This is a genomic window from uncultured Microbacterium sp., from assembly GCF_947489255.1.
GTDB lineage: Bacteria > Actinomycetota > Actinomycetes > Actinomycetales > Microbacteriaceae > Microbacterium > Microbacterium phycohabitans.
The window spans coordinates 113,414-169,388 of sequence record NZ_CANLCY010000003.1 but is presented as its reverse complement, the minus strand read 5'-3'; the positions used below and the strand labels follow the sequence as shown (position 1 = coordinate 169,388).

54 protein-coding genes, 2 tRNA genes and 1 pseudogene (2 of these 57 cut by a window edge) are annotated in these 55,975 nt (G+C 70.9%); 41 read left to right on the top strand and 16 right to left on the bottom strand.

Going from position 1 to position 55,975, the window contains the following annotated elements; all coding sequences use genetic code 11:
* Positions 1-948, top strand: partial view of an ATP-binding protein gene (locus Q0818_RS08120; protein ID WP_298873434.1) — the 3' portion only. It extends 267 nt beyond the left edge of the window; 948 of the gene's 1,215 nt are visible here — the last part of the coding sequence; its start codon lies off the left edge, out of view; its stop codon occupies positions 946-948.
* Positions 945-1,628 carry a response regulator transcription factor gene (locus Q0818_RS08115; RefSeq protein WP_298873432.1) on the top strand — a complete coding sequence of 228 codons (684 nt, stop codon included), beginning with the start codon at positions 945-947 and terminating at the stop codon, positions 1,626-1,628. Before Q0818_RS08120 ends, Q0818_RS08115 begins: the two co-directional genes overlap by 4 nt.
* A gap of 68 nt (positions 1,629-1,696) precedes the next feature.
* Here the strand turns inward: Q0818_RS08115 and Q0818_RS08110 are convergent, their stop codons facing one another.
* Positions 1,697-2,287, bottom strand: a complete 591-nt coding sequence (locus Q0818_RS08110) for a DNA modification methylase (RefSeq protein WP_298873431.1) — start codon at positions 2,285-2,287, stop codon at positions 1,697-1,699.
* Between the two features lie 147 nt (positions 2,288-2,434).
* Here Q0818_RS08110 and Q0818_RS08105 point away from each other — a divergent pair, with 147 nt between their 5' ends.
* Together Q0818_RS08105 and ispD are read left to right on the top strand one after the other, a co-directional pair.
* A complete protein-coding gene (locus tag Q0818_RS08105; protein ID WP_056229249.1) occupies positions 2,435-2,917 on the top strand; it encodes a CarD family transcriptional regulator in 483 nt (160 codons plus the stop codon).
* A gap of 88 nt (positions 2,918-3,005) precedes the next feature.
* Complete coding sequence (ispD, locus tag Q0818_RS08100) at positions 3,006-4,208, top strand: 2-C-methyl-D-erythritol 4-phosphate cytidylyltransferase (protein ID WP_298873430.1); 1,203 nt, start codon at positions 3,006-3,008, stop codon at positions 4,206-4,208.
* A gap of 9 nt (positions 4,209-4,217) precedes the next feature.
* Here the strand turns inward: ispD and Q0818_RS08095 are convergent, their stop codons facing one another.
* On the bottom strand, positions 4,218-4,679 hold the full coding sequence (locus Q0818_RS08095; RefSeq protein ID WP_298873429.1) for a GNAT family N-acetyltransferase: 462 nt from the start codon (positions 4,677-4,679) through the stop codon (positions 4,218-4,220).
* A gap of 68 nt (positions 4,680-4,747) precedes the next feature.
* Between Q0818_RS08095 and cysS the strand changes: the two genes are divergently transcribed.
* The 3 genes from cysS to Q0818_RS08080 are packed head-to-tail and all read left to right on the top strand — an operon-like array spanning position 4,748 to position 7,791.
* Positions 4,748-6,142 (top strand): cysteine--tRNA ligase, encoded by a 1,395-nt coding sequence (gene cysS, locus Q0818_RS08090; protein ID WP_298873428.1) that lies wholly within the window; start codon positions 4,748-4,750, stop codon positions 6,140-6,142.
* Positions 6,135-7,130, top strand: a complete 996-nt coding sequence (gene rlmB / locus Q0818_RS08085; protein WP_298873427.1) for a 23S rRNA (guanosine(2251)-2'-O)-methyltransferase RlmB — start codon at positions 6,135-6,137, stop codon at positions 7,128-7,130. The genes cysS and rlmB overlap by 8 nt, the downstream gene beginning before the upstream one ends.
* Before the next feature lie 19 nt (positions 7,131-7,149).
* A complete protein-coding gene (locus Q0818_RS08080) occupies positions 7,150-7,791 on the top strand; it encodes an NAD(P)-dependent oxidoreductase (RefSeq protein WP_298873426.1) in 642 nt (213 codons plus the stop codon).
* Positions 7,792-7,998: 207 nt separating this feature from the next.
* Here the strand turns inward: Q0818_RS08080 and Q0818_RS08075 are convergent, their stop codons facing one another.
* Both Q0818_RS08075 and ugpC read right to left on the bottom strand, forming a co-directional pair.
* The gene (locus Q0818_RS08075; protein ID WP_298873425.1) at positions 7,999-9,321 is read right to left on the bottom strand and encodes a DUF4032 domain-containing protein; all 1,323 of its coding nucleotides are present in this window, start codon (positions 9,319-9,321) and stop codon (positions 7,999-8,001) included.
* 83 nt (positions 9,322-9,404) lie between these two features.
* Positions 9,405-10,508, bottom strand: coding sequence for a sn-glycerol-3-phosphate ABC transporter ATP-binding protein UgpC (gene ugpC / locus Q0818_RS08070; RefSeq protein ID WP_298873424.1), 1,104 nt, complete (start codon positions 10,506-10,508; stop codon positions 9,405-9,407).
* A gap of 213 nt (positions 10,509-10,721) precedes the next feature.
* Here ugpC and Q0818_RS08065 point away from each other — a divergent pair, with 213 nt between their 5' ends.
* The 3 genes from Q0818_RS08065 to Q0818_RS08055 all read left to right on the top strand — a co-directional run bounded on the left by Q0818_RS08065 (position 10,722) and on the right by Q0818_RS08055 (position 12,214).
* Positions 10,722-11,675, top strand: a complete 954-nt coding sequence (locus Q0818_RS08065; protein WP_298873423.1) for a thioredoxin domain-containing protein — start codon at positions 10,722-10,724, stop codon at positions 11,673-11,675.
* A 41-nt stretch (positions 11,676-11,716) separates the two neighbouring features.
* The gene (locus tag Q0818_RS08060) at positions 11,717-12,094 is read left to right on the top strand and encodes a hypothetical protein (RefSeq protein ID WP_298873422.1); all 378 of its coding nucleotides are present in this window, start codon (positions 11,717-11,719) and stop codon (positions 12,092-12,094) included.
* Positions 12,095-12,141: 47 nt separating this feature from the next.
* Positions 12,142-12,214: transfer RNA gene (locus Q0818_RS08055), tRNA-Thr, on the top strand.
* A 33-nt stretch (positions 12,215-12,247) separates the two neighbouring features.
* Here Q0818_RS08055 and Q0818_RS08050 read toward each other — a convergent pair.
* From Q0818_RS08050 to Q0818_RS08040, 3 genes are all read right to left on the bottom strand, one after another.
* Positions 12,248-12,721, bottom strand: a complete 474-nt coding sequence (locus Q0818_RS08050) for a nucleoside deaminase (RefSeq protein WP_298873421.1) — start codon at positions 12,719-12,721, stop codon at positions 12,248-12,250.
* Between the two features lie 78 nt (positions 12,722-12,799).
* Positions 12,800-13,081: a hypothetical protein gene (locus Q0818_RS08045; protein WP_298873420.1), complete on the bottom strand. Its 282-nt coding sequence runs from the start codon at positions 13,079-13,081 to the stop codon at positions 12,800-12,802.
* Positions 13,082-13,092: 11 nt separating this feature from the next.
* Positions 13,093-14,943 carry an amylosucrase gene (locus Q0818_RS08040; RefSeq protein WP_298874219.1) on the bottom strand — a complete coding sequence of 617 codons (1,851 nt, stop codon included), beginning with the start codon at positions 14,941-14,943 and terminating at the stop codon, positions 13,093-13,095.
* Between the two features lie 178 nt (positions 14,944-15,121).
* On the opposite strand from Q0818_RS08040, the gene Q0818_RS08035 reads away from it, so the two are divergent.
* Positions 15,122-16,063: a DMT family transporter gene (locus Q0818_RS08035; RefSeq protein ID WP_298873419.1), complete on the top strand. Its 942-nt coding sequence runs from the start codon at positions 15,122-15,124 to the stop codon at positions 16,061-16,063.
* Positions 16,064-16,225: 162 nt separating this feature from the next.
* Here Q0818_RS08035 and Q0818_RS08030 read toward each other — a convergent pair whose 3' ends face one another.
* Positions 16,226-16,795, bottom strand: a complete 570-nt coding sequence (locus Q0818_RS08030; protein ID WP_298873418.1) for a nitroreductase family protein — start codon at positions 16,793-16,795, stop codon at positions 16,226-16,228.
* Complete coding sequence (gene msrB, locus Q0818_RS08025; RefSeq protein WP_298873417.1) at positions 16,792-17,211, bottom strand: peptide-methionine (R)-S-oxide reductase MsrB; 420 nt, start codon at positions 17,209-17,211, stop codon at positions 16,792-16,794. The genes Q0818_RS08030 and msrB overlap by 4 nt, the downstream gene beginning before the upstream one ends.
* A 72-nt stretch (positions 17,212-17,283) precedes the next feature.
* On the opposite strand from msrB, the gene Q0818_RS08020 reads away from it, so the two are divergent.
* The 7 genes from Q0818_RS08020 to Q0818_RS07990 all read left to right on the top strand — a co-directional run bounded on the left by Q0818_RS08020 (position 17,284) and on the right by Q0818_RS07990 (position 22,653).
* Positions 17,284-18,273 carry a DUF2332 domain-containing protein gene (locus tag Q0818_RS08020; RefSeq protein WP_298873416.1) on the top strand — a complete coding sequence of 330 codons (990 nt, stop codon included), beginning with the start codon at positions 17,284-17,286 and terminating at the stop codon, positions 18,271-18,273.
* A 9-nt stretch (positions 18,274-18,282) separates the two neighbouring features.
* Positions 18,283-18,537, top strand: a complete 255-nt coding sequence (locus tag Q0818_RS08015) for a DUF3263 domain-containing protein (RefSeq protein WP_298873415.1) — start codon at positions 18,283-18,285, stop codon at positions 18,535-18,537.
* A gap of 35 nt (positions 18,538-18,572) precedes the next feature.
* Positions 18,573-19,175, top strand: a complete 603-nt coding sequence (locus Q0818_RS08010; protein ID WP_298873414.1) for a LytR C-terminal domain-containing protein — start codon at positions 18,573-18,575, stop codon at positions 19,173-19,175.
* 131 nt (positions 19,176-19,306) lie between these two features.
* A complete protein-coding gene (locus Q0818_RS08005; RefSeq protein WP_076676782.1) occupies positions 19,307-19,507 on the top strand; it encodes a cold-shock protein in 201 nt (66 codons plus the stop codon).
* Between the two features lie 171 nt (positions 19,508-19,678).
* Positions 19,679-21,298 (top strand): chaperonin GroEL, encoded by a 1,620-nt coding sequence (gene groL, locus Q0818_RS08000; RefSeq protein ID WP_298873413.1) that lies wholly within the window; start codon positions 19,679-19,681, stop codon positions 21,296-21,298.
* A 126-nt stretch (positions 21,299-21,424) separates the two neighbouring features.
* A complete protein-coding gene (locus Q0818_RS07995; protein ID WP_298873412.1) occupies positions 21,425-21,613 on the top strand; it encodes a hypothetical protein in 189 nt (62 codons plus the stop codon).
* Positions 21,614-22,308: 695 nt separating this feature from the next.
* Complete coding sequence (locus Q0818_RS07990; protein ID WP_298873411.1) at positions 22,309-22,653, top strand: hypothetical protein; 345 nt, start codon at positions 22,309-22,311, stop codon at positions 22,651-22,653.
* 241 nt (positions 22,654-22,894) lie between these two features.
* Here the strand turns inward: Q0818_RS07990 and Q0818_RS07985 are convergent, their stop codons facing one another.
* The 5 genes from Q0818_RS07985 to Q0818_RS07965 form a co-directional block, all read right to left on the bottom strand.
* Positions 22,895-24,613: a HAMP domain-containing sensor histidine kinase gene (locus Q0818_RS07985; RefSeq protein ID WP_366943128.1), complete on the bottom strand. Its 1,719-nt coding sequence runs from the start codon at positions 24,611-24,613 to the stop codon at positions 22,895-22,897.
* A gap of 85 nt (positions 24,614-24,698) precedes the next feature.
* On the bottom strand, positions 24,699-25,391 hold the full coding sequence (locus Q0818_RS07980; protein WP_076676776.1) for a response regulator transcription factor: 693 nt from the start codon (positions 25,389-25,391) through the stop codon (positions 24,699-24,701).
* 69 nt (positions 25,392-25,460) lie between these two features.
* Complete coding sequence (locus Q0818_RS07975; protein WP_298873408.1) at positions 25,461-27,110, bottom strand: DNA repair helicase XPB; 1,650 nt, start codon at positions 27,108-27,110, stop codon at positions 25,461-25,463.
* Positions 27,111-27,157: 47 nt separating this feature from the next.
* Positions 27,158-28,888, bottom strand: a complete 1,731-nt coding sequence (locus Q0818_RS07970; RefSeq protein WP_298873406.1) for a helicase-associated domain-containing protein — start codon at positions 28,886-28,888, stop codon at positions 27,158-27,160.
* A gap of 1 nt (position 28,889) precedes the next feature.
* Positions 28,890-29,171: a multidrug ABC transporter ATPase gene (locus Q0818_RS07965; protein ID WP_298873404.1), complete on the bottom strand. Its 282-nt coding sequence runs from the start codon at positions 29,169-29,171 to the stop codon at positions 28,890-28,892.
* 106 nt (positions 29,172-29,277) lie between these two features.
* Between Q0818_RS07965 and Q0818_RS07960 the strand changes: the two genes are divergently transcribed.
* Positions 29,278-29,661, top strand: a complete 384-nt coding sequence (locus tag Q0818_RS07960) for a cold-shock protein (RefSeq protein WP_076676768.1) — start codon at positions 29,278-29,280, stop codon at positions 29,659-29,661.
* Complete coding sequence (locus Q0818_RS07955) at positions 29,645-30,301, top strand: DUF3027 domain-containing protein (protein WP_298873398.1); 657 nt, start codon at positions 29,645-29,647, stop codon at positions 30,299-30,301. Before Q0818_RS07960 ends, Q0818_RS07955 begins: the two co-directional genes overlap by 17 nt.
* Before the next feature lie 65 nt (positions 30,302-30,366).
* On the opposite strand, the gene serC is transcribed toward Q0818_RS07955, so the two are convergent.
* Entirely contained in the window at positions 30,367-31,488 is a 1,122-nt protein-coding gene (gene serC, locus Q0818_RS07950) for a phosphoserine transaminase (RefSeq protein WP_298873396.1), read from the bottom strand.
* A 99-nt stretch (positions 31,489-31,587) separates the two neighbouring features.
* Here serC and Q0818_RS07945 point away from each other — a divergent pair, with 99 nt between their 5' ends.
* The 12 genes from Q0818_RS07945 (at position 31,588) to Q0818_RS07890 (ending at position 46,042) form a co-directional block, all read left to right on the top strand.
* Positions 31,588-32,286, top strand: a complete 699-nt coding sequence (locus Q0818_RS07945; RefSeq protein ID WP_298873394.1) for a metal-dependent transcriptional regulator — start codon at positions 31,588-31,590, stop codon at positions 32,284-32,286.
* A gap of 348 nt (positions 32,287-32,634) precedes the next feature.
* Positions 32,635-33,450, top strand: coding sequence for a M23 family metallopeptidase (locus tag Q0818_RS07940; RefSeq protein ID WP_298873392.1), 816 nt, complete (start codon positions 32,635-32,637; stop codon positions 33,448-33,450).
* 341 nt (positions 33,451-33,791) lie between these two features.
* Positions 33,792-34,289 carry an HNH endonuclease gene (locus Q0818_RS07935; protein ID WP_298873390.1) on the top strand — a complete coding sequence of 166 codons (498 nt, stop codon included), beginning with the start codon at positions 33,792-33,794 and terminating at the stop codon, positions 34,287-34,289.
* A 246-nt stretch (positions 34,290-34,535) separates the two neighbouring features.
* The gene (locus Q0818_RS07930) at positions 34,536-35,282 is read left to right on the top strand and encodes a 3-oxoacid CoA-transferase subunit A (RefSeq protein ID WP_298873388.1); all 747 of its coding nucleotides are present in this window, start codon (positions 34,536-34,538) and stop codon (positions 35,280-35,282) included.
* Positions 35,279-35,917 carry a 3-oxoacid CoA-transferase subunit B gene (locus Q0818_RS07925; protein ID WP_298873386.1) on the top strand — a complete coding sequence of 213 codons (639 nt, stop codon included), beginning with the start codon at positions 35,279-35,281 and terminating at the stop codon, positions 35,915-35,917. Before Q0818_RS07930 ends, Q0818_RS07925 begins: the two co-directional genes overlap by 4 nt.
* Before the next feature lie 3 nt (positions 35,918-35,920).
* Positions 35,921-37,087 carry a thiolase family protein gene (locus tag Q0818_RS07920; RefSeq protein WP_298873385.1) on the top strand — a complete coding sequence of 389 codons (1,167 nt, stop codon included), beginning with the start codon at positions 35,921-35,923 and terminating at the stop codon, positions 37,085-37,087.
* Between the two features lie 75 nt (positions 37,088-37,162).
* Positions 37,163-37,945, top strand: a complete 783-nt coding sequence (locus Q0818_RS07915) for an IclR family transcriptional regulator C-terminal domain-containing protein (RefSeq protein WP_298873383.1) — start codon at positions 37,163-37,165, stop codon at positions 37,943-37,945.
* A gap of 98 nt (positions 37,946-38,043) precedes the next feature.
* Positions 38,044-38,772 carry a hypothetical protein gene (locus tag Q0818_RS07910; RefSeq protein ID WP_298873381.1) on the top strand — a complete coding sequence of 243 codons (729 nt, stop codon included), beginning with the start codon at positions 38,044-38,046 and terminating at the stop codon, positions 38,770-38,772.
* Positions 38,772-40,316 (top strand): DNA polymerase Y family protein, encoded by a 1,545-nt coding sequence (locus tag Q0818_RS07905; protein WP_298873379.1) that lies wholly within the window; start codon positions 38,772-38,774, stop codon positions 40,314-40,316. The genes Q0818_RS07910 and Q0818_RS07905 overlap by 1 nt, the downstream gene beginning before the upstream one ends.
* Before the next feature lie 132 nt (positions 40,317-40,448).
* Positions 40,449-43,988 carry an error-prone DNA polymerase gene (locus Q0818_RS07900; RefSeq protein ID WP_298873376.1) on the top strand — a complete coding sequence of 1,180 codons (3,540 nt, stop codon included), beginning with the start codon at positions 40,449-40,451 and terminating at the stop codon, positions 43,986-43,988.
* A 66-nt stretch (positions 43,989-44,054) separates the two neighbouring features.
* Positions 44,055-45,185, top strand: coding sequence for a DUF2510 domain-containing protein (locus Q0818_RS07895; RefSeq protein WP_298873374.1), 1,131 nt, complete (start codon positions 44,055-44,057; stop codon positions 45,183-45,185).
* A gap of 191 nt (positions 45,186-45,376) precedes the next feature.
* Entirely contained in the window at positions 45,377-46,042 is a 666-nt protein-coding gene (locus Q0818_RS07890; RefSeq protein ID WP_298873372.1) for a peroxiredoxin-like family protein, read from the top strand.
* A gap of 40 nt (positions 46,043-46,082) precedes the next feature.
* Here the strand turns inward: Q0818_RS07890 and coaBC are convergent, their stop codons facing one another.
* On the bottom strand, positions 46,083-47,294 hold the full coding sequence (gene coaBC / locus Q0818_RS07885) for a bifunctional phosphopantothenoylcysteine decarboxylase/phosphopantothenate--cysteine ligase CoaBC (RefSeq protein ID WP_298873368.1): 1,212 nt from the start codon (positions 47,292-47,294) through the stop codon (positions 46,083-46,085).
* A 307-nt stretch (positions 47,295-47,601) separates the two neighbouring features.
* Between coaBC and Q0818_RS07880 the strand changes: the two genes are divergently transcribed.
* The 9 genes and pseudogenes from Q0818_RS07880 to paaA form a co-directional block, all read left to right on the top strand.
* Positions 47,602-48,408 carry an NRDE family protein gene (locus Q0818_RS07880; RefSeq protein ID WP_298873366.1) on the top strand — a complete coding sequence of 269 codons (807 nt, stop codon included), beginning with the start codon at positions 47,602-47,604 and terminating at the stop codon, positions 48,406-48,408.
* A 14-nt stretch (positions 48,409-48,422) separates the two neighbouring features.
* Positions 48,423-48,495: transfer RNA gene (locus Q0818_RS07875), tRNA-Arg, on the top strand.
* A 285-nt stretch (positions 48,496-48,780) separates the two neighbouring features.
* A complete protein-coding gene (locus Q0818_RS07870) occupies positions 48,781-49,971 on the top strand; it encodes an acetyl-CoA C-acyltransferase (protein ID WP_298873364.1) in 1,191 nt (396 codons plus the stop codon).
* A 247-nt stretch (positions 49,972-50,218) separates the two neighbouring features.
* Positions 50,219-50,944, top strand: a pseudogene (locus Q0818_RS07865) (enoyl-CoA hydratase/isomerase family protein); the annotation flags it as partial.
* Complete coding sequence (locus Q0818_RS07860; protein WP_298873362.1) at positions 50,941-51,816, top strand: 3-hydroxyacyl-CoA dehydrogenase family protein; 876 nt, start codon at positions 50,941-50,943, stop codon at positions 51,814-51,816. The pseudogene Q0818_RS07865 and the gene Q0818_RS07860, both read left to right, overlap by 4 nt.
* Complete coding sequence (gene paaZ / locus Q0818_RS07855; protein WP_298873360.1) at positions 51,816-53,885, top strand: phenylacetic acid degradation bifunctional protein PaaZ; 2,070 nt, start codon at positions 51,816-51,818, stop codon at positions 53,883-53,885. The genes Q0818_RS07860 and paaZ overlap by 1 nt, the downstream gene beginning before the upstream one ends.
* A gap of 11 nt (positions 53,886-53,896) precedes the next feature.
* Positions 53,897-54,334, top strand: a complete 438-nt coding sequence (gene paaI / locus Q0818_RS07850; protein WP_298873358.1) for a hydroxyphenylacetyl-CoA thioesterase PaaI — start codon at positions 53,897-53,899, stop codon at positions 54,332-54,334.
* The gene (gene paaK / locus Q0818_RS07845; protein ID WP_298873356.1) at positions 54,331-55,641 is read left to right on the top strand and encodes a phenylacetate--CoA ligase PaaK; all 1,311 of its coding nucleotides are present in this window, start codon (positions 54,331-54,333) and stop codon (positions 55,639-55,641) included. The genes paaI and paaK overlap by 4 nt, the downstream gene beginning before the upstream one ends.
* A gap of 185 nt (positions 55,642-55,826) precedes the next feature.
* A protein-coding gene (gene paaA, locus Q0818_RS07840; protein ID WP_298873354.1) for a 1,2-phenylacetyl-CoA epoxidase subunit PaaA crosses the window boundary here: on the top strand, positions 55,827-55,975 show its start. The gene runs 826 nt beyond the window's last position; only the first 149 of its 975 coding nucleotides appear in the window; it begins with the start codon at positions 55,827-55,829; its stop codon lies off the right edge, out of view.

Sequence of the window (55,975 nt, the reverse complement as noted above, 5' to 3'; positions counted from 1 at the left end):
CTCAAGCGCGTCGCCCGCGTCGCCCGTGACACCGGCTCCGGCATCGCCGAGAACCTGCGCCTGCGCCGGGGCGCGGCCCCGGCCGAGCCGAGGCTGGTCGCGGTGCGCGCCACCCCCATCTCGGGACGACTGACGCTGCTGGTGCTGCGCGACATCACCGAGCGCGAGCGCGTCGAAGAGATGCGGCGCGACTTCGTCGCCAACACCAGCCACGAACTGAAGACGCCCGTCGGGGCGGTGAGCCTGCTCGCCGAGGCCATCGAGTCCGCCGCCGACGATCCCGCCCAGGTGCGTCACTTCTCGACGCGCCTGCAGGCCGAAGTGACCCGGTTGAGCGCGCTGGTCAACCGCATCCTGAGCCTGTCGCGCCTGCAGGCGGCCGACGAGCTGCGCGACGTGCGGGATGTGTCGATCGACGAGGTCGTGACCGCCGCGGTCGAGGCGTATGCGGTGCAGGCCGACGCCGCCCAGGTGACGGTGGTCCGCGGCGGCACGAAGGGGCTGTGGGTGCGCGGCGAGCCGCAGATCCTCACCGAGGCGCTCGGCAACCTGGTCGCGAACGCGATCGCGTACTCCCCGGAGGGGTCCAAGGTCGGCGTCGGGGTCAAGCTCGACGACGGGGTCGTGGAGATCGCCGTCACCGACCGCGGGATCGGCATCCCCGAGAGCGACCAGCACCGGGTATTCGAGCGCTTCTACCGCGCCGACCAGGCCCGCTCGCGGCGCACCGGGGGAACGGGTCTCGGCCTGTCCATCGTGAAGCACGCGGTGCAACGGCACGGCGGCGAGGTGCGTCTGTGGTCCCGGCCCTCCCGCGGCTCGACCTTCACCATCCGCCTTCCGCTGTCGGAGACACCCGATCTCGACGGCGTCCGTTCCAAACCGCGTCGCAAGGGCCGCAAGGCCACCGCAGCGATCGCCCCACCCGTGAAGGGAGACACCGCATGACCCGCGTTCTGATCGTCGAGGACGAGCCCGACCTCGCCGACCCGCTGGCCTACCTCCTGCGCCGCGAAGGGTACGAGGTCGAGATCGCCGAAGACGGCGCGCTCGCGCTCACCGCCTTCCGCGAGCGGGGAGCGGACATCCTGCTGCTCGACCTGATGCTCCCCGGGATGCCCGGGACCGAGGTCTGCCGCCAGCTCCGTCTGACCTCGCAGGTGCCGATCATCATGCTGACCGCGAAAGACTCCGAGGTCGACATCGTGGTGGGCCTGGAGCTCGGCGCCGACGACTACGTCACGAAGCCGTACTCCACGCGCGAACTGCTCGCGCGGATGCGGGCGGTGCTGCGTCGCCGCACGCCCGATGACGCCGATCTCGACGACCGGGTGCTCTCGGGTGGGCGCGTGGTGCTCGACATCGACCGGCACACGGTCGCCGTGGACGGGAGCGAGATCAGCATCCCCCTCAAGGAGTTCGAGCTGCTCGAGGTGCTCATGCGCAACGCCGGTCGCGTGCTCACGCGCGGTCAGCTCATCGACCGCGTCTGGGGGACCGACTACTTCGGCGACACCAAGACGTTGGACGTGCACATCAAGCGCATCCGCTCGCGCATCGAACAGAACCCGAGCGAGCCCAGCATGCTCGTCACGGTGCGCGGCCTCGGTTACCGCTTCGAGGCCTGACGCCGGTCGGACTCACCACGAACGACGAAGGCGCCGACGGAGAACCGTCGGCGCCTTCGTCGTTCGTGTCAGGACGCGGGGGTCGCGGAGGGCGACGGCGTCACGGTCGGCATGACCGGGATCGGGGTCACCGAGAACGACGGAGTCGGCGTCGGGGCGAGGGGGGAGAGGTACTCGAGAGCCCCGTCGAGCACGGGCACCTGCATGAGCGAGCCCTCGCCGTCGCCGGACTGGAAGTACACGGGCACCGTCGTGCCGGGCATCGCGTCGATGCCGTCGAGACGCAGCGGCTCGGTGTCGCTGGTGAGGTCGCCCAGGCTGACGGTGCGGTTCGCCGGCACGTTCACGGTCGCCTTGACGGCCGAGGAGCCCTCGCCGACCTCGACGCGCAGCGTGAGCGGGTCGGTGGTGTCGTTGACGATGGCCGCGACGAAGTTGCCGGTCGTGCCCTCTTCGTCGGCGACGATGAGGGCGTTGCGCACGTGCAGCGGGCCCGCGGCGGCGGGCACGTTCACGCCGTCGGAGGCGGAATAGTCGATGGTGGTCGCCTGCGGTGCGATGAGGTTGCACCCCGTCGTACCCAGGACGACAGCGGCACCCACGGCGATGGACGCGATCAGGCGCGTTTTCACGGATCCTCCAAGAACGGCAGACGACATCGGAATCATCCTACGCGGTCCGCGGTGGCGCCCCGGTCCCGCCTCCCGCCTCGCGTACGCGGGAGCGAGGGGTGGCATCACGGTGGGCGGAACCTTAGCGCATGCGGGCCTGTGGTATCCTGGATGTTGCCGAAAGGACATAACTCCATGCTTTTTGAGGTTGGCGAGACCGTCGTTTACCCGCACCATGGCGCGGCCACGATCATCGAGGTCAAAGAACGCGTTATCAAGGGCGAGACGAAGAAGTACCTGAAGCTCAACGTCACCCAGGGAGACCTCGTGATCGAGGTCCCTGCCGACAACGTCGACCTCGTCGGCGTCCGTGACGTCATCGGCAAAGAGGGTCTCGACCGTGTTTTCGAGGTGCTGCGCGCGCCCTTCACCGAGGAGCCGACCAACTGGTCGCGTCGCTACAAGGCGAACCTCGAGAAGCTCGCTTCGGGCGACGTGATCAAGGTCAGCGAGGTCGTTCGCGACCTGTGGCGCCGCGATCAGGATCGCGGCCTGTCGGCCGGCGAGAAGCGCATGCTCGCCAAGGCGCGCCAGATCCTCGTGTCGGAGCTCGCTCTGGCCGAGAAGACCGACGAAGACCGTGCGAGCGTCGTGCTCGACGAGGTCCTCGCGTCCTGACGTCTTCGACATCGGCGCGCGTCCTGCGGGGTGCGCGCCGACCGTCGTCGTGGGCGCTGCGAACGCGCGGCCGCGCTAGCGTGAACGGGTGACTCTCACTCCGGTTCCGCGTCTCGCTGTCATCGTCGTCGCCGCCGGTTCCGGCACCCGTCTGAAGGGTGGTGCGCCCAAGGCCTTCGTCGGCCTCGACGAGCGCAGCATCCTCCACCACGCTCTCCGTGGCGTCTTCGCGGCCGCCTCCGCGCAGGTCGTCGTCGTCGTGCCCCGCGGGTTCGAGGGCGAGGCTCTGACCGACGCGCGCGATGCCGCCGGTGAGCGCGCCGACCTCGTCACGATCGTCACGGGTGGCGAGACCCGCCAGGCGTCGGTGGCCGCGGGACTCGCGGCGCTGTGGGCCGACGTGGAGATCGTCCTCGTGCACGACGCGGCCCGCGCGCTCACGCCCCCCGCGGTGTTCGACCGCGTGGTGGGCGCGATCGATGCGGGGGCCGCCGCGGTGATCCCGGCCGTGCCGGTGGTCGACACGATCAAGCGCATCGACGCCGAGGGTCGCGTGATCGCGGCCGTGGACCGTTCCGAGCTGGCGGCGGCGCAGACCCCGCAGGGGTTCCGTCGGAACGTCTTGGAGGCTGCCCTAAGTGACGCGGAGGCCGACCACACCGACGACGCCGCGGCCGTGGCATCCGCCGGTCACCCGGTTGTGACGGTGGAGGGAGACGCGGTGGCGTTCAAGATCACGACGGCGTCCGACCTCGACCGCGCGCGATCACTCGTCTCCGAACGCCCATCGATCGTCGCCGCCCCGACGCGGGCTCCGCGCGGGCCCCAGGTGGGCATCGGAACCGACGTGCACGCCTTCGGGGGCGAGGGCACGCTGTGGCTCGCGGGCCTCGAGTGGCCCGGAGAGGCCGCCCTCTCGGGACACTCCGACGGGGACGCCGTCGCCCACGCGATCGTCGACGCTCTGCTCGCCGCCGCGGGGCTCGGCGACATCGGGACGCATTTCGGGACCGACCGCCCCGAGTTCGCCGGTGCCCACGCCGACGCCTTCCTCTCGCACACGGTCGGGCTGCTCTCGGCCGCGGGCTGGCGGGTGGGCAACGTCTCGGTGCAGGTGCAGGCGAATCGGCCCCGTTTCGCCGCGAGGCGCACGGAGGCGGAGCAGGCGCTCTCGGCTGCGGCCGGCGGGGCGCCCGTCTCGGTCAGCGCCACCACCACCGACGGGCTCGGATTCACCGGGCGCACCGAGGGTGTGGCCGCATTCGCGACCGCGCTCGTGCTGCCGGCCTGAGCCTGCGGGTCAGAGCCGCCGCGTCATGAACGTCGACAGCGGGTCGGGAGCGTAGGGCGGAAACGCCGGGCACTCCTCGAATCCCTCGCTCGCGTACAGCCGGCGCGCGGGGACGAAGTCGTCGGTGCTGCCGGTCTCGAGCCAGAGGCTGCGGATGCCGCGCTCCTGCGCGTCCTCGACGATGTGACGGAGGATGGCGCGACCGATGCCCTGACCGAGGAACGCCTCGACCACCCGCATCGACTTCAGCTCCGCGCGATCATCGCCGAGGTCTTTGCAGGCCCCGATACCGGCGAGCTCGTCGTCGACCCACGCCGACCACACCGTGATGCCGTCGGCGGTGAGACCGTCGAGATCGAGGGCGTGCACGCTCTCGGCGGGGGTGTTCTCGTGCATCCCCGCGAGGTGCGCGGCCGCCAGTGCGCGCGTGGCATCGGAGGTGAGGTCGTCGGGGCGGATCAGCAGAGGCACCCCGGCACCCTAGCGGGGTCGTGTTTCACGCACGGGTCGTGCGGAGGGGCGGCCGGTAGGCTGGGAGGGTGACCGTTCGGCTGTATGACACGAAAGCGCAGGCTCTGCGCGAGTTCGTCCCTCTCGACCCCTCGAACGTCACCCTCTACGTCTGCGGACCGACCGTCCAGTCCGGTCCCCACATCGGTCACGTCCGGGCGGCTCTCGCCTTCGACCTGCTCCGCCGGTGGCTGCACCACCGCTTCGGGCGGGTGACCTTCGTGCGCAACGTCACCGACATCGACGACAAGGTGCTCGCGAACGCCACCGAGACTGAGCCGTGGTGGGCGCTGGCCTATCGCATGGAGCTCGAGTTCTCGCGGGCGTACGCGGCCGTCGGCATCCTTCCGCCCACCTACGAGCCGCGCGCCACCGCGTCGGTGACGCAGATGCAGGAGCTCATCGCCGAGCTCATCGAGCGCGGCCACGCCTACGCCGCCGAGGGCGACGTGTACTTCGACGTGCGCTCCTGGCCCGCGTACGGCGAGCTCACGCGACAGGGCCTGGATGCCATGGAGCCCGCCGCGGACGCCGATCCCCGGGGCAAGCGCGACCCGCACGACTTCGCGCTGTGGAAGGGCGCGAAAGAGGGGGAGCCGGCGTCGGCGACGTGGGCCTCGCCGTGGGGTGCGGGTCGCCCCGGCTGGCACATCGAGTGCTCCGCGATGTCGCGGCGCTACCTGGGCCCCGAATTCGACATCCACGGCGGCGGCCTCGACCTGCGATTCCCGCATCATGAGAACGAGATCGCGCAGTCCACCGCCGCAGGCGACGCCTTCGCGAGGTACTGGGTGCACAACGGCCTGGTCACCGTGGACGGGCAGAAGATGTCGAAGTCGCTGGGCAACTTCACCCTGGCCGCCGACGTGCTCGACGATCACGATCCGCGCGTCGTTCGATACGCCCTCGCGGCCGCCCACTACCGCTCGAGCCTCGACGTGTCGGACCGGGCCTTCGCCGAAGCCGCCAGCGCGCTCGAGCGCATCTCGACGTTTCGCCAGCGCGTCCTGCGCGCAGCCGACGCCGATCCGCTCGTGATCGTGCCGGGCGAGGTCCCCGCGGAGTTCGCCGCCGCCATGGACGACGACCTCGGGGTGCCCCAGGCGCTCGCGACGCTGCACGAGACCGTGCGCGCCGGCAACGCCGCGATCGACGCGGGAGACACCGCCGCCGCGGTCGCCGCTCATCGCTCGGTTGCGGCGATGCTCGGCATCCTGGGATTGGATGCCGCCGAGCCCGCCGTCGCCACCGGTGCTGCGGACGCCGCACTGGACGCCCTCGTGCGGGAGATGATCGCGCAGCGCGCCCGCGCTCGCGCCGACAAGGACTGGGCTGCCGCCGACCGCATCCGCGATGCCGTCGCCGCCGCCGGAATCACGCTGGAGGACACTCCGGCCGGAACCAATTGGAGTATCGATGCCTAAGCCAGGACGCCCGGGAGCACGCAACCCCGGCAAGAAGAAGGGCCCCCTCAAGGGCACCGGCGGGCACTCCCGCAAGGCGCTCGAGGGGCGTGGTCCCACCCCCAAGGCCGAAGACCGCGCCTGGCACCCCGCCGGCAAGCGCAAGGCCGCCGAGGAACGCTACGCGGCCGCCGGTGGCAAGGGCCGGCCCGGTGTGCGCGCGGTCGGCAACCCCAACCGCAAGAGCCCCAAGGCCGCCGACGACACCGAGACGGTCACCGGCCGTAACTCCGTGCTCGAGGCCCTGCGCGCGAAGATCCCCGCCACGGCGATGTACATCGCGCAGCGCGTCGAGATGGACGACCGCGTGAAGGAGATGCTCTCGATCGCGACGAACCGCGGCATCCCCGTCCTCGAGGTGACGCGGCCCGAGCTCGACCGCATGGCCGGGTTCGACGGCGTCCACCAGGGCGTCGCGCTGAAGGTGCCGCCGTACGCGTACGCCCACCCGCAGGATCTGCTCGAGAAGATCATCGACCGCGGTGAGGTGCCGCTGCTCGTGGCCCTCGACGGCGTGACCGACCCGCGCAACCTCGGTGCCATCATCCGCTCCACGGGTGCCTTCGGCGGTCAGGGCCTGATCATCCCGCAGCGTCGTTCGGCGAGCGTCAACTCCGCCGCGTGGAAGACCAGTGCCGGTGCCGCCGCGCGCATTCCGGTCGCTCTCGCCGCGAACCTCACGGCCACGCTCAAGGAGTTCAAGAAGCAGGGCGTCTTCGTGCTGGGACTCGACGGCGACGGCGACGTGTCGCTCCCCGCCCTCGAGCTCGCCGACCGTCCCGTCGTGATCGTCGTCGGATCCGAGGGCAAGGGTCTGTCGCGCCTGGTCACCGAGACGTGCGACCAGGTCGTCTCCATTCCCATCTCCGCCGCCACCGAATCGCTGAACGCCGGTATCGCCGCATCCGTCGCCCTGTACCAGGTGTCGACGCTGCGCGGCACGGTCTGACTCCCCGAGAGGAACGCTCATGCCCCGCATCGCCGTCATCGGAGGCACCGGCTACGCCGGCAGCCACATCGTGACCGAGGCCGTCCGCCGCGGCCACACGGTCGTCTCGATCGCGCGCACGGTACCCACCGAGCGCGTCGAGGGGGCGACCTACCTCGAGGGCACCGTCCTGGACGTTCCGGGCCTGGTCGCCCAGCTCGAGGGCGTCGACGTGGTCGTCTCGGCCGTCGCCCCCCGCGGCGACATGGAGGGCAAGCTGCGCCCCGCCGTGGCGGAGCTCGTCGCGGCCCTGCCGGAGAACGTGCGCATCGGCGTCGTGGGCGGGGCGGGCGGATCGCTCGTCGCCGAGGGCGGGCCACGCCTGATCGACACCGACGGTTTCGCCGAGGAGTACAAGCCCGAGGCGCGCGAGGCCATCGGCATCCTCGAAGACCTCCAGGCCGACGACACCGGCCGGGACTGGTTCTACGTGCACCCGGCCGGCGGCTTCGGCTCCTGGGCGCCGGGGGAGCGCACCGGCACCTACCGCGACGGCGGCGACGTGCTCGTCGTCGACGACAAGGGCGACTCGTTCATCGGCGGGGCCGACTTCGCCGTGGCCGTGCTCGACGAGATCGAGACCCCGAAGCACACGCGAGAGCGCTTCACGGTCGGCTACTGAGCCGTCGCGACACCGAGGCCGCGGCATCCCGGATCTGATCCCGGATGCCGCGGCCTTCGCCGTGCGGCCGCGCGTCGCCGCTCTGCGCAAGGGCGCACGATCGCCGCGAGGTGACACCTTGCGGCGGTGGCGGAACGCGGGGTCTCGGACCCACGGTGCGACCTCGCGGATGGAGGATGGCCGCGGCGTCGGCGACGCGCGGGCGGCTCAGACCAGGTCGCGCCAGTTCACCGCGTCGGTGTCGGTCGTCGGGACCTCTCCCGTGGCGGGAGCGTCGGCGTCGGAGACCGTCGGGAGCGACATCGTGTCGGTCGGCGGACCCATGACGGTCGCCTCGTCGCGGCGGTGGCGCAGAACGTCGTCGATGTACGAGCTGACGACCTCGGCCAGGGGCACGGACCGGCCGCGCGCCTGCGACATGTACCAGCGGTGCTCCAGCACCTGGTGGAACACCTCGGCGGGCTCGAGCTTGGCGCGCAGGTCCCACGGGATCGCCATGACGATCGGCTCGAACACGCGCGTGAGCCATTCGTGCGCGACCATCTCCTCGTCGGCGCCGAGGCGCGACACCCGAGCGCGGAACTCGTCGAGGTCGTTGAGCAGGCGGCGGGCCTGATTCTCCTCGACGTCGAGCCCGGTCAGCCGCAGCAGACGGCGCTGGTGATGCCCGGCATCCACGACCTTCGGCTGGATCGAGACCTGTGTCCCGTCGCTCGCGGTGCGGATCGACATCTCGCCGATGTCGAAGCCCAGGGCGTTCAGGCGGTGCACGCGCTCGGTGATGCGCCACGACTCGTCGACAGCGAACGTCTCCTTGTCGGTGAGGGCTCCCCACAGCGAGTGGTACGAGGCGACGAGGCCGTCGGCGATGGCGATGGCATCCACACCGCCCTCGAGACGCCCGCCGGCCTCGAGGTCCATGATCTCGCCGGCGATGTTGGTGCGGGCGATGTCGAGGTCGTGTGCGCGCTGGCCCGGGCTCAGGCGGTTGCCGTGCAGCTCACCGGTCTCGGCATCGACGAGGTAGGCGGCGAACTCGCCCGCGTCGCGACGGAAGAGGGTGTTCGACAGCGACACGTCGCCCCAGTAGAACCCGACGTTGTGCAGCCGCACGAGGAGGACTGCCAGAGCATCGACGAGGCGCGTCGCGGTGTGCGGTCGCAGCACCTGCGTGAACAGGGCGCGGTAGGGGAGCGAGAACTTCAGGTGCGCGGTGACCAGGGCCGCGGGCAGCGGGCGTCCCGAGGCGTCGGTGCGCCCCGCGATCACCGCGACGCGGTCGACGCAGGGAGCGTCGAGACGGTCGAGGTTGCCGAGCATGTCGTACTCGCGTCGAGCCATCTCCTCGGTCGTCTCCTTGATGGCCACGACGCGACCGGAGAGGTTCGCGAAGCGCACGAGGTGACGCGAGATGCCCTTGGGCAGGGCGACGATGTGGCTGCTGGGCCAGTCGGCGAGGCCGGTGGACCAGGGCAGCTGCAGGAGGCCCGGATCGACGGTGCTGGCGGTGATGCTGAGCGATTCGGACACGGGAACCTCCGGTGAAAACGGTGCGGCGCGCCCCCGGCCCGACGAGGTCGGGGTTCCGGGGACGCGCCGCGTCGGTGCGTGGGTCAGGCCGAGGCGATGGCCCGGTCGGTCAGGCGCTCGCCCGACTCGAGGTCGAACACGTGCACGTGTCCGGGGACCGGGGCCAGAACCACCGTCTCGCCCGCGTTGGGGTGACGACGACCGTCGACGCGCGCGACCAGGTCGGTGCGCTTGCCGTTGATGTCGGTGTGACCGTAGAGGTAACCGTCGGCGCCGAGCTCCTCGACGAGGTCGACGACGACCGTGAGGCCGCGGCCGTCGGCCGGGGCGACCTGGATGTCTTCCGGACGGACACCGATCGTGACCTCGGAGCCGTGCGCCTTGCCGATGGTGTCGGCCTCGACCGGGACCACCATGTCGCCGAACTGGACGCCACCCTCGGCGAGGTCCGCCGTGAACAGGTTCATCGCGGGCGAGCCGATGAAGCCGGCGACGAAGACATTCTTCGGGGTCTCGTACAGATCGCGCGGGGTGCCGACCTGCTGGAGCAGGCCGTCCTTGAGGACCGCGATGCGGTCGCCCATGGTGAGGGCCTCGGTCTGGTCGTGCGTGACGTAGACCGTGGTGACGCCGAGGCGGCGCTGGAGGGACGCGATCTGGGTACGCGTCTGGACGCGGAGCTTGGCGTCGAGGTTCGACAGCGGCTCGTCCATGAGGAAGACCTGGGGCTGACGGACGATCGCGCGGCCCATGGCGACGCGCTGACGCTGACCACCCGAGAGGGCCTTGGGCTTGCGGGTGAGGTACTGCTCGAGGTCGAGGAGCTTGGCGGCCTCGAGGACGCGAGCGGCGCGCTCCTCCTTGCCGACACCGGCGATCTTGAGCGCGAAGCCCATGTTCTCGGCGACGGTCATGTGCGGGTACAGCGCGTAGTTCTGGAAGACCATCGCGATGTCGCGGTCCTTCGGGGGCACGTCGGTGACGTCGCGGTCGCCGATGAGGATGCGGCCCGAGTTGACCTCTTCGAGGCCGGCGAGCATGCGCAGCGAGGTGGACTTTCCGCAGCCCGAGGGACCGACGAGGACGAGGAACTCACCGTCTGCGACGTCGAGGTTGAGCTTGTCGACCGCGGGGCGGGTTCCGCCCGGGTACAGACGGGTTGCGTTGTCGAAGGTGACGGACGCCATGTTTTCTTCTCCTTCACCGGCAGGTACGTGCCGGACGATCCGTAGTGAATGGAATGAACGGGGGCGACCCCGTGCGCCCGACAGTGGACGCAGGGTCAGTATCGCACGTGTCTGGTCATTTCTCAGCCAGCCTGGTTAGCATCGTTGATCGTTCGCCCCACCCGCGCGTTCCCCCCGATTTCATGCGGCAGACGTTTATGCCCGGAAGGTTTCATGTCCCACGACCAGTCCCCGAACGTTCCCGCCGAACGCGACCGTCGCGAGGCGGTGCGTGAGAAGGCGCAGCAGGTGAAAGCCAAGCAGACGCGCTGGCGCATCGCGCGCCGCTCGTTGCTGGCCGTCGGGGCCGTCGCGGTGATCGCCGTGGGAGCGGTCGGCGTCTCGGCCGCGTTGAACTCGCGCGAGGCTCGCTCGCAGGCACTCCCCGACGCCGCGACCGACGACGGTTTCGTCGTGACCTCGGCATCCGGTGTCGCCGACCCCCTCGCCGACCAGACGGTCGACGGCAGCGCCGCCACGATGTCGGCGGATGCCGCGCCCACGGCCGCTGCGACGCCGGAGCCCGCCGCGACCGCCGCTCCCGTCGACATCCGCGTGTACGTCGACTACATGTCGACCGAGGCGCACGAGTTCCAGGCGGCCAACGCGACGCAGCTGTCGAAGTGGGTCGACGACGGCGCGGCGACGCTCACGTACTACCCGGTCGCGATGCTCACGTCGAAGTCCAACGGCACGAAGTACAGCCTGCGTGCGGCGGGCGCGGCCGCGTGCGTCGCGACCCACGCCTCCGACCGCTTCTTCGCCTTCAACCACGAGCTGCTCACGAACCAGCCCGCGGTGGATTCCGACGGATACAGCGACCAGCAGCTCGCCGACATGGCCCAGGGCGCCGGTGTCAGCGACGTGGCGACCGTGCGCGGCTGCATCGAAGACGAGACGTACACCTCGTGGGCGAAGGCCGCGACCGACCGCGCCATCAAGGGTCTGCCCGGCACCGATGGTCACGCGCTCACCGCGACCCCGACGGTCCTCGTCAACGGCACGGAGTACGTCGGCAACATGGATGACGCGAAGGAATTCGCCCAGTTCGTGCTCACGGTCGACAGCAACGCCTACTACTCCACGGCGACTCCCACCCCCACCCCGTCGACGACCCCCGCGGGTTGATCGCGCCGCTGCGACGCAGCGACTTATGAGATTCTGGTGAAATGGAAGACGAGCTCGAGGACTCCCCGCCGCGGCGGTCCCGTGATCAGCTGCGAGCGTGGGTCGAGGAGTTCCTCACGCAGGGTCATGCCATGACCGGCACGATCAAGGTCGTCGACCAGGAAGACGCCGACGGGCAGGACACCGGTCTGGTCGTGATGACCATGCGCAACACCACGGCGTCGGTCTACATGCAGCCGCGCGGCTACGACGACCCTCTGTGGGAGGCGACGCTCACCGCGCGTCCCGACGACCTCACGCTCAGCCCCCACGACATGGCGAGCCTCGCCGCCGAGCTGGTGATCGCCGGCAACCTCTGCTCGTTCCTGCAGTTCAAGTCGCTCGAGTGGGATCGACACAGCGGCCGGCACGCGGAGTGAGCGCGTCGAGGTCATAGACTCGATCGCCGAGGCGATGATCGCCTCCCGCCGGCTTGGCGCAATTGGTAGCGCACCGTACTTGTAATACGGGGGTTGCAGGTTCAAGTCCTGTAGCCGGCACCTCACCCACGGAACGACCCGGGCGTCCGGCGCTCAGGACCCGTGACGCGCGGTCCACTCCCGGAACGGCGCCGTCGCGTCATCCACCCGGACCTGCTCGGCGGGCAGCGACCGGTGCTCCGGAGCCTTCGCGTACTCGTCGTAGAACGTCGCCAGCGACATGAGCCGGTTGCCGTCTTCGTAGTGCTCGCCCTCCTCCTCGCGCGTGACGGCGAAGAAGAGGCGGTCGGGCTGGGCGTAGTAGACGGCGCCCAGGCACATCGGGCACGGATAGGCCGTGACGTACATGTCGTAGCCGGACAGGTCGCCGATGCCCTTCTCGGCCGCGGCGCGGATGGCGCGGATCTCGGCGTGGGCGGTGGGATCGCCGTCCTGCGCGACGTGATTGACCGCCTCGACGACGATCTCCCCGTCCTTGACGATGAGACAGGCGAAGGGCTTGCCTCCGGCGTCGACGTTCTCCTGGGCTCGCGAGACGGTGAGGGCGGACAGTTCCTGGTGGTTCATGGCTCGACGCTAGGCGGCCGCCCGCCCGGCGTCGGGGGCTGGGCTCCCGGGGGCAACCGTGCTACCGCCTCCGCTGGTTCACGAGAGGGCGTTCGCGAGCGCGACGAGGAAGACGCCGGCCGCGGCGATCGTGACCAGCCCCGCGAGCAGGGCGCCGGCGATCGCGATCGGCCGCAGGGGGCCGGGCCGCGCGCCGCTCTCCCAGGCGAACAGGAGGGCCGCGACGCCGACGACGAGCATGATCAGGTCGCCCACGAGACCGGCCGGTGCCCACACGACGCTCGCCATCGCCGCCAGCCCGGCGAGCAGCGCCAGGACATGGCGCACGTGATTGCCGGGCGGGGCGGCGTCGGAGCTCATGGCGGGGCTCGTCAGCGCGGCTGCACGCGCAGCCATCGCGTCCCGTGCGCACCGAGGGTCAGCCCCGCCCCCAGCCAGACCGGCGCGGACGAAACGAGGTCCAGGGCCTCGGGCGCCAGGCCCGACAGGGTCACTCCGTCGATCTCGACGGCCGAGTCGGCGACGTTGGCGACGACGAGGACGGCGAAGCCGGTGTCGCCGGGGCGGAGGAAAGCGACGATCGACGGAACGTGCGCGTCGAAGGCGATGAGCTCGTTGCCCGCGAACTCCGGGGTGGAGCGGCGCACGTCGAGCAGGCGCGAGAGACGGGCGAACACGCGTCCGGCCGGGGTCGCGGCATCCGCCCGGTCCGCGTAGTTCTGCGCGGGACGGAACGGACGGTGCACCCACCGGCTGTCGCCCGCTTCCTCGGGGCGGTCGGTGTAGCCGTAATCGTTGAGCTGGGCCACCTCGTCTCCGAGGTAGAGCAGCGGGATGCCGCCGGTCGACAGGGCGAGCGCGTGGGCGAGGATGACGCGGTCCTCGCCGCCGGCGTCGCCGGCCTCGATCCCGGCGAGGGCTGCCGTGGTGCCGGTGACGCGGGCGTCGCCCGTGCGCGGGTTCTCCTGGAACGGCACGCCGCGCGCGAACGTGCCGGGGGCCCGACCCACGTAGAAGTCGTTCAGGAACCGGCGGTGCGGGTGGCCGTCGATGCCGAGCTCGGCGGCGTCCTCATCGGCGAAGGTCCAGCCGATGTCGTCGTGGCTGCGGACGTAGTTGACCCACGCCGTGCCCTCGGGCAGGGCGTGCCGACGCTCGAGGGCCTGCTGCAGCAGGCGTCCGTCCCGGGTGGCGAGCGCCTCCCACGTGAGGGCCATCTGCAGCGGGTTGTAGGAGAGCTGGCACTCCTCGGGGGAGATGTAGGAGACGACCTCGTCGGGGTGCACGATCGCTTCCGACTTGAACAGCAGTCCCGGGGCGGCCATCCGCAGCACCGCGTTGAACGCCTGCAGCAGCAGATGCGCCTCGGGCAGCGACTCGCACGTTGTGCCCAGTCGCTTCCAGATGAAGGCCACGGCATCCATCCGGAGGATCCCCACGCCCTGGTTCGCCAGGAACAGCATCTCGCCGGCCATCGCCTCGAAGACGGCGGGGTTGGCGTAGTTCAGGTCCCACTGGAAGTGATAGAACGTCGCCCAGATCCAGCGCCCGTCGTCGAGCTGCACGAACGAGCCCGGGTGGTCGTCGGGGAAGATCTCGCGCGTCGTCTGCTCGTAGGCGTCGGGCATCTCGCGGTCGGGGAAGATGAGGTAGAAGTCCTCGTATCCGCGCTCGCCGGCGATGGCCTTCTGCGCCCAGCGGTGCTCGTTGCTGGTGTGATTGAAGATGAAGTCGACCACGAGCGAGATGCCGGCCCGGCGCAGCTCCGCGGCGAGCTCGGCCAGTTCGGCCATCGTCCCCAGCGTCGGGTTCACGCGACGGTAGCTGGACACCGCGTAACCGCCGTCGCTGTTGCCCTCGGGGCTCTCGAACAGCGGCATGAGGTGCAGATAGGTGAGGCCGAGCTCGCGGAAGTACGGAATGGAGTCCCGGATGCCGCTGAGCCCGCCCGCATAGCGGTCGACGTAGCAGACGCCCCCGACCATGCGCTCGCTCTCGAACCACTCGGGGTCGCTCTCGCGCGCGCGGTCCAGGGCCTTGAGGTCGGCGGGACGCGCCGCCCAGGAACGCCGTGCCAGATCGACCACGGATGCCAGACGCTCGAAGCCGTCGACCCGCTCGCCGTAGAGCTGGGTGAACAGGTCGTGCAGACGAGGGAGGTGCACCTCGGCGTTCGCCAGGAATTCGCGGTCGACGTTGTCGGCGGTGAGATCGGCGAGGATCGCGGAGACGTCATGGGAGGTGCGCGGGAGCTGTGTCACGAGGGAAAGCCTGACGCATGCCGGGGCCTCTCGTCGACGGCGGCCCGAGAGCGGACCGACCCTGGTGGCGCATCGGCTCTTCCAGCGCCTCGCCGTACGATCGAGGGTGGACCCCGAGCGGGGGAGCGAGGGGAGAGCGGTGTCGGAGCGCGGAACCGTCGGCATCGCCGTCGCCGGAGCAGTGCTCATCGGCGCCCTCACGGCTCTCCAAGCCCGCATCAACGGCACCCTCGGAGCCGAGATCGGCGACGGGTTCGTCGCCGCCGCGATCTCCTTCGGTTCGGGATTGCTCATCCTCATCGTGCTCTCGGCCGTGCTGCCGCAGGGGCGCCGCGGGTTCGGACGCCTCGTATCCGGCATCCGGTCGCGCACGATCCCCGCGTGGATGCTGCTCGGCGGTCTCGCGGGGGCGTTCACCGTCGCGAGCCAGGGGCTGACGGTGGCGACGATCGGAGTCGCCCTCTTCACGGTCGGCTTCGTCGCCGGGCAGACCACAGGCGGGTTGGTGCTGGATCGTGTCGGGTTCGGGCCGGCGGGTGTCGTGCCGGTGACGGTCCGACGCGTCGTCGGCGCGCTGCTGGCCATCGCCGGGGTCGTGGTGTGCCTGTCGGGGGACGCGCTCGGCGGCGTCCCCCTCTGGATGCTCGTCGTACCGGCGATCGCCGGTGCGGGCGTCGCCTGGCAGCAGGGGACGAACGGGCGACTGCGCGTGCGCGTGGAGAGCCCGCTGACCGCGACGCTGGTGAACTTCATCGGCGGCACCGTGGTGCTGCTCGTGGCGGCGTCGGTGCACGTCGGTGTCGTGGGCGCTCCCCGCGTCGTGCCGACGGAACCGTGGCTCTACGTCGGCGGAGCGGTGGGCGTGATCTACATCTTCCTGTCGGCGGTGGTCGTGCGCCGCACGGGCGTGCTGCTGCTGGGGCTCGGGTCGGTGGTCGGCCTGCTCACCACCTCGGTGCTGCTCGACGCGCTGTGGCCCGCTCCCGCCGCCCCCGCGACGGCGGTGGCGCTGCTCGCCGCAGCGGTCGCGATCGCCGGGGTCGCCGTGGCCGCCGTCCCGTGGAGGCGCCGGAGTCGCTGAGTCCCGTACGGGACGGATGCCGTGGACCCGCCGTTCGGCCCTGCCCGGCCGCGGCCGGTCGGTTTCGCCCGCCCCGGCCGTGGGGCGGCGAGATCACCCGCCGAGAACGCGACGACGCCGCCGACCGGAGCCGGCGGCGTCGGGGCCGTTCGATCGTGCGCGTCAGAGGCGCGCTTCGTCGACCTTGCGCTTCTTCTTGCCTCCCGGCATGCGGGAGAGGTGCTTCGCGGCATCCACCGTCTTGCGTCGCACGGGCCGCGACATCTTCGGCTTGCCGCCGACGTAGAGCCAGCCCAGCAGCACCTCGTGCTTCGCCAGCCCGTGCGCCTTGGCGAGCACCCTGTGGCGGGTGTTGTCGTCGGTGCGCCAGAACACCCCGAATCCGGCCTCGTCGAGCACGAGGCTCAGCATGTGGGCGACACCGGATGCCACGGCCTCCTGCTCCCACGCGGGGATCTTCTTCGAGCCGAGATCGGCCACCACCGCGATGATGAGCGGCGCGCGACGCGGCTTGGAGGAGTACCCCTTCTTGCCGTCCGCCTTGTTCAGCGCGCGCGCGAGGAGATCGCGATCGGCGCCGCGGATCTCGATGAGTCGCCACGGCTTAAGGCTCTTGTGGTCGGCGACGCGACCGGCCGCGGCGACGAAGGCCTCGAGCTCGGGGCCGGTGGGGGCGAGGTCGGTGACCTTCGACCACGACCGGCGGTCGCGCATCGCCTCGAGGGCGCTCATGCCTCGTCGGCGGGGGAGTCGGCGGGGGTGAAGTTCAGCGACAGCGAGTTCATGCAGTAGCGGTCGCCCGTGGGGGTGCCGAAGCCGTCGGGGAAGACGTGGCCCAGGTGCGAGCCGCAGTTCGCGCATCGCACCTCGGTGCGCTGCATGCCGTGGCTGTTGTCGTCGAGAAGCTCGACCGCCTCCGGCCGCACCGACTCGTAGAAGCTCGGCCACCCGCAGTGCGAGTCGAACTTCGTGCCGCTGCGGAACAGCTCGTTGCCGCACGCGGCGCAGGTGTACAGGCCGGCGCGGCTCTCGTCGAGCAGCTCACCGGTCCAGGCGCGTTCGGTGCCCGCCTGGCGCAGGACGGCGTACTGCTCGGGGCTGAGTTCGGCGCGCCACTGGTCGTCGGACTTGTCGACGGCGTAGGTCATGTGTTCTCTCCTTCGTCTACCTCCATTGTCTCGTGCCGGGCGCCGGTCAGGTCGTGCTGCGATGATTCGACGGTGGATCAGGATGCCGTGGACGCCGTCATCGAACGCTACGGGCGGTTCGCCCGCGACGAGGCGCCCGGCAGATCCGCGGTCTACGAAGCGTGGGCGCGTCGAGTGGTGGACGATCCCGCGGTCGCGGCGGCCCTCGCACCGATCCCCGACACCCGTCGTCAACCCCCGCTGGTCTTCGCCGTGATGCGCGTGCTGGGGGCGCCGATGGGCGACGTCGACGCGTGGGCGCGATGGGTGGTCGCCAACGCCGAACGGGTCGCCGCGCAGTGCGCGGCGCGCAGCGTGCAGACGAACGAGCCGTTGCGGTGCGCGGCGCTGCTGCCGGCACTCGCTCGCATCGAGGGACCGATCGCGCTGCTCGAGGTCGGCGCGAGCGCCGGGCTGTGCCTGTACCCCGACCGGTATTCGTACCGGTACCACCGGGGAGACGAGCTCGTGGCCCTGGATCCCGTGGACGGTCCCTCCGCCGTCGAACTGCACAGCGACCTCACCGGCGACCCGGCGCTGCGGATGCCCGAGATCGTCTGGCGCGCGGGGATCGACCTCCACCCCCTCGACGCCCGCGATGAGGACGACAGGGGGTGGCTCGAGGGTCTGGTGTGGCCGGGGGAGGAGGGGCGCCGCGAGCGCATCGCCTCCGCTCTCGACATCGCCGCCGCGGATCCGCCGCGACTCGTGTCGGGCGACGGTGCCGAGGCCCTGCCCGCGCTCGCCGCCGACGCGCCGACGGGCGCCACGCTCGTGGTCACGACACCGGGGGTGCTGGCGCACGTGCCGCGCGCGCGACGCGGCGCGATCATCGCCGCCGCCCGGGCCGCGGGCCGCTGGGTGACACTGGATGCCCCCGCGCTCCACGACGGGTGGACGAGCGTGCCGCGTCGGGGGCGAGGCGGTTTCGCCCTCGCCCTCGACGGCGAGGTGCTGGCCGAGGTGGATCCGCTCGGCGCGTGGGTGGCGTGGCATCCGGGGCGGACGGCGGCAGCGCAGTAGCGTGGCCGCGTGCCTCTTTCGGACCGCGATCTCGCCTTCCTCGCCTTCGAGGGTGAATGGCGGCGCCACGCGGGTGCGAAGGAGGAGGCGATCCGCGCCGAGTTCGGCCTCACCCCCGCTCGTTATTACCAACTGCTCGGACGGTTGATCGACACTCCTGAGGCCCTCGCGCACGATCCGATGCTCGTGCGGCGTCTGCGGCGGCGGCGCGACGACGGGGCCGCCCAGCAGCGCGCGCGGCTGGGCCGGACGGCCGCCCGCTGACGGGGCGCCCCGGCGTCGACCGATAGCATCGTCCAATGGCCAGATCGACCTTCCCTCGGGATCGCTTCGACGACCTGCCGGACTCCACCGGCCGCGTCGGAGCGCACCGGGCCGAGAGACCGCGCCTGCGCGGATGGATCGTCTTCCTCTGGGCGGCCATCGCCACGCTCGTGCTCATCATCGTGGGCATCTTCGGCTCCCTCGTGGCGTCGGGCCGCATCAGCTTCGGAGCCGGCGACGCGCCCGCTCCGACGGTCTCGGCTGAACCGACCACGCCCGCCGTCGTCGACACCTCGTACTCCGTCGTGGTGCTCAATGGCACCGGCCAGGACGGCCTCGCTGCATCGGTGCGCGATCAGATCGTGGCGGCCGGGTGGTCCGGCGACACGGTCGAGACGGGCGACTCCGACACCACCGACTTCGCGCAGACCACCGTCTACTACCTCCGCGACGCCGACGCGGCGGCGGCGCAGGGCCTCGCGCAGACCATCGGCGGTGCCGAGGTCGCGCAGAGCGATTTCCTGCAGCCCACCGACGACCCGAACACCCCCGACGACGAGAGCGCCGTCAAGCGCCTCGTCGTGGTGATCGGACTCGACCGCGCCCCCGGCGCGACCCCTTCCGCCACGGCCCCGTGACCCCGGGTACGCCGCGTGTTTCCGCGGCGTAACAAGTTGGGGGCACGCGCGTCAACAATGGCCGGAGGGGCCGGTTCGGCGGCATCCGGCGTGCTTACGATGACCGAGTCATCCAGCAACAGGAGATTCGCATGACGCAGGGCACCGTCAAATGGTTCAACGCCGAGAAGGGCTACGGGTTCATCACCGTGTCCGATGGGCAGGACGTGTTCGTCCACTACTCGAGCATCGAGATGTCGGGTTTCCGCGTCCTCGAGGAAGGTCAGGCGGTCGAATTCACCGTCGGCACCGGTCAGAAGGGCCCGCAGGCGGAGTCCGTGCGCCTGGCCTGATCCGCTGGCTTCAACGCCGTGGCATCCCTCTCGTGGATGCCACGGCGTTCGTCGTCTCGCGACAGTGTCGCGGCTTGCACTCCCCAGGGGCGAGTGCCAGAATGAATTAGCACTCGCTTTCGTCGAGTGCCAAAATCTGGAAGTCACCCGTCCGGGAGGGACGACACACTTATGGCAAAGATCATCGCTTTCGACGAAGAGGCCCGCCGCGGTCTCGAGCGCGGCCTCAACACGCTGGCCGACGCCGTCAAGGTGACCCTGGGCCCCCGCGGTCGCAACGTCGTGCTCGAGAAGAAGTGGGGCGCCCCCACGATCACGAACGACGGTGTCTCGATCGCCAAGGAGATCGAGCTCGACGACCCGTACGAGAAGATCGGCGCCGAGCTGGTCAAGGAGGTCGCCAAGAAGACCGACGACGTCGCGGGTGACGGCACCACCACGGCCACCGTTCTCGCCCAGGCGCTCGTTCGCGAGGGCCTGCGCAACGTCGCCGCCGGCGCCGACCCCATCAGCCTGAAGAAGGGCATCGAGAAGGCCGTCAAGGCCGTCACCGACGAGCTCCTCGCTTCCGCCAAGGAGGTCGAGTCCAAGGAGCAGATCGCCGCGACCGCGTCGATCTCCGCCGCCGACCCCGCGATCGGCGAGCTCATCGCCGAGGCCATCGACAAGGTGGGCAAGGAAGGCGTCGTCACCGTCGAGGAGAGCAACACCTTCGGCACCGAGCTCGAGCTCACCGAGGGCATGCGCTTCGACAAGGGGTACATCAACCCCTACTTCGTCACCGACCCCGAGCGTCAGGAAGCGGTCTTCGAAGACCCGTACATCCTGATCGCGAACCAGAAGATCTCCAACATCAAGGACCTTCTGCCGATCGTCGACAAGGTGATCCAGGAGGGCAAGGAGCTCCTCATCATCGCCGAGGACGTCGAGGGCGAAGCTCTCGCGACGCTCGTGCTCAACAAGATCCGCGGCATCTTCAAGTCGGTCGCCGTCAAGGCTCCCGGCTTCGGCGACCGTCGCAAGGCGCAGCTGCAGGACATCGCGATCCTCACCGGCGGCCAGGTCATCACCGAAGAGGTGGGCCTCAAGCTCGAGAACGCGACCGTCGACCTGCTCGGCCGTGCGCGCAAGGTCATCATCACCAAGGACGAGACCACGATCGTCGAGGGTGCCGGTGAGTCGGAGCTGATCGAGGGTCGCGTGACCCAGATCCGCCGCGAGATCGAGAACACCGACAGCGACTACGACCGCGAGAAGCTCCAGGAGCGCCTCGCGAAGCTCGCCGGTGGCGTCGCCGTCATCAAGGCCGGAGCCGCGACCGAGGTCGAGCTCAAGGAGCGCAAGCACCGCATCGAAGACGCCGTGCGAAACGCCAAGGCAGCTGTGGAAGAGGGCGTCGTCGCCGGTGGTGGCGTCGCGCTCATCCAGGCCGGCAAGAACGCCCTCGGTGACCTCAACCTCACCGGTGACGAGGCCACGGGTGCCAACATCGTGCGCGTCGCGATCGAGGCCCCGCTCAAGCAGATCGCGCTCAACGCCGGTCTCGAGCCCGGCGTCGTTGCCAACAAGGTCGCGGAGCTGCCCGTCGGTCACGGCCTGAACGCCGCCACCGGCGAGTACGGTGACCTGTTCGCACAGGGCATCATCGACCCCGCCAAGGTGACCCGCTCTGCGCTGCAGAACGCGGCATCCATCGCCGGTCTGTTCCTGACGACCGAGGTCGTCGTCGCCGACAAGCCGGAGAAGGCCGCCGCTCCCGCGGGCGACCCGACCGGTGGCATGGACTTCTGATCCACGCTGACGCCTGAGAACGCCCCCTCCTCCGGGAGGGGGCGTTCTTCGTTCACGGGCCGGACTCGAATAAGAGTTCTCTTATCCGGCCTCCGCCGCCCGCAGCCTCCGACTACGCTCGGTCGAATGAGTGATCTGTCCTCTTCTCGTGAGGCGGAGGCGGCGATCGCGCGGATCGAGCAGCAGGTCGCCGAGGCGCAGCTCCGAGCCGAGCGTGCGCAGCAGGTGCAGGTCGATATCGACGCGGTGCGGGCGACGGCGACGGCGCCCCGTCGCGAGGTGTCGGTGACGGTGGATGCCGGAACAGCTCATTGACAGGCAGGGCCTCACCGACCAGATGCCGACCGACTGGCTGGATCCTGCGACAAAGGCTACGTGGCGAAACGTTTCGCGCAACCTTGCGGAGATGGCGTCGGGGGATGTCCGCGCGGTGCTGGGAGACGTTCGGCCCGATTCGGTCTGGAATGAGATCGAGTTTCCATCGCTCGTTCGAAATCCGAACATCCGATCCATCACGGTTCACGACGCGGTCACCAAGGAGGTAATCCATGTCTTCGTTCGATGGTGCAATCCTCAGTGACGCCATCGTTCAATACATCGGCCGAGACGGTGCGCTTGCCCCGCGCGATGACATTTCGGCAGTAGCGGCGGGTATCTGACCCCGCACTACGCGCTCGAGTACAAGAGATCATCGCGGAACTCGACGCGATCCGACCAGGGGCGGATGCCGCCGACCTCATGCCATGGGCCGATAGAGAAGCACGTGCTGTGGCCGCAGGCCGCCCGGAGCTCGGCGAACCGGGGATCAAGGCGTTGCGTGATCTGCTCAGCTGGACCTGGCGCTGACTGATTGCAGAGCTTCCCCGCAGCGTGTCAGCGGGTTCCCTGAGGCCCTCAGGAATGACGGATACTGCTCGGAACGTTCTCAAGATTGCAATTGGTCGTGGCCTTGAGGGCGCCCTCCGCGTGCAAACGATTCCATGGGCCCTAACGAGAGTCGAGAACTGAGCATGCAGAACCTGACCTTCGACGACCTGTGTGGTCTGCTTCGTGAAGAGTTCGGCTCCGCCGCAGTTTCGAGTCCTCAGCACCCGCGAGTGGGCGACGGCGACCCTGTGATGGGCGATCTGATTCTTCGCGAGGAAGGGGCATTGTTCATCGTGGGCGCGCAAGATCGGGGACAGTGGTCGGAGCTCGCGCGATTCCCTTCCGAAGCCGAGGCGTGCGACTTCATCCTCCGTCAGGTACGACACGGTCATCGTCCGGGGGTCAGTATGACTCCCGCCGAAAAGGCGGAGTCGGAGCGCGTTACCCGCGACTTCGGCGCAGAGTTGCGACGCACTCTTGGGCTATGACGAAGGCTCGGAGAAAGCAGCAGGGGTCTCGCGTGGGGAGCCTGCATCTGGACCCTTCGTCCCCGTTACTCCAGAATTTTTCGAGCACCGCACGGCATCCGGAACTCGAAGAGCCTGCTCTCGCGGCCTTGCGCAATTCGCTCGGTCAGACGTGGCGTTTGACGTGCGTCAACGTCGACGGAGAATGCTTCGACGTGTCATTCCGACTCCGCTCGCACGAATGCCCTGCGCGTCCGGGCCGTCAGGTGTCGGAATCGGGCCGGTAGTCGTCGGGAAGGCGCTCCAGGGGCTGCGTCTCGATGAGCGCGTGCTCCTGCGCATCGCGGCGGTCGGCCAGAGGCAGCGAGACGCGGAAGGTCGCGCCTCCGCCCGGCGTATCGACCACCTCGACCGTGCCGTGCAGCAGATCGACGATGGATGCCACGATCGACAGCCCCAGACCCGACCCACCGGTCTCGCGCGTGCGCGAGGTATCGGCGCGCCAGAAACGCTGGAAGATCTGATCGCGGATCTGCTCGGGGACGCCCTCTCCGTGGTCGATGATCTCGATCCAGCCCATGTCGTTCTCGGCATCCACTCCGATGCGCAGGCCGATGGGGGAGTCGTCGGCGGTGAAGCGACGCGCGTTGCCCAAGAGGTTGGCCACCACCTGGCGCACCTTGTTCTCGTCGCCGAGGACGATCGGCGCGAGTCGCGGGGCGGAGCGCGTGAGGCCGGCCGGTGGCGTCACGGGGGCGTCCCCCGTCGTGGCGGCCGGGTCGGCGGCATCCTTCTGCCGACGGCGCAGGCGCGACAGCGTGGCTCCAGCGATCGCCATGGCCGACGTCGAGGGAGCCGCGCGGCGGCGGGTCGCGGCCTCGGCGGGGTGGCCGCCCGAATCGAGCAGCGGGTCGAGGGTGATGGTGGGCAGCACGAGGGGGCCGCGCGACGTGGTGTCATCGACGGTCACTTCGCGCTGAGGGGAGGTCACGCGTAGGTCGAGAGCCGCATCGCGCGCGATGGGCCGCAGGTCGAGCTCGGTGATCGAGACGTCGCGACGCTCGTCGAGGCGGGCGAGGGCGAGGAGGTCTTCGACGAGCGCGCCCATGCGGATCGCCTCCTTCTCGATGCGCTCCATCGACTGGGCGACATCCTCATCGGAGCGGATCGCGCCCATGCGGTACAGCTCGGCGTAGCCGCGCATGGTCACGAGCGGCGTGCGCAGCTCGTGGCTCGCGTCGCCGATGAACCGACGCATCTGCCGCACCGTGGCATCCCGCTGCCCGAGCGCGCCGTCGATGCGCGCGAGCATGGCGTTGATGGCGGTCTTGAGCCGCCCCACCTCGGTGTCGGGCACGATGTCGGTGAGACGCTGACTGAAGTCGCCCGCGGCGATGTCCATCGCCGTCGTCTCGACCTGGCGGAGGTTGCGGAAGGCCAGCGTCACCAGCCACCGCGTGAGCAGGGCCGTGGCGATGAGGATGAGCAGCGCCACGAAGGCGTAGATGCCGAGGTACGCCGCGACGATCCGGTCGGTGGGCGCCAGGGGCTGCACCACCATCTGCGTGTAGACCCCGGGGTTGCCCGGCACTTGGAGGACGCCGACGCGCGCGAGGAAGTGCGCCCCGGAATCGGGGTCTTCCAGCTCGATGCGCCGATCGATCTGGCCGTACGTCTGCTCCACCGTGAAAGTGTCGGGCAGCTGCGGCAGCACCTTCGACGACGTGCCGTTGTAGAAGGCCTCGCGTCGACCGTCGGGCCCGTAGACCACGACCATCGACCCGATCTGCGGGGCGTTCTCGACCTGAGTGAACTCGATGCCGCCCTCGACAGGCGTCGTGGTGAAGATGCTGTTGGCGATGCTGCCCGCCGCCTGCTGGGCCAGCTGCTCATCGAGGTTGTTCACCAGCGTGGTGCGCAGGAACACCATGGTGCCGATGCCCGCGGTGAACAGGCCGATCGCGAGGAGCGCGACGGTCACGCCGGTGACCTTGGTCCGTAGGCTCAGACCCCGCCACCAGCGCGTCAGGGCATCGTCGGAGGGTGACAGGACTGATGCCTTCCGCTCAGGCGCTCTTGCCCGACTTCAGCATGTAGCCGAAGCCGCGCTTGGTCTGGATGAGCGGCTCGGAGGAGTGCGGGTCGATCTTGCGACGCAGGTAGGAGATGTAGCTCTCGACGATGCCGGCGTCGCCGTTGAAGTCGTACTCCCAGACGTGGTCGAGGATCTGCGCCTTCGACAGCACGCGGTTGGGGTTGAGCATGAGGTAGCGCAGGAGCTTGAACTCCGTGGGGCTCAGATCGATCGACACGTCGCCGACGCTGACGTCGTGGGTGTCCTGGTCCATGGTCAGCTCGCCCGTGCGGATGATCGACTCCTCGTCGGCCTGCATCGTGCGGCGCAGGATCGCCTGGATGCGGGCGACGATCTCGTCGAGGCTGAAGGGCTTCGTGACGTAGTCGTCGCCCCCGGCGTTGAGCCCCTCGATCTTGTCCTCGGTCTCGTCCTTCGCGGTGAGGAAGAGGATGGGTGCGGTGTACCCGGCTCCGCGCAGACGCTTGGTGACGCTGAAGCCGTTCATGTCGGGCAGCATCACGTCGAGCACGATGAGATCGGGTTCTTCTTCGAGCACGGCCGAGATCGTCTGCGCGCCGTTGGCCACGGCTCGCACCTGGAAACCGGCGAAGCGCAGGCTCGTGATGAGCAGGTCGCGGATGTTCGGTTCGTCGTCCACGACGAGGATGCGAGGAGCTGTCATCCCCTCATTATCGTGATCCGACCCAGCAATGTCCTGGATATGGAACGGAAAGCCGCGTGCTGGTATGCGTCAGGCGGCCGCGGCGTCGATCCCGTCGGCATCCAGGATGGTGTACGCGTAGCCCTGTTCGGCCAGGAAGCGCTGGCGATTCTGCGCGAAATCCTGGTCGACGGTGTCGCGCGCGATCAGCGTGTAGAAGCTCGCCGTGTGGTTCGACTGCTTGGGTCGCAGCAGGCGTCCGAGGCGCTGGGCCTCCTCCTGACGCGAGCCGAACGAGCCCGAGACCTGGATCGCGACCGAGGCTTCGGGCAGATCGACCGAGAAGTTGGCGACCTTCGACACCACCAGCAGCGGGATGCTGCCGTCGCGGAAGCCCTGGAACAGTTCCTCGCGCTCGGGGATGGGGGTCGAGCCGGTGATCTGCGGGGCGTTCAGGGCCTCGGCCAGTTCGTCGATCTGGTCGAGGTACTGTCCGATCACCAGGACGCGCTCACCCGGATGCCGCTCGACCAGGCGACGGGCGACGTCGATCTTGGCGGGGGCGGTCGCCGCGAGTCGGTAGCGGTCCTCATCGGCGGCCGCGGCGTATTCGAGGCGTTCGTCGGCGGGCAGGTCGATGCGCACCTCGTAGCAGGCGGCGGGGGAGATGAAGCCCTGGGCCTCGATCTCCTTCCACGGCGCGTCGAAGCGCTTGGGGCCGATGAGGCTGAACACGTCGCCCTCGCGACCGTCCTCGCGCACGAGCGTCGCCGTCAAGCCGAGACGCCGGCGCGCCTGGAGGTCGGCGGTCAGCTTGAAGACCGGCGCCGGGAGCAGGTGCACCTCGTCGTAGAGCACGAGACCCCAGTCGAGGGCGTCGAGCAGGGCGAGGTGGGCGTACTGGCCTTTCCGCTTGGCGGTGAGGATCTGGTACGTCGCGATCGTGACGGGCTTGATCTCCTTGACCTGACCGGAGTACTCGCCGATCTCCTCCGGGGTCAGGGTCGTGCGGCGCAACAGCTCGTCGCGCCACTGCCGTGCGCTGACGGTGTTGGTGACGAGGATCAGGGTCGTCGTGCGGGTGTCGGCCATGGCCCCCGCGCCCACGAGGGTCTTGCCCGCACCGCAGGGGAGCACGACGACGCCGGAACCGCCCTCCGAGAACGAATCGACGGCCTGGCGCTGGTACGGCCGCAGGCTCCACCCGTCTTCGGCGAGGTCGATCGGATGCGGAGTGCCCGGGGTGTAGCCGGCGAGATCTTCCGCGGGCCAGCCGATCTTCAGCAGCTCCTGCTTGATGTGGCCCCGGGCCCAGGCGTCGACGATGAAGCTGTCGGGGGTCGGGTGCCCGATCAGCAGGGGCGCGATGCGCTTGTTGCGCGACACCTCGCTCAGCACCGCCGCATCGGTGGAGCGCAGCACGAGCTCTTTGTCATCGTTGCGTTCGATGACCAGGCGTCCGTAGCGGTTGACCGTCTCGCGGATGTCGGTGCTCACGGAGGCGGGGACGGGGAATCGCGACCACGTGTCGAGCGTCTCGAGCATCGCGTCGGCGTCGTGGCCGGCCGCGCGGGCGTTCCACAGGCCCAGGCGCGTGATGCGGTACGTGTGGATGTGCTCGGGTGCGCGCTCGAGCTCGGCGAAGACCGCGAGCTCGTGCCGCGCCGTCTCCGCCTGGGGGTGCGCGACCTCGAGGAGGACGGTGCGGTCGCTCTGCACGATCAAGGGGCCGTCAGACATAGCGTTCGAGTCTACCGGGGTCGCGAGCGACCCGGCGTTCGCGGGTCTCAGTCGACCGGGGCGACCCCGTCGATGTGCGAGAGGGGGAGGGTGCGCTCGACATCGGCCGCGCGGTCGCGGCCGCGCAGGCGTCCGCCGCCGAGTCCGGTCGCCTCGAGGCGGAACACGCGCGCCGACCCGTCGGGCAGCCGCACGGTCACGTCGACGACGGCGCGGGCGCGCACCGCCTGGTCGAGCTCGCGCTCGAGCCACGCGGCATCCGAGTCCTGGGCGCCGTTGCGCAGGCGCTCCAGGAGCGGGGCGTAGACCTCGTCGGGATCGGATGCCGGCTGCTCGGCTCCGGCGAGCTTCGCGCGCTCGAGTGCGCGCGGCCGGCCGTGCGCGTCGACGGCGACCGCGGGATAGTGCGCGTCGGTGAGCGCCCAGAACACGACGTCGGCCGACACGTGGGAGACGAGGTCGTCGCCGTCGTCGCGCGCCAGGGCGATCGAGCGCAACGACTGGTCGACCTCCATCGAGCGTCGCAGCGTCTCGTCATCGGTCGTCACCCGCGTGAGCGATGTGTCGGCGTCGACGCCCACGCGCACGCGGCCGTGCTCGGCGGACGTGCGCTCGATGACGTACGCGAGCGGCTGCGGGAGGCCCGTCAGCGAGATGTCGGTGAGGAACGCCCGGAGCGAGTCCGCGGTCTCGCCCGCGGTGATCGCCGCGCCCACGGTGCCGGCGCTGAAGCGGTAGCTCGACGCCTGCGCGCGGGACTCGCGCGCCGCCATCGTGCGCAGTCGCACGTCGAGGTGGGGTGCCAGGGGGCCGGGAGCGATCGCCGTCAGGTCGTTCTGCAGGTAGACGCGGTCGACCTCGGGGGGCAGCAGCTCCTTCAGTGCGGAGGTGTCGAGCTCGCCTCCGGCCGCGAGGGGCACGGCCCACGGAGCCACGCGTCCTGCCGCGTCGAGGAGGCCCCAGCGCACCAGCCGCCGGATCCACACCGTCGCGCGCTCGGGTCCGTCGGGGTCGAAGGGGGTGGCGTCCGCCCAGCGCTCGGTGGGGATCCAGCCTCCGCCGTCACTGCGATACGCGCGGGGGAGCGCGTCGCGCAGCGCCTCAGCCGTGCGGCTCCAGCGCTCGAGCGTCGGCAGGCGCAGCCATTCGCGTCCGTGCTGCGACACCAGCCACGCCCGGTCGTTCGCCCCCAGCAGGCCCACGTCGGCGGCGAGTCCGACCAGCAGATTGGCTTCCGCAGCGGTGCTGACCGCCCCCGCGTCGACGAGACGGCGCCGCTCCGTGGCGCCCAGCGAACCCGACCCGATCCGGCCGAGGGGGGATTCGAGCGTGAGCATGAGGATGTCGGCGACCGAGGCCGCATTGGTGAAGGCGGCTTCCGCGGCCGCCGCCGCCGTCTCCGCGGATGCGGCGGGCGCCGACGCGGGCTGAGGGTCGGGAAGCCCGCCGGGGAGCGCCTCGCGCACCGCAACGACGACACTCGGGAACGGGATGCCGTCGTCACCGACCAGGGCGTGCGCCGCCAGCGCGTCGCGCGCGGCGCCGGTTGCTGGAGTGCCGCCGACGGCATTGGTGAGTGCGACCGCTTCGTCGCGCGTGAGAGCGGGGAGCTCGCGGGCGACCGAGGCGGGGTCGAGCAGTGCCTCGGCGGCGTCGAACATGTCGCGCCACGGGCTCGAGGGCGACACGTGCCGTCCGGCGAACAACCGCGTGAGGTCGGCGTCGTCGCGCGCGCTCAACGAGACCGCCAGAGCGCGTTGTGCGGAGGTCTCGGGCACGTCAGCGGGCCTTGTTGGCCCGCGCCCTTCGGACGAAGCTCATGATGAGCACGGCGAGCAGGCACCCGAACGCGACCGGGGGCGCGATGTAGACGATGACACCGATCGTCGGCCAGAGGCCCGAGCCCATGTCGGCACCGGCGCTGGAGCCCACGATGATCGCGAAGAAGCAGACGATCGACAGCACGAGCAGCCCCAGCGACATGAACGCCAGGATGCGGTCGATGCGTCGGACGGGAACGTCGTCGCCCGGCGTACTGCCGCCGGTGGTGCGGGTGCTCATCGCGCTCAGCCTACTGCCTGGCGCCGGTGTCGTAGTCTGGAAGACCGGGATCCGCTCGGTTCCCGCGTTCCGCCGCGCATTCGCGCACATATCCAGCGAGGTGTCCATGCCCACCGGCAAGGTCAGGTTCTACGACGACGAGAAGGGCTTCGGCTTCATCAGCACCGATGACGGCCAGGACGTGTTCCTGCACGCCACGGCTCTGCCCGCCGGAACCCCCGCTCCCAAGGCCGGGACGCGCCTCGAGTTCGGTGTCGCCGACGGAAAGCGCGGTCTCCAGGCGCTGTCGGTGCGCGTGCTGGACGCCCCGGTGAGCCTTTCGAAGCGCTCGCGCAAGCCGGCCGACGACATGGCGATCATCGTCGAAGACCTCGTCAAGCTCCTCGACGGCATCGGCGGCGACCTGCGTCGCGGTCGATACCCCAACGGTCCGCACGCCCAGAAGATCGCCGCTGTCCTGCGCAAGGTCGCCGATGACTTCGAAGCCTGAGCAGGGGGAGCCCGCGCAGGTCGCCGACGAGCGCCTGACCGGAGCGCACGACCTCGCGCTCGCGGCCCTGCACGAGATCACCCCCGCCGACACCGTCGGCCCCGCCGCGGGGTACGCGCTCGAAGACGACGGCGTCGTCTCGCTCCGCTTCCACACGCGCCTGTCTGGGTATCCCGGCTGGTTCTGGACGGTGAGCGTGGCCGTCGTCGAGGAGTCGGAGCCGACCGTGCTCGAGGTCGAGCTGCTACCCGGTGACGGAGCGCTGCTCGCCCCCGATTGGGTGCCGTGGGCGACGCGACTCGCCGAGTACCAGGCGGCCCAGGCCGCCGCTGCAACCGACGACGCCGACGCGGATGACGACGACATCGACGACGACCCCGAGGACGAGCACGACGAGGAGGACGACGACGAGGAGGACGAGCCCAAGGCCCGTTTCCACGCCGGCGACCTCGACGGCGTCGACATCGACGAGCTCGACGCGGACCACGCGGTCGACCAGCGGTCGGGCGACGAGGACTCGGATGCCGAGGACTCGGATGCCGCCGACGACGACGACAGCGACGCCGATGACGACGATCGCGATGACGACGACGACAGCGATGACGACGACGATCGCGACGAGGGCGACCGCAGCTACTGACGCATCGCTCCCGACACGACGAAGGCCGCCCCGCGTGATGCGAGGCGGCCTTCGTCGTGTCGGGTTCAGGCGCCGGGCAGGCGCTCGATCGTGTAGTCGATCGCCCCGATGAGACGGCGGACGTCGTCGGGCTCGATCGAGACGAACGTCGCCACCCGCAGCTGGTTGCGGCCGAGCTTGCGGTAGGGCTCGGTGTCGACGATGCCGTTGGCGCGCAGGCTCTTCGCGATCGCCGCGGCGTCGATGCTGTCGTCGAAGTCGATCGTCACGACGACGGGGGAGCGGTCGGCCGGGTCGGCGACGAACGGGGTCGCGACCGTGCTGGCATCCGCCCAGTCGTACAGCGCCGACGACGATTCCGCGGTGCGGGCGCCCGCCCACGTCAGGCCGCCGTTGTCGAGGATCCAGCCCAGCTGCTCGTCGAGCAGAAGCAGGGTGGCCAGAGCCGGGGTGTTGAGGGTCTGCTGCAAGCGCGAGTTGTCGAGTGCGTTCTTCAGGCTCAGGAATTCGGGGATGTAGCGGTCGGATGCCGCGATGCTCTCAATGCGCTCGATCGCGGCGGGCGACACGGCGGCGTACCACAGGCCGCCGTCGGAGCCGAGGTTCTTCTGCGGGGCGAAGTAGTAGACGTCGGCCTGCGTCACGTCGAAGTCGATGCCGCCCGCAGCGCTCGTGGCGTCGATCACGGTGAGCGCTCCCGCGCCGCCCGCGACGCGCACCACCGGGGCGGACACGCCGGTCGAGGTCTCGTTGTGGGGCCACGCGTAGACGTCGACGCCCTCGACGACCTCGGCGACGGTGCGGGTGCCGGGCTCCGCCTTGCGGACGTCGGGGGCCTGGAGCCACGGGGCGGCCGCGGCGGAGGCGAACTTGCCGCCGAACTCGCCGAACACGAGGTTCTGGCTGCGGTTCTGGATGAGACCGAAGGCCGCGGCATCCCAGAAGGCGGTCGACCCTCCGTTGCCGAGGATGATCTCGTAGCCGCCGGGCAGCCGGAACAGCTGCGACAGGCGCTCGCGCGTGCTGGCGACGAGGTTCTTCACGGGCGCCTGGCGATGCGAGGTGCCGAGGATGGACGCCCCGCGGGTGACGAGGGCCTCGAGTTGCGCACCGCGCACCTTCGAGGGGCCGCACCCGAAGCGACCGTCGGCGGGCAGGAGTTCGGCGGGGAGTTCCACGTGCGGCATGGGTCCGATTCTAGGGTCCCGCCCCTCGGGCGCCGGCGCCCGTGTCGGAGGGGGTCGGTAGGCTGGGAGGACTTGCCGCGCGACATCGAGGACTCCTGAATGACCGATCTGATCGACACCACCGAGATGTACCTGCGCACCATCCTCGAGCTCGAGGAGGAGAAGATCGTGCCGCTGCGCGCGCGCATCTCCGAGCGCCTCGGCCACTCGGGGCCGACGGTGTCGCAGACCGTGGGACGCATGGAGCGCGACGGCCTCGTGGTGGTCTCCGAAGACCGACGCCTCGAGCTGACCGCCGACGGGCGTCAGAAGGCTGTCGACGTCATGCGCAAGCACCGACTCGCCGAGCGCCTGTTGAGCGACGTGATCGGTCTCGACTGGGCCTACGTCCACGACGAGGCCTGCCGGTGGGAGCACGTCATGAGCGAGCAGGTCGAGCGCCGACTCGTCGAGCTGCTCGGCCACCCGACCGAGTCGCCCTACGGCAACCCCATCCCCGGCCTCGACCAGCTGGGCGACACCGCGAGCTCCACGTTCGATGACGGTGTCGTCGGTCTGGTCCGCAAGCTCACCGACGCGGGTGGTCCGATCTCGGGCACGGTTCGTCGTCTCGCCGAGCCGGCGCAGGTCGACCCCGAGTTGCTGCAGCAGCTGAAGGCAGCGGGCGTCCTGCCCGGAGCGCGTGGCGACTTCCGCTTCAACGAGGGGTACGTGCTGGTGCAGATGGAGGGCGTCGACGAGGGGCTCGAGCTCCCCGTCGAGGTCGCGTCGCACATCTTCCTCGTCGCCGAGGCCTGAGCGGCGCGATCGCGGCCGAGGCTGAACCTTCGCCGGGCATCGGGTGATCACCAGGTGCGGAGCGTGACATGTTCGTTATCTTCGGGTAGCCTCTGAGAGTCCACAGGCGAGAAGCCCGCCGTCGGACCCCTCGCGGTTTGCCTCATCGGCTCGTCGTCCGCAGAGGGTGAAGCCCGCACATCGTGCCCCCATCATCGAGTGCTGACGAGCCAGCGTCCCAGACGCAGAGGCGCCGGAGGAACTTTGGCTGAACACAACGATCCCGCTGCGGACCTACCCGAGGTCCCTGCAACGGGTCCCACTCGCAAGAGCGTGCGCGCAGAGGTCGCCCGACCGACCCGCCGCCCGATGCAGTCCCGCTCCGCAGCGACCGCACCCGCCGTCCGCACCGCTCCCGCTCCCACCGGCTCGGCCCGGCGTCGAGGGGGGAAGTCGTTGCGCAGTGCCGTGATCCTCTCGATGGTCGCTGGTCTCGTGGCGACCGTCGCGATCCCCGCCTACGCGGCCACGATGCCCGCGGCTCAGACGATGTCGCTGCAGCAGATGTCGGCGCCCGACAACCAGTCGCTCGTGGTCGCCTCCGACGCGACGGCGGAGGGCCTCGATCGCAGCAGCTACTCCGCCACCACGGCGGAGGAGATCCAGAAGAAGAAGGACGAGGAGGCCGCCGCAGCCGCCGCTGCGGCCGCCGCGGAGCGTGCGCGCCAGACGGCATCCACCGCGAGCTCGTCGGTCTCGAACGTCGACCTGACCATGACCGCTCCCGGCTCGGGCGAGGTGCGCTGGCCGCTGACCAGCTACATCCTCGGCCGCGGGCTGTGGGACTCGGGCTACCACCAGGGTGTCGACCTGCTCGCCCCCGGCGGTCAGCCGATCTTCGCCGCCGCGGCGGGAGTCGTGAGCGTGTCGTCCGAGAGCTACGGCGGCTACGGAGTCGGCATCGTCATCGAGCACGTGATCAACGGCCAGAAGGTGTCGACCACCTACGGCCACATGACCTACGGCAGCCGCCAGGTGCAGGCCGGCCAGACGGTCGCCGCCGGTCAGCTCATCGGTCTCGTCGGCTCCACCGGCAGCTCGACCGCGAACCACCTGCACTTCGAGGTGCACATCAACGGTTCGGTCGTCGACCCCTACGCGTGGCTGCAGCAGAACGCGGGCTGATCCCTTCCCCGTGAAAGCGGCGTGCCGGAGACGATCGTTCTCCGACACGCCGCTTTCCGTTTCCCCCCTCACCCGACCCCGGGCGTGTCGCAGTGGGTTAGCCTGTCAGCGACGTCGGAAGAACCGGAGGGACCGCCGATGAACACCAGCCCGCGCATCCGCACCATGGATGCGCTCGGGCTGCTCGTTCTTCGGCATCGTGTGTTCGGATGCCGCGGCTTCGCCGCGATCACCCAGGCGCTGTCTGTCTAGACAGCGCCTTTTTTCATACCCCTGCGCCTCACCCGTCGTCGCGAGTCGAACATCCGAGAAGCCGTCTCGGCCATTCGAGAGGAAGCGAAATGCGCACACTGGTCCTGAACGCGGGCTACGAGCCCCTCGCGGTCGTGTCGTTCAAACGAGCCCTCGTGCTCGTGATGAACGAGAAGGCCACGGTCATCGAACACATCGAGGAAGACCCCGTCTGGGCGGCGGCGGGAACCTACGATCGCCCGGCGGTGATCATCCTGACGCGCTACGTCCGGGTGCCGGGGGCGCGTCAGGTGCCGGTCACGCGTCGCGGCGTCCTGCGGCGCGACGCGCACCGGTGCGGATACTGCGGCAAGGCCGCCTCGACGATCGACCACGTGCTCCCGCGCTCTCGCGGCGGCAAGGACACGTGGGAGAACCTCGTGGCCTGCTGCCTGGCCTGCAACAACATCAAGGGCGATCGCACCCCGCAGGAGATGCGGTGGGAGCTGCGACTCGTGCCCGCGCCGCCGCGCGGATCGTCGTGGACGGTGCGCGGCGTCGACAAGAGCGACCCGCGGTGGGAGCCCTACCTGGCGCTGGCCGCCTGATCTGACGCGTCGGACGCGGCCCGGCCGGGCTTTCGCTCGGCCGGGCCTTCCGTGTGCGTCCGCACCCGGCCGGGCTGTCCGTGCGCGCGCGAGTGGGCTGCTTCCGTGTGCGTCGCATCCGGTCGGGCCTTCCGTGTGCCTCGGCACCCGTCGGTCGGTGCGGGGCGGCCGCATCCGGGGTCTGGATTCCGCTCGACCATCGTTGTACGCTAGGCGAATGCTTGTTCGCTCAACGAACGTCGACGCATGATCGACAAGACCGTCTCCGACGTCGCAGCCGCCGTCTCCGGCATCCGCGACGGTGCGACCGTGATGATCGGCGGTTTCGGTCGTGCCGGCCAGCCGGTCGAGCTCATCGACGCGCTCATCGCCCACGGGGCGTCGGGGCTCACCGTCGTCAACAACAACGCCGGCAACGGCGACACGGGCCTCGCCGCCCTGCTCGCCGCGGGTCAGGTGCGCAAGATGATCTGCTCGTTCCCGCGGCAGAGCGACTCCTGGGTCTTCGACCGCCTGTACCGCGCGGGCGAGGTGGAGCTCGAGCTCGTGCCCCAGGGCAATCTGGCCGAGCGCATCCGAGCGGCGGGAGCCGGTATCGGCGGCTTCTTCACGCCCACCGGTTTCGGGACCCAGCTCGCCGAGGGCAAGGAGACGCGGCGCATCGACGGACGCGACTACGTGCTCGAATACCCCATCCGCGCCGACGTCGCCCTCATCAGCGCCCGACGTGCCGATCGCTGGGGCAACCTCGTCTACCGCGAGACCGCGCGCAACTTCGGCCCCATCATGGCCGCGGCCGCCACGACCACCGTCGTGCAAGTCGACGAGATCGTGCCGTTGGGCTCGCTCGACCCCGAGAGCGTCGTCACCCCGGGTCTCTACGTCGACCGCGTCGTCGCCGTCGGCGAGCGTCGATGGCTCCGCGATGACGCCTTCGTCGGCGGCGTCGACATCGAAGGACGCCCCCTGGAGTCCGAGGAGGGCCCCGCATGATCACGCGCATCTCCCGCACGCAGCTCGCCGCGCGGGTGGCATCCGACATTCCCGAAGGCGCGATCGTGAACCTCGGGATCGGCGCTCCCACGCTGGTGGCCGACTACCTTCCCGAGGGCCTCGAGATCGTGCTGCACACCGAGAACGGCATGCTCGGCATGGGGCCGGCACCCGCGCGCGGACGGGTCGACCCCGACCTCATCAACGCCGGCAAGCAGCCCGTGACCGCGCTCGCGGGGGCGGCGTACTTCCACCACGCCGACTCGTTCGCGATGATGCGCGGCGGGCACCTCGACGTGTGCGTGCTGGGTGCGTTCCAGGTGTCGGCCGGGGGCGATCTCGCCAACTGGTCGACGGGGGAGCCCGGGGCGATCCCCGCGGTCGGCGGGGCGATGGACCTCGCGATCGGCGCGAAGGACGTCTACGTCATGACCGACCTGCTCACCAAGGGCGGCGAGCCCAAGCTGGTCGCCGCCTGCACCTACCCGCTCACCGGCGTCGGCTGCGTCTCGCGCGTCTACACCGACCACGGTGTCTTCGACGTCACCGCCTCCGGCTTCCGCGTGCGCGAGCTGTTCGGCGACAACACCCACGCCGAGATCGAGGCCCTGCTCGGCCTGACGCTGGAGGTCTGACCCATGCCCGCATCCTTCGTCTACGACGCCGTGCGCACCCCGTTCGCCCGGCACGGCAAGGCTTTCGCCGACGTGCGCCCCGACGATCTCGCCGCGACCGTCATGGCATCCGTCGTCGACCGCACCGGCATCGACCCCGCCCGCATCGAGGACGTGATCTTCGGCGACGCGAACCAGGCGGGGGAGGACAACCGCAACGTCGCGCGCTTCGGTGCGCTGCTCGCGGGCTTCCCGTCGTCGGTGCCGGGCACCACCATCAACCGCTTGTGCGGATCGTCGCTGGATGCCGTGATCCAGTCCTCCCGAGCGATCGAGGCAGGGGATGCGGAACTGATCCTCGCGGGCGGTGTCGAGTCGATGACCCGGGCCCCGTTCGTGGTCGAGAAGAGCCCGCGCCCCTTCCCCGCCGCGAACCAGACGATGTGGAACACCTCGATCGGCTGGCGCATGACCAACCCGCGGCTGAGGTCGGACTGGACGATCTCGAACGGCGAGAGCGCCGAGAAGCTCGCCGAGATCTACGACATCTCGCGCGAGGACCAGGACGCCTTCGCCGCCCGCAGCCACCGCCTCGCCGCGGCGGCCTGGGCCGCGGGGCGCTTCGACGACGAGATCGTGCAGGTCGAGGGCCACGCGCTCGCCCGCGACGAGGGCATCCGCGACGATTCGACGGCCGAGGTGCTGGCGGGGCTGCGACCGGCGTTCCGAAGGGACGGCTCGGTCACGGCGGGCAACTCCTCGCCCATCAACGACGGGGCCTCCGCGGTGCTGCTGGGGGCGGAAGGGGCGGTGGATGCCGAGCCTCTCGCGCGCATCGCGGGACGCGCGGCGTTCGGCAACGACCCCGACGTGTTCGGCGTCGCCCCGGTCGAGGCGGCCAATCGGGCGCTCGCGCGAGCCGGACGCTCGTGGGCGGACGTGTCGTTCGTGGAGCTCAACGAGGCGTTCGCGTCGCAGACCCTCGCGTGCGCGAAGCTGTGGACCGAGCTCGACCCCGAGCTGCTCAACCAGAACGGGGGAGCGATAGCCATCGGGCACCCGCTCGGAGCCTCGGGCGGCCGGATCATCGCGCGGGCGGCGCACGAACTCGCGCGCCGCGGGGGCGGAGTCGCGGTCGCCGCGATCTGCATCGGCGTGGGCCAGGGTCTCGCCGTCGTGCTCGAGCGCTGACTCGTGGACGTGTGCTGCGGGCGGTGCCTTCCGGGCGGTGCGTCGTGGACGCCGATCCGCGGATAGGGTGAGGCGGTGGACGAGCGGGATGCGACCGACGGCGGCGACGTGGTGCAGGCGTTCGTCCGCGGCCTCGCGGTCATCCGCTGCTTCGACGCGCAGAACCGCTCGCTCACGCTGAGCGACGTCGCGCGGCGCGCGGAGGTGACGCGCGCCGCGGCCGGCCGGTTCCTGCGCACCCTCGAGGCCCTGGGGTACGTCCGCAGCGACGGGCGGTGGTTCACGCTGACCCCGCGCGTGCTCGAACTCGGCTACAGCTACCTGTCGGCATCCACTCTTCCCGACGTGGTGCAGCCGCACCTCGAGGCCCTCTCGCGCGCGGTCGACGAGAGCGCCTCGGCGGCGGTGCTCGACGGCGGCGACATCGTGTACGTCGCGCGGGTGCCGCTGCGGCGCATCATGTCGGTGGGGATCACGGTGGGAACGCGCTTCCCCGCGGCGGCGACGAGCATGGGGCGCGTCCTGCTCGCGCACGCGGAGCCCCGCGTCGTCGAGGCCGTGCTGGCCGCGCCGCTGCCGGCGCGGACGCCGCAGACGATCACCGACCCGGCCGCCCTGCGCGCGGAGCTGGAACGGGTGCGCGAGCGCGGATGGGCGCTGGTCGACGGCGAGCTCGAGCCCGGGCTCACCTCGGTGGCCGTGCCCGTGCGCGGCCGCGACGGCGCGGTCGCCGCGGCGGTGAACGTCTCAATGAGCAGCGGGCGGCACTCCCGCGAGACGGTGGTGGATCGCTTCGTACCGACGATGCTCCGTGAGGTCTCCGCGATGGAGGCGGATCTGCGCGTGCTCACCGGCTGACGTATCCGGCCGGGCATCGGCCGAGGCGATGTCGGAGGTCGATCGTATCTTCGACCACAGGGATTGAGACACTAGAACACATGTTCTAACCTGTGGGAGTGAGGGCGATCGTGAGAGACCAGGTACAGGCCGTACCCGACATCACCGCGCTGCGCGACCGCCTCGAGCGCATGCAGGGGCGGCGCATGGACGCCCCCGTGCTGCCCACGCATCCGGCGTTCTCGTCGCTGCTTCCCGGCGGGGGGCTGCGCGCGGGATCGGCGTACGCGCTCGCCCGCTCGGCATCCCTCCTGCTGGCCCTCATGGCGCGTCCCTCGCAAGACGGCGCGTGGTGCGGGGTCATCGGCATGCCCGAGCTCGGGGCCGAGGCGGCCGAGAAGTACGGGCTCGATCTCGACCGGCTCGTCTTCATCCCCGACCCCGGACCGCGCTGGCTCGCGGTGACCGCGACGATCACCGAGGTGCTCCCCGTGGTGGCCGTGCGCCCGCCCGTCGGTTCTCCGGCCGCGCGGGGAGGGGCCGAGACCACCCGGCTGGCGGCGCGACTGCGCGACCGGGGGTCGGTGCTGCTGGTGCAGGGCGCGTGGCCGCAGGCGGAGGCCGTGATCGACGTGGCCGACCCGCACTGGACCGGGCTCGGACAGGGGCACGGCTACCTGGCCGGTCGCGAGCTCACGGTGTCGGTCAGCAGTCGTCGCTCGCCGAACGCCCGCCGCGCCCGCATGCTGTTGCCCGCGGCCGATGGCTCGATCGAGCTGCTGGGCGCCCCCGCCGAGCGCCTCGTGCCCCGCGAGCGCGAGGCCTACCCCGTGCGGGCGGTGGGCTGATGGCGGCGCCGACGCGCAGTCTCGTGCTGTGGTTCCCCGACTGGCCGATCACGGCGTTCGTGCGCGAGGCCGTGTCTCCTCCGAAGCCGGATGCCGCGGTGGCGGTGTTCGCGAACAACGTCGTCGTCGCGTGCTCGTGGGCGGCTCGCGCACAGGGCGTGCGACGCGGGCAGAAACGGCGCGACGCGCAGGCACTGTGCCCCGGGCTGCAGGTGGTGCCCGCCGACCCCGTGCGCGATGCCCGCGCTTTCGCCCCCGTCGTCGCTCGCGTCGAGGAGCACGCCCCCGGGGTGCAGGTGGTGCGTCCGGGGCTGTGCGCCTTACGAGCCCGGGGTCCGGCTCGCTATTACGGGGGCGAGCTCGAGGCGGCGCGCAAGCTGATCCGCCTGCTCGACGACGTCGGGTTCGCCGGGGTACGTGCGAGTGTGGCCGACGGTGTCTTCACCGCCGAGCAGGCGGCGCGTGCCGCCGGTGTCGACGAGCCCGTGCGCGTCGTTCCGCCGGGAGAGGCGGGAGCCTTCCTCGCGCCGCTGTCGATCGCGACCCTCGACGACGACGAGTTCGGCAGTCTCCTCTCGCGCTTGGGGGTGCACACCCTGGGCGAGCTGGCGGGCCTCCCGGTCGAGAGGGTGCGGGAGCGCTTCGGCGAGCGGGGGGTGCGTCTGCACGCCCTGGCGGGAGGTCTCGACTCGCAGCCGGTGCAGCCGCGCACACCCCCGCCCGAGCTGCACCGAGACGTCGCCTTCGAGCCCCCGCTCGAGCTGGCCGACCAGATCGCCTTCGGCGTGCGCGTGGCAGCCGAGGAGTTCATCGCTCGCCTCGGCGCGCACGACCTGGTGTGCACCGAGCTGCGCGTCGTCCTCACCGGCGAACGGGGCGAGCGCAGCGAGCGCGTGTGGCTGCACCCCGGTTCGTTCGACGCCGCCGGCGTGGTCGACCGCGTGCGCTGGCAGCTCGCCGAAGACGCCCAGGGCATCTTCGGCAGCGGGGTCGCGGGCGTGCACATCGAGCCCGAGGCGGTCGACGCCGCCGCTCATCACGCCCGGGGGCTGTTCGGCGCGGGTCCCGACGAGCGCGTGCACCATGCGCTCTCACGCGTGCAGGCGATGCTCGGGCACCGCGCCGTGGTGACGCCGGTGATCGGCGGTGGGCGGTGGCTCGCCGAACGCCAGGTGCTCGTGCCGTGGGGCGACCGCGCCGTCACGGCGAAGGAGCGCACGCGCCCCTGGCCGGGGAGCCTCCCCGACCCCCTGCCGGCGACCGTCTATCCCGAGCCTCGCCTGGTGGGGGTCACCGACATCGCGGGGGCGCCCGTCACCGTGGGGGAGCGCGACGCGCTGAGCGCTCCACCGGCGGTGCTCGAGACGGCGGGGCAGCGTCGACGCATCCAGGAGTGGGCGGGCCCCTGGCCGATCAGCGAGCGCGGGTGGGACCCCCTGCGTGCGCGGCGGGCGCACCGGTTCCAGGTCGTCGACGCCGACGGGGGAGCATGGTTGCTCGTCGTCGAAGAGGGGGAATGGCGAGCGGAGGGGCGCTATGACTGAGGGCGTACTGGAGCGTGGGACCCCGAGCGGTGGCGCGTCGGGCTCTGCTCGGATCGCTGCACGCGCCGCGGTGTGCCGTCGTGCTCCGGGCGGGGCGCGCGGGTCGGCCGCAGCCGGGACGGAGGTGCGCTGATGGGCTGGACCAACCCGCCGGTGAAGTGGTCGGAACTCGAACGACTGCTCAGCGACGCGCGGCGGCCCACCGGCGCCCCGCCGAACGGCGACGGCGGTGACAGCCCGGCGTGGTCGCACAAACGCGGCGCCTACGTGCCGCCGACGATCGAACGGCCCGCCGAGACGGTGCCGTACGCCGAACTGCACGCGCACTCGTCGTACTCGTTCCTCGACGGGGCGTCGTCACCCGAGGAGCTCGTGGAAGAGGCCGAACGCCTCGGCCTGCACGCCCTCGCTCTCACCGATCACGACGGGTTCTACGGCATCGTGCGTTTCGCCGAGGCCGCCGAGGCGCGTGCGGTGAAGACGGTCTTCGGGGCCGAGCTGTCGCTGGGGCTGCCCGGCCCGCAGAACGGCGAGGCCGATCCGACCGGGTCGCACCTGCTCGTGCTCGCGCGCCGCGAAGAGGGGTACCACCGACTCGCCGCCGCGATCACCCACGCGCAGCTCGAGGGGGCCGAGAAGGGGCGTCCGGTCTACGACCTCGACGACCTCGCCGAACGCGCCGGGGGACCGCGCGACCCCCATTGGGCGGTGCTCACCGGATGCCGCAAGGGCGCGGTGCGTCAGGCCCTGGCGTTCGAGGGGCCGGCGGGTGCGGCACGCGAACTCGACACCCTCGTCGACCTGTTCGGGGCCGAGGCCGTCTACGTCGAGCTGATGGATCAGGGCGACCCGCTCGACTCGCGCCGCAACGACGTGCTCGCCGGCCTCGCGGCCGAGAGAGGGCTCGCGACCCTGGCCACCAACAACGTGCATTACGCCGCCCCGCAGAAGCAGCTGCTCGCCGCCGCCGTCGCCGCGGTGCGGGCGAACCGCGGCCTCGACGAGCTCGACGGGTGGCTCCCCGCCCATGCCGGGGCGCACCTCCGCTCGGGGGCGGAGATGGCGGCGCGTTTCGCCCGGTATCCCGGCGCCGTGGCGCGCACGGTGGCGCTCGCCGACGAGATCGCCTTCCCTCTGCGCCGGGCCAAGCCGGCCCTGCCGAAGCAGAGAGTGCCCGAGGGGCATACGCCCATGTCGTGGCTGCGGCACCTGGTCTGGGAGGCGGTGCCGACGAAATACCCGAACCTCTCCGACGACGACCGCCGCCGCATCGAGCGCGAGCTCGAGGTGATCGAGATGAAGGACTTCCCGGGATATTTCCTCATCGTCTACGGCATCGTCGCCGAGGCCCGCCGCCGCGGCATCCTGTGTCAGGGGCGCGGGTCCGCCGCGAACAGCGCGGTCTGCTACCTGCTGAACATCACGGCGGTCGACTCGATCTTCTATCGGCTGCCGTTCGAGCGGTTCCTGTCGAGCCTGCGCGACGAGGAGCCCGACATCGACGTCGACTTCGACTCCGACCGGCGCGAAGAGATCATCCAGTGGGTGTACCAGGAGTACGGGCGCGAGCGCGCGGCGCAGGTGGCCAACGTCATCCAGTACCGCCCCAAGAACGCCGTGCGCGACATGGCCCGCGCGCTCGGGCACTCGCCGGGGCAGCAGGACGCCTGGTCGAAGCAGGTCGAGCGTTGGGGCGCCACCCTCGAGACCGGCTCGGACCACGACATCCCCGATCAGGTCATCGAGTTCGCATCCGAGCTGCTGAAGGCGCCGCGGCATCTCGGCATCCATTCGGGGGGAATGGTGCTCACCGACCGGCCGGTGGGCGAGGTGGTGCCCATCGAGCACGCGCGCATGGAGAACCGCACGGTCATCCAGTGGGACAAAGACGACGCGGCCTGGATGGGGCTGGTGAAGTTCGATCTGCTGGGCCTGGGCATGCTCGCGGCGTTGCAGTACTGCTTCGACCTGATCCGGGATGCCACGGGCGAGAAGTGGGAGCTGTCGACGCTGCCGAAGGAAGAGAAGGCCGTGTACGACATGCTGTGCCGGGCCGATTCGATCGGGGTGTTCCAGGTGGAGTCGCGCGCGCAGATGGGGCTGCTCCCGCGCCTGCAGCCGCGGAAGTTCTACGACCTGGTCGTGCAGATCGCGCTCATCCGCCCGGGACCGATCCAGGGCGGGGCGGTGCATCCCTTCGTGCGGCGCAAGCTCGGTCAGGAGGAGATCACCTACGTGCACCCCAAGCTCGAGCCGGTGCTGTCGCGCACGATGGGTGTTCCGGTGTTCCAGGAGCAGCTCATGCAGATGGCGGTGGCCGTGGGCAATTGCTCAGCCGAAGACGCCGACCTGCTGCGGCGGGCCATGGGATCCAAGCGCGGGCTCGAACGCATCGACTCCCTCCGCGAGACGCTCTACGCCGGCATGGCCGAGAACGGTCTGGTCGGGCAGGTCGCCGACGAGCTGTACGCGAAGATCCAGGCATTCGCGAACTTCGGGTTCGCCGAGTCGCACTCGCTGTCGTTCGCGCTGCTGGTCTACGCGAGTTCGTGGATCAAGCTGCATTACCCGGCGGCCTTCCTCGCGGGGCTCCTGCGCGCGCAGCCCATGGGGTTCTACTCGCCCGCGACCCTCACCGCCGACGCCCGCCGTCACGGTGTGGTGGTGCGCCGTCCCGATCTGCTGCGCTCGGAGGTGCAGGCGTCGCTCGAGGGGCTCGACGACGCCGCTGCTTCCGGAGAGGGAGGGGATGCCGGGGTGCCGCCGGACGCGTCGGTCGGCAGGGGCGACGAGAGGCGGCGGGGGCAGCGGGATGTCGCGGACGCCCCCGACTCGGACGACGCACCGCACCGCGGGGTCGGGGCACCGACGGGGCGTGACGCGTGCGCGGAGGCGCATCAGCCGCCGACGGGGGAGTTCGACCCCTCCGAACCCGACGAGACTCTCGCCCATCGCCGAGACGGGGGGTTCGCCGTGCGGCTCGGGCTCGCGGAGGTCACCGGGATCGGGGTCAAGGTCGCCGAACGCATCGTCGCCGAGCGCAAGAGCGGGGGCGCGTACCGCGACCTGCGCGACCTCGTGCGACGCACGGGACTCGTCACTGCGCAGATCGAGGCGCTCGCCACGGCGGGGGCGTTCGAGTGCCTCGGGCATACCCGGCGCGAGGCGATCTGGCTCGCCGGATCGGCGGCGATGGATCGTGCCGAGTTCCTCCCCGACTCCCTGGTGTCGGTGCAGCCGCCGCTGTTCACCGACCCCTCCAGCTACGAGGTGCTCGCCGCCGATCTGTGGGCGACGGGACTCTCGGCCGACGACCACCCGCTGACCCATTTCCGCTCCGCGCTCGACGCCCGCGGGGTGATCACCTCGCGCGAACTGCGCACGTTCGAGACCGGTCGACGCATCGAGGTCGCGGGTCTGGTCACCCACCGGCAGCGGCCGGCCACGGCATCCGGGATCACGTTCCTCAACCTCGAAGACGAGCACGGGCTCATGAACATCATCTGCTCGGTGGGGGTGTGGAACAGATACCGGCGCGTCGCCCGCGAGTCACCCGCGCTCATCGTGCGCGGAATGCTCGAACGCTCGGTCGAGGGGGTCACCAACGTGGTCGCCGACGGGTTCACCGATCTGCGCGTGGGAGTCGCGCACGCCTCGAGGGACTTCCGATGACGTCGGGCGCTCTCACTAGACTCGGGGCGATCTCGCCCGGTTCCGCACCAGACAGGGGAAACGACCATGACCGACACGCCCACACCGCCCGACGGCTGGTACCCCGACCCCGCCGGAGGCGGCGGCCTGCGCCGCTGGGACGGCACGAGCTGGACCGACGAGGTGCGCGCCGTCGACGGATCGACGCCGACCGCCCCGGAGGCCGCGGGGCCGTCGACGAGCGAAGACAGCGCCGTCGCCCCCGACGCATCGGCCTCGAACTCATCGGAGTCCGTCGCGGTCTCGGACGCCCGGGAGTCCCTCGCCCCGACCGACCCGCACGAGGCAGTGACCGCCTCGGAACCTTCCGCCGAGTCCGCTGCCGCTGAGTCGTTCGCCGCTGAGCCTGCCACGGCGTCGGAGCCGTCGGCCCCGGAGTCCGTCGTGGCCGCGGACCACACCGCCGATCCCGACCCGGTCGCCGCCGCAGCCCCGGCCGCAGCCCCCGCCGCGCCCTCGGCCGTGCCGCCCATCGTCGCCCCGCCTGTGGCGCCCGTGCCTCCGGCACCCTCGTCGTCTTCCTCCGCTGCATCCGCTCCGGCGTACGGGGCGTACCCGTCCGCGGCGAGCACCCCGAACTCGCCCAGCGCATCGGGCTACGCGGGTGCGCCCGCCTCCCCGGGGACGCCGGCGTACCCGGGCGCCGCGGCGTCGACGGACGCGGCCCCGCGCACCGACATCCCCACCAACACCGTCTGGGTCTGGCTGCTGGCCTTCCTCCCGCTGGTCGGGGTGCTCTCCCTCTTCCTGTTCGACTGGTCGACCTTCATCCAGGAGTCGTTCTACGCACAGGTGTATGGCGGAGGATCCACGGCCACCGAGACGATCGTCTCGGCCGTCGTCACTCTTGCGAGCGTCGTCTACTACGCCGTCACGGTGCTGTTCGCGTTCCTCGACTGGCGTCAGCTGCGGGCTCGCGGGGTGGAGCGGCCGTTCCACTGGGCGTGGAGCTTCTTCGTGGTGATGATCAGCAGCGCTCTGGTCTACGTGATCGGTCGCGCCGTGATCCTGCGGAAGCGCACGCGCAGCGGTCTCGCGCCGATGTGGGCGGCGATCGCGGTCAACGTGGTGTCGCTCATCGCGATCATCGTGTGGGGGATCTACCTGCTGTGGCAGATCATCCCGCTGATCGAAGAGCTGCAGTACTACGGATACTGAGTCGACGGACGGGTGAGGGCGTCCGCGTCCTCACCCACCCGGACGCCGTGCGGCGCAACGGTCGCGCTCCTTGCGCATGACGCTTCGTGACGCCATGCTTCGCAACATGACGGCGCCGGAGCTTCACGCTTCTCACCGGCATACGCTCCTCGAGCCGGCGCCTGACGCCGAACATCCCGGGGAGGCCACGCATGTCCACACCGTCCATCGCCCAGCAGATCGACGACTTCACCGGCGGGTTCGAGTCGCAGATCGGCGACCGCCTCGCATCGGTGTTCTCCGAGGAGCAGTCCGACCTGCGCGACGCGGGAGTGCCTCACGCAGCGCTCGGTGTCGGAGACGCGGCGCCGGACGCCGAACTCATCACCGCAGATGCCATTCCTACCACCTTCGAGGCCGAGCGCGGCGGTGCGGCATCGGTCGTGGTCTTCTATCGCGGCGCCTGGTGCCCGTACTGCAACATCACCTTGCGCACCTACCAGGAGCACTTGCTGCCCGTGCTGCGCGAGCGGGGCGTGCGCCTCATCGCCGTCTCGCCGCAGACGCCCGAGGGGTCGAGGCAGAGCGTGACCAACGGCTCGCTCGCCTTCACCGTGCTCTCCGACCCTGCGAACGCGCTCGCCGAGAGCTTCGGCATCGTCACCGAACCGAGCAGCGCCGCGCGGGCAGCGCACACCGAACTCGGCTTCGACGTGGCCGACAGCAACGCCGACGACTCCGCTCGCATCCCGTTCCCCTCCGTCTACGTCATCGACGCGGACGGCGTGATCAGATTCGCCGACGTGCACGTCGACTACACGACGCGCACCGAGGTCGACGAGATCATCGCCGCACTCGAGGGGATCGGCAAGGGCTGACGTGAGGGCGAGGATCGCGCGGCGCCCCGTACTCGGCCCGTCAGCTCTCGGGTGACACGCGAACCGCCGCGATCGCGTCGAGCAGCGCGTGGGCGGTGTCGTCTTTCGATCCGGATGCCGTCGCGACGACGCGTCCGTCCCGATCGACGATCATGAGCGTGTTGTCCGCCGCCTCGAATCCTCGCGTCCACCCCACGGCATTCGCGGCCAGGAGGTCGACGCCCTTCCGCGCGGCCTTGGCACGGGCGCGCTCGAGGAGCTCGTCGTCATCGGCCACGGTCTCCGCGGCGAAGGCGACGATCGTCTGCCCCTCTCGTCGGGCCGCGACGAGCCCGGCGACGACGTCCCGGTTCTCGGTGAGCTGCAGGGTCAGTCCGCCGGGGGAGTCCTGCTTGCGGAGCTTGTGCACCGACACCTCGGCCACCGAGTAGTCGGCGACCGCCGCGGCCATGACGATGACGTCGGCGCCGGGGGCCGTGGCATCCATCGCCCTTCCGAGCTCGTCGGCGGTTCCCACCGACACGACCTCGACGCGGGGGTCGGGGCGCACGTCGGCGTCGAGGTGCGCGGCGACGAGGGTCACCCGCGCGCCGCGGTCGGCGGCGGCGCGGGCGATCGCGACACCCTGTCGTCCGCTGGAGCGATTGCCGAGGAAGCGCACCGGGTCGATCGGCTCGCGCGTGCCACCGGCGCTCACCACGATCGAGACGCCCTCGAGGTCACGCTCGCGTTCGACGAGGGCGAGCGCGGCCGCGACGATCTCCTCGGGTTCGGACATGCGCCCGGGGCCGGAATCGCCGCCGGTGAGCACGCCGTCATCCGGGCCCACGACGTGCACGCCCCGAGCGCGGAGCACCTCCATGTTGTGGACCGTCGCGGGATGCCGCCACATCTCGGTGTGCATCGCGGGAGCCACGACGACCGGGGCCGTCGTGGCGAGCAGGGTCGTTCCGAGCAGGTCGGACGCGAGTCCGGCGGTCATCGCCGCGAGGGTGTTGGCGGTCGCCGGGGCGACGATCACGAGGTCGGCCGACTGCCCGAGAGCGACATGGCGCACCTTCGCGACGTCGTCGTGCACCGAGGTGGTCACGGGATTGCGGCTGAGCGCCTCCCACGTGGGCAGGCCCACGAATCGCAGGGCGTCGTCGGTGGGGATCACGTGCACGTCGTGCCCGGCCTTCACCAGCAGCCGCACGAGGCCGACGGTCTTGTAGGCGGCGATGCCCCCGGTCACTCCCACCACGACGAACATCGCCCCAGTCTTCCAGGTCGACGCGCTGGGCGGGGAAGAGTCCGACGCCCGCGGGGTCAGGGCATCCGGTCTGTGGATGCCGGTCGGGGGAACCGGGGCAGGGGATCCGGCGAGGACAGGAGGCCGTGGGTGGTCCTGCTCTCGAGTGCTCGCCGGTTCTGGTGGGGTGCGGGCCCGGGGCGGTGGGGCTTGCCGGGGCAGGGGATCCGGCGAAGACAGGATGCCGAGGCTGGGGACCGTCCTGCTTCCGTGCCGCGCGGGCGAGGTCACGGCACCGGGCGCCCGCGGCGCGGGTACCGTGGGAGAAATGTGCACGGTCGTGATCGACGTTCCCGCCGAACCCGGCGAACCGGTGCGGGTGCTGGCCGTCCGCGACGAGGATCGCGAGCGTCCCTGGCGCGGGCTCGGCGCGTGGTGGCCCGAGCGCCCCGGCATCCTGGGCGTGCGTGACGACCGCGCGGGAGGGGCCTGGCTCGCCGTCGATCCCGACGCCCGGCGGCTCGCCGTGCTGCTGAACCGTGAGGATCTCTCCGACCGTCGCGACGACGAGGTGGTGAGCCGCGGCGCCATCCCCCTCGATGCGGTGGGCGACGGCATCCCGGAAGTCCCTCCCACCCGCGGCTTCAACCTCGTCGAGGTCGATGCCCACGGTGCGCACCTGGTGGAGTGGGACGGCCTCGAGGCTCGACGCACGCGACTCGCCCCGGGCACGCACATGATCGCCCACCACGCGGTCGACGACCCCGGCACCCCGCGTATCGCGCGCTGGCTCGGGGCGTTCCGCGACGCCGGGCTCGCACCGGGGGAGGACTGGTGGATGCCGTGGCTCGGCGTCGTCGAAGCCTCGACCTCCGACCCCTCGGCGTCGGTGCTCCGCCGCGACGAGCATGACGGACACGTGCTCGAGTCGCTGCTAGTGTGCGCGGCGACGGTCGGTCCGGAGGGCATCGAGGTCCGTGAGGCGAGTCCGGTCGAGCCGGGCGCGTGGGACGACGGTCTCGTCGAGGGGCTGCAGCATGGCATCAGGGCTCTGTCATCGCGTCCCGCCGCGGCGGAGACTTCCTCGTCTCGCGCCGCTTCGTCTCGCACCGCTTCCTCTTCCAGGGCGCAGTAGGCTGGAAAAGCCCCGCCTCCGTAGCTCAGGGGATAGAGCGCCGCACTCCTAACGCGGGCGTCGCAGGTTCGAATCCTGTCGGGGGCACCTCATCGCCAGCGCTCGTCCGTCCACCTCGGCGGCATCGCCGAGCCGCCACCGGATCCCAGGTCCAGCGGTTCCGCGCCGGATCATCCGTTCCGCGCGAGACCACGCCTCGCGGGCCTCGGCGATCGTGTCGCCTCGGTCTGATTCCGTGACGTCGGCGTCGGGCCCGCCCGGGATCGTTGCTCCTCCGCCTCCCGCATGGCATGATTACTGAACGATCGGTCGGAAAACCTCGAAGTCGAGGTGGACGCGACCCCGCCAGAGCCGGCGGGGGAGAGGATGGCGATGTCGCAGGCGTTTCTCATCGGCGGTGCGCGCACCCCGGTCGGGCGGTACGGCGGGTCGTTGGCATCCGTGCGCCCCGACGACCTGGCGGCCCTGGTGGTCGGCGAAGCCGTGGCCCGCGCGGGAGTGCCCGCCGAGGCGATCGACGAGGTGATCCTGGGAGCCGCGAACCAGGCGGGTGAAGACAACAGGAACGTCGCCCGCATGGCCGTGCTGCTGGCCGGACTCCCGGATACCATCCCCGGCCTCACCGTCAACCGCCTCTGCGCCTCGGGGATGAGCGCGATCGCGCTCGCGTCGCAGGCCGTCCGTTCGGGCGACGCCGACATCGTCGTGGCCGGCGGCGTGGAGTCGATGACCCGGGCGCCCTGGGTGCAGGCCAAGCCCGACCGCGCCTGGGCGAAGCCGGGAGCGGCCTTCGACACCTCGATCGGCTGGCGCTTCACCAACCCGCGGCTCGCGGCGCGCGACAAGGCCATCTTCTCGATGCCCGAGACGGCCGAGGAGGTCGCCCGGGTCGAGGGCGTCTCGCGCGCCGATGCCGACGCCTTCGCTCTGCGCAGTCACGAGAGGGCCGTGCGGGCTCAGGATGCCGGACGCTTCCGCGACGAGATCGTCGCCGTCGAGACGGTGCGAGGTGTGGTCGACACCGACGAGGGGCCGCGGCGGGACACCTCTCTCGACGCGCTCCGAGCGCTCCACGCCGTGGTCGCGGGCGGCGAGGTCGTCACCGCCGGGAACTCCAGTTCCCTCAACGACGGGGCCTCGGCGATCATCGTCGCGAGCGCCGAGGCGATCGAACGCCAGGGGCTGCGGCCGCGGGCGCGCATCGTGTCGCACGCCTCGGCGGCACTCGCCCCCGAGGTCATGGGGCTCGGTCCCGTGCCCGCGACCGAGAAGGCGCTCGCGAAGGCCGGGCTGTCGGCATCCGACCTCGGCGCCGTCGAGCTCAACGAGGCTTTCGCCTCACAGTCGCTCGCGTGCGTGCGGCGCCTCGGACTCGACCCCGAGATCGTCAACGCCGACGGCGGCGCGATCGCCCTCGGGCACCCGCTCGGATCGAGCGGATCACGGCTGATCGTGACGCTGCTCGGGCGCCTCGAGCGCGAGAACGCACGATACGGGCTCGCGACGATGTGCGTCGGCGTGGGCCAGGGCACCGCGATGATCGTGGAGCGGATCGATGGCTGAGACGACGACCCCGGTGTCCGATAACGCGAAGGTCCCTGAGCCTGTCGAAGGGACCGGGACCCTTCGCGGTGTCCGGGGGCCGGAGGCTTCGACAGGCTCAGCCGCCGGCGCGTCGGGCTCAGCCGCCGGCGCGTCGGGCTCAGCCGCCGGCGCGTCGGGCTCAGCCGCCGGCGCGTCGGGTCCCGACGACTCCGCATCGAAGGTCCCTGAGCCTGTCGAAGGGACCGGGACCCCCGCAACGCCCCGCCTCCGCGTCGACAGGAGCGACGATCGCGTCGTCGCCACCCTCGACCGACCCGACGTGCGCAACGCGATCGACCAGGCGATGGTCGACGAGCTGCACGCCCTCTGCGCCGAGCTCGAAGAGGCCCCCCGCACGCTCATCCTCACCGGGGCCGGAGGGATCTTCGCCGCCGGCGCCGACATCGCGCAGCTGCGCGAGCGCACCGGCGACGACGCCCGCCGCGGCATCAACGCCACGGTCTTCGACCGCATCCGCCACCTGCCCATGCCGGTGATCGCGGCCGTCGACGGCTTCGCGCTGGGCGGGGGCGCCGAGCTCGCCTACGCCGCCGACATCCGCATCGGCACCCCGCGCGTGCGCTTCGGCAACCCCGAACCGGGACTCGGCATCATCGCGGCGGCCGGAGCCTCGTGGCGGTTGCCCGAGATCGTCGGTCACGCCCGCGCGAGCGAGCTGCTGCTGACGGCCCGCACCATCGACGCCGACGAGGCTCTCGCGTGGGGGCTGCTGTCGAGCGTGCACGAACCCGACGCATTGCTCGTGGCGGCGCACGCGATCGTCGACCGGATCGCGGCGAACTCCCCGCGCGCGACGATCCTCACCAAGCGCGCCCTGCTCGCTCCCCGCGCGCAGCACCCCGCGATCGACGGCGAGCTGCAGGCCGAGCTCTTCGACAGCGCCGACAAGCGCGCCCGCATGACCGCGTTTCTGGAGAGGAAGAAGAAGTGACCACGCTCCCCGACGTCGCCGCGCCCGCGGCGGCATCCCTCCCGACGACCGTCGGCGTCCTCGGCGGGGGCCGCATGGGCGCCGGGATCGCGCATGCGTTCCTCCTGGCCGGTGCCCGCGTGCACGTCGTCGAGCGCGACGCGCCGGCAGCCGACGCCGCCCGCGAGCGCGTCGAGACGGCGTTGGCCCGGTCCGGCCGGAAGGGCATCGAGATCCCGGATGCCGACACCCTCACGACCAGCACCGACACCGCCGCCTTCGCCGGCGCGGGTCTCGTGATCGAGGCCGTCCCCGAGGATCGAGCGCTCAAGCTCGACGCTCTCGCACGGATCGAGAGGGTCGTCGACGACGCCGCGGTCGTGGCATCCAACACCTCCTCCATCTCGATCGACGCGCTCGCCGGAGCGATGCGGCATCCGCAGCGCTTCCTCGGCCTGCACTTCTTCAACCCCGTGCCGGCCTCGGCGCTGGTCGAGGTGGTCACGGGCGCGCGCACCGACGCGCGAGTGGTCGACGATGCCCGCGCGTGGGTCGCGGCCATCGGCAAGACCGCCGTCGTCGTGCGCGATGCGCCCGGTTTCGCCTCCAGCCGCCTCGGTGTCGTCCTGGGGCTCGAAGCGATCCGGATGCTCGAGGAGGGCGTCGCGAGCGCCCACGACATCGACACGGCGATGGAGCTGGGCTACCGGCATCCGATGGGCCCCCTGCGCACGACCGACGTCGTCGGACTCGACGTGCGCCTCGGCATCGCCGAAGAACTCGAGCGCACGTTAGGTGCGCGCTTCACCCCGCCCGCGCTGCTGCGAGAGCTCGTCGCCCAGGGGCACCTGGGTCGCAAGACCGGCCGCGGATTCTACGAATGGAGCGAATGATGACGTTTCTCCCCAGCTATGTGAGCGGCTCCTGGTGGACGCCGCAGGGCGACCCCGACGCCGCGATCGTGCGCGATGCGTCGACGGGTGAGGAGATCGTGCGGGTCAGCACGCGCGGGCTCGACCTCGCGGGAGCCGTCTCGTACGCCCGCGAGATCGGCCGCACGAGCATCGACGCCCTCACCTTCCACCAGCGCGCGATAGTGCTGAAGAACCTCGCGATCGCGCTGAACGAACGTCGGGAGGAGCTCTACGCGCTGTCGGAGCGCTCCGGCTCCACGCGCCGCGACTCGCTCAGCGACGTCGACGGGGGAATCGGCGTGCTGTTCACCTTCTCGTCGAAGGCGCGACGGGAGCTGCCCGCCGGAAAGGTCGTGCTCGACGGTCCGGTCGAGCCGCTGTCAAAGGACGGCTCGTTCCTCGGACGGCACGTCTACACCCGCCTCCCCGGCATCGCGGTGCAGATCAACGCCTTCAACTTCCCGATGTGGGGCGCGCTCGAGAAGTTCGCGCCGGCGTTCCTGGCGGGCCTGCCCACGATCGTCAAGCCCGCGACCCCGACGGCGTACATCGCCGAGGCGTGGGTGCGCGTGGTCGTCGAGACGGGGCTGCTGCCCGAGGGAGCCCTGCAGCTGGTGAGCGGGAGCGTCCCGGGCCTGTTCGACCTGCTCGACCTGGGCGACACCGTCGGCTTCACCGGCAGCGCCTCCACCGCCGAACGCCTGCGCGCGCAGGCCAAGCCCGGCGTGCGCTTCACGAGCGAGACCGACTCGATCAACGCCTCGATCCTCGGCCCCGACGCGGTGCCCGGCACCCCCGAATTCGACGCGTACGTGAAGCAGCTGCTGGTGGAGATGACCACGAAAGCGGGGCAGAAGTGCACCGCGATCCGCCGCGCGATCGTGCCGGCCGGGATGACGGATGCCGTGGCCGCGGCCCTGCGCGCGAAGATCGCCGAGCGCGTGGTCATCGGCGACCCGCGGACCGAGGGCGTGACGATGGGCCCGGTCGTCTCGACCGAGCAGCGCGACGAGGTGGTGCGTCAGGTGCGGGCCCTCGAGCAGGCCGGTGGGCGCTTCGTGGTGGGATCGGCCGAGGCGCCCGCGGGGGCCCCGGCCGAGGGGGCGTTCCTCCAGCCGATGCTCCTGGCCTTCGCGGATGCCGCGACCCCCGCCGTCAACGACATCGAGGCCTTCGGGCCGGTCGCCAGCATCGTGGAGTACGCCGACGTCGCGGAGGCCGCGGCGATCGTGGGCCGGGGTGGCGGGTCGCTCGTCACGAGCGTCGCCACGCACGACCCCGACGTCGCGACCGAGCTGCTCACCCGCATGGGCGCGATGAACGGGCGCGTGCTCTTCCTCGACCGAGACGACGCCCGCACCTCGACGGGCCACGGCGCTCCCGTGCCGCATCTCGTGCACGGCGGACCCGGCCGCGCGGGGGGCGGCGAGGAGCTCGGCGGCATTCGCTCGGTGCTTCACTCCATGCAGCGCACCGCGATCCAGGGCTCGCCGCGGATGCTCACCGCCCTGACCGGGGTATGGCATCCGGGAGCGCAGACCGACGCCGCCGGCATCCACCCCTTCCGCAAGCCGCTCGCGGACCTGCGGATCGGGGATGCCGTGGAGTCGGCCGAACGCGAGGTCACCCTCGACGACATCGAGGTGTTCGCGCGGTTCACCGGCGACACCTTCTACGCGCACATGGACGAGGAGTCGGCGGCGGCGAACCCTTTCTTCCCGGGGCGCGTCGCGCACGGCTACCTGCTCGTGTCGTGGGCGGCGGGATTGTTCGTCGACCCCGCCCCCGGCCCGGTGCTGGCGAACTCGGGCCTGGAGAACCTGCGCTTCGTCACGCCCGTGTCTCCCGGTGACCGCATCCGCGTCGCCCTGACCGCGAAGCAGATCACTCCGCGCGAGACCGACGAGTACGGGGAGGTGCGCTGGGATGCCGTGATCCGCAATCAGGACGACGAGCTCGTGGCGCAGTACGACGTGCTGACGCTCGTGGCGAAGACGTGGAGCCCGGCCGGCGCGCCCGCTCCGCAGCCGGCGGGAGCCCTGGCGTGAGCCTGCGGCCGATGATGCGGAACGACCGCGCGTCGGCGATGCTCGGCATGGTCGTCGAGCACGACGCACCGGGGGAGTCGCGCGTGTCGATGACTGTGCGCGACGACATGCTCAACGGCTTCGCGATCACCCACGGCGGGCTCGTGTTCACCCTTGCCGACACGGCGTTCGCGATCGCGTGCAACGAGGACGAGCGGGTGACCGTCGCCGGCGGTGCCGACATCACCTTCTTGAAGTCGACGACCGCGGGGCAGACGCTCACGGCGACGGCTCAGCGTCGCGCTCGCAGCGGCCGCACGGGCCTGTACGACATCCGCGTCACGGACGAGACCGGCGACCTCGTCGCCGAGGTCCGCGGTCGCAGCATCACGACGGATCGCCGTCCGCCGGCGCCCGCACCCGATCCCGAGCGCGACGACGCGCTCTCCACCACGGAGGTGTCCCGATGACCGTGACCACCGCATCGCGCCCGGATTTCCTGGCATCCGTCGATCCCACCGGCATCCCGCTCGAGAGCCTGCGTGCGCTGCAGCTCGAGCGTCTGCAGTGGACCGTCCGCCATGCCTACGAGAACGTCGCGCTGTACCGGCGGAAGTTCGACGAGGCCGGGGTCGGTCCCGACGACATCCGCACGCTCGACGACATCCGTCTGCTGCCGTTCACGACCAAGGCCGACCTCCGCGAGACCTACCCCTTCGGCATGTTCGCGGTGCCGATGGCCGATGTCCGTCGCATCCACGCCTCCTCGGGCACGACGGGGCGCCCGACCGTCGTCGGCTACACCGCCGGAGACCTCGATCGGTGGGCCGATCTCGTCGCGCGGTCGCTGTCGGCCGCCGGCATCCGGGCGGGCGATCGCGTGCACAACGCCTACGGCTACGGACTGTTCACCGGCGGCCTCGGCGCACACGCGGGCATCGAGCGGCTGGGGGCGACCGTGATCCCGATGTCGGGCGGGCAGACCGCGCGGCAGGCGCAGCTCATCCAGGATTTCGAACCGGATGCCATCCTCTGCACGCCGAGCTACCTGCTGACCATCGCCGATGCGCTGGAGGCGGCGGGGGTCGACCCGCGCTCGACGTCGCTGAAGGTCGCCGTGCTCGGTGCCGAGCCGTGGACCAACGAGATGCGCCGCGAGATCGAGCGCCGTCTCGACCTGGTCGCGGTCGACATCTACGGCCTCAGCGAGGTGATGGGCCCGGGGGTGGCCTCGGAGAGCGCTCTGACGAAGGACGGCCCGCACGTGTGGGAAGACCACTTCCTGCCCGAGACCATCGACGGCGAGACGGGCGAGCCCGTAGCCGACGGGGAGCTGGGCGAGCTGGTCTTCACCTCCCTCACGAAAGAGGCCTTCCCCGTCATCCGCTACCGCACGCGCGATCTCACGCGCCTGCACCCCGGCACGGCCTTCCCGGCGATGCGCCGCATCGAGAAGATCACCGGTCGCAACGACGACATGATCATCCTGCGCGGGGTGAACCTCTTCCCGACCCAGATCGAGGAGATCGTGATGGGCATCGAGACCCTCACCCCGCACTTCGTGCTCGAGCTGCGCAGGGAGGGGCGGATGGATGCCATGACCGTGCGCATCGAGCGTCATCCGGCCCTCGAGCGCGAGGTGTGCGAGGCCGCCGGCGTCGTGTTGCAGCAGCGCATCAAGGTGCTCATCGGCACCACGGTCGACGTGCGCGTCGAGGAGCCCGGCATCCTGCCCCGCTCCGAGGGCAAGTACAAGCGCGTCTACGACCTGCGCTGAGCGGGGGCCGTCGGCCCACGCCGAGGACGCACCGCGTCGTCGACACCGCACCCGTTCGGCGCCGATCGGATGCGGCCTCGACCGACGCCCCCGTGCTCGCCGCACACGAGGGTCGCGGGTCATTGCGGATCGCCATCCTCGCGGATACACTTTACTGAACGATCGGTCTGTAAAAGGAGTCGACGATGACGACAGCACTGACGGCGGATGCCGGCACCCTCGACGGCGAGGCGATGTTCGACGCCCTCATCGAGGCCGACGGGCGGATCGAACCGCGCGACTGGATGCCGGAGGCGTACCGCCGCACGCTCATCCGGCAGATCTCGCAGCACGC

Coding starts and splice junctions, on each gene's coding strand:
- Q0818_RS08110 (WP_298873431.1), bottom strand. CDS start 2,287: ATGTCGTCTGCCGTTCTTGGAGGATCCGTGAAAACGCGCCTGATCGCG.
- Q0818_RS08030 (WP_298873418.1), bottom strand. CDS start 16,795: ATGAGCGCCCTCGAGGCGATGCGCGACCGCCGGTCGTGGTCGAAGGTC.
- Q0818_RS07990 (WP_298873411.1), top strand. CDS start 22,309: ATGCAGAACCTGACCTTCGACGACCTGTGTGGTCTGCTTCGTGAAGAG.
- serC (WP_298873396.1), bottom strand. CDS start 31,488: ATGCCGCACGTGGAACTCCCCGCCGAACTCCTGCCCGCCGACGGTCGC.
- Q0818_RS07880 (WP_298873366.1), top strand. CDS start 47,602: ATGTGCACGGTCGTGATCGACGTTCCCGCCGAACCCGGCGAACCGGTG.
- Q0818_RS07960 (WP_076676768.1), top strand. CDS start 29,278: ATGCCCACCGGCAAGGTCAGGTTCTACGACGACGAGAAGGGCTTCGGC.
- coaBC (WP_298873368.1), bottom strand. CDS start 47,294: ATGTTCGTCGTGGTGGGAGTGACCGGGGGCATCGCCGCCTACAAGACC.
- paaZ (WP_298873360.1), top strand. CDS start 51,816: ATGACGTTTCTCCCCAGCTATGTGAGCGGCTCCTGGTGGACGCCGCAG.
- Q0818_RS07935 (WP_298873390.1), top strand. CDS start 33,792: ATGCGCACACTGGTCCTGAACGCGGGCTACGAGCCCCTCGCGGTCGTG.
- Q0818_RS08065 (WP_298873423.1), top strand. CDS start 10,722: ATGTCCCACGACCAGTCCCCGAACGTTCCCGCCGAACGCGACCGTCGC.
- Q0818_RS07980 (WP_076676776.1), bottom strand. CDS start 25,391: ATGACAGCTCCTCGCATCCTCGTCGTGGACGACGAACCGAACATCCGC.
- Q0818_RS07925 (WP_298873386.1), top strand. CDS start 35,279: ATGATCACGCGCATCTCCCGCACGCAGCTCGCCGCGCGGGTGGCATCC.
- Q0818_RS07995 (WP_298873412.1), top strand. CDS start 21,425: ATGAGTGATCTGTCCTCTTCTCGTGAGGCGGAGGCGGCGATCGCGCGG.
- Q0818_RS07930 (WP_298873388.1), top strand. CDS start 34,536: ATGATCGACAAGACCGTCTCCGACGTCGCAGCCGCCGTCTCCGGCATC.
- Q0818_RS07955 (WP_298873398.1), top strand. CDS start 29,645: ATGACTTCGAAGCCTGAGCAGGGGGAGCCCGCGCAGGTCGCCGACGAG.
- Q0818_RS08060 (WP_298873422.1), top strand. CDS start 11,717: ATGGAAGACGAGCTCGAGGACTCCCCGCCGCGGCGGTCCCGTGATCAG.
- Q0818_RS07905 (WP_298873379.1), top strand. CDS start 38,772: ATGGCGGCGCCGACGCGCAGTCTCGTGCTGTGGTTCCCCGACTGGCCG.
- Q0818_RS08010 (WP_298873414.1), top strand. CDS start 18,573: ATGGCCAGATCGACCTTCCCTCGGGATCGCTTCGACGACCTGCCGGAC.
- Q0818_RS08050 (WP_298873421.1), bottom strand. CDS start 12,721: ATGAACCACCAGGAACTGTCCGCCCTCACCGTCTCGCGAGCCCAGGAG.
- Q0818_RS07975 (WP_298873408.1), bottom strand. CDS start 27,110: ATGTCTGACGGCCCCTTGATCGTGCAGAGCGACCGCACCGTCCTCCTC.
- paaK (WP_298873356.1), top strand. CDS start 54,331: ATGACCGTGACCACCGCATCGCGCCCGGATTTCCTGGCATCCGTCGAT.
- Q0818_RS08005 (WP_076676782.1), top strand. CDS start 19,307: ATGACGCAGGGCACCGTCAAATGGTTCAACGCCGAGAAGGGCTACGGG.
- Q0818_RS08115 (WP_298873432.1), top strand. CDS start 945: ATGACCCGCGTTCTGATCGTCGAGGACGAGCCCGACCTCGCCGACCCG.
- Q0818_RS08080 (WP_298873426.1), top strand. CDS start 7,150: ATGCCCCGCATCGCCGTCATCGGAGGCACCGGCTACGCCGGCAGCCAC.
- ugpC (WP_298873424.1), bottom strand. CDS start 10,508: ATGGCGTCCGTCACCTTCGACAACGCAACCCGTCTGTACCCGGGCGGA.
- Q0818_RS08105 (WP_056229249.1), top strand. CDS start 2,435: ATGCTTTTTGAGGTTGGCGAGACCGTCGTTTACCCGCACCATGGCGCG.
- Q0818_RS07900 (WP_298873376.1), top strand. CDS start 40,449: ATGGGCTGGACCAACCCGCCGGTGAAGTGGTCGGAACTCGAACGACTG.
- Q0818_RS07965 (WP_298873404.1), bottom strand. CDS start 29,171: ATGAGCACCCGCACCACCGGCGGCAGTACGCCGGGCGACGACGTTCCC.
- Q0818_RS07895 (WP_298873374.1), top strand. CDS start 44,055: ATGACCGACACGCCCACACCGCCCGACGGCTGGTACCCCGACCCCGCC.
- groL (WP_298873413.1), top strand. CDS start 19,679: ATGGCAAAGATCATCGCTTTCGACGAAGAGGCCCGCCGCGGTCTCGAG.
- Q0818_RS07920 (WP_298873385.1), top strand. CDS start 35,921: ATGCCCGCATCCTTCGTCTACGACGCCGTGCGCACCCCGTTCGCCCGG.
- paaI (WP_298873358.1), top strand. CDS start 53,897: ATGATGCGGAACGACCGCGCGTCGGCGATGCTCGGCATGGTCGTCGAG.
- rlmB (WP_298873427.1), top strand. CDS start 6,135: ATGCCTAAGCCAGGACGCCCGGGAGCACGCAACCCCGGCAAGAAGAAG.
- Q0818_RS07940 (WP_298873392.1), top strand. CDS start 32,635: ATGCAGTCCCGCTCCGCAGCGACCGCACCCGCCGTCCGCACCGCTCCC.
- Q0818_RS07945 (WP_298873394.1), top strand. CDS start 31,588: ATGACCGATCTGATCGACACCACCGAGATGTACCTGCGCACCATCCTC.
- Q0818_RS07870 (WP_298873364.1), top strand. CDS start 48,781: ATGTCGCAGGCGTTTCTCATCGGCGGTGCGCGCACCCCGGTCGGGCGG.
- Q0818_RS07890 (WP_298873372.1), top strand. CDS start 45,377: ATGTCCACACCGTCCATCGCCCAGCAGATCGACGACTTCACCGGCGGG.
- msrB (WP_298873417.1), bottom strand. CDS start 17,211: ATGACCTACGCCGTCGACAAGTCCGACGACCAGTGGCGCGCCGAACTC.
- Q0818_RS08045 (WP_298873420.1), bottom strand. CDS start 13,081: ATGAGCTCCGACGCCGCCCCGCCCGGCAATCACGTGCGCCATGTCCTG.